The sequence below is a fragment of the Streptomyces fulvoviolaceus genome, from assembly GCF_000718165.1.
In the GTDB taxonomy this organism is placed as follows: Bacteria; Actinomycetota; Actinomycetes; order Streptomycetales; family Streptomycetaceae; genus Streptomyces; species Streptomyces fulvoviolaceus.
In genome coordinates, this window is the sequence record NZ_JOEY01000048.1 from 1 (window position 1) to 57032 (window position 57032).

General features: G+C 71.5%; 52 protein-coding genes, 1 tRNA gene and 3 pseudogenes (1 of these 56 running past the window's edge). 35 read left to right on the plus strand and 21 right to left on the minus strand.

The features are described 5' to 3' along the window. Together IG08_RS59455 and IG08_RS0140270 are read left to right on the plus strand one after the other, a co-directional pair. A pseudogene (locus IG08_RS59455) lies at positions 1-165 on the plus strand (formyl-CoA transferase); the annotation flags it as partial. Between the two features lies 1 nt (position 166). Further along, on the plus strand, positions 167-718 hold the full coding sequence (locus tag IG08_RS0140270; RefSeq protein WP_030615063.1) for a beta-class carbonic anhydrase: 552 nt from the start codon (positions 167-169) through the stop codon (positions 716-718). A gap of 51 nt (positions 719-769) precedes the next feature. On the opposite strand, the gene IG08_RS0140275 is transcribed toward IG08_RS0140270, so the two are convergent. Continuing rightward, positions 770-1462 (minus strand): GntR family transcriptional regulator, encoded by a 693-nt coding sequence (locus IG08_RS0140275; RefSeq protein WP_030615067.1) that lies wholly within the window; start codon positions 1460-1462, stop codon positions 770-772. A gap of 187 nt (positions 1463-1649) precedes the next feature. Between IG08_RS0140275 and IG08_RS0140280 the strand changes: the two genes are divergently transcribed. After that, on the plus strand, positions 1650-2459 hold the full coding sequence (locus IG08_RS0140280) for an acyl-CoA dehydrogenase family protein (RefSeq protein ID WP_043456406.1): 810 nt from the start codon (positions 1650-1652) through the stop codon (positions 2457-2459). A 27-nt stretch (positions 2460-2486) separates the two neighbouring features. Here the strand turns inward: IG08_RS0140280 and IG08_RS0140285 are convergent, their stop codons facing one another. After that, positions 2487-3176 (minus strand): GntR family transcriptional regulator, encoded by a 690-nt coding sequence (locus IG08_RS0140285; RefSeq protein ID WP_030615073.1) that lies wholly within the window; start codon positions 3174-3176, stop codon positions 2487-2489. 271 nt (positions 3177-3447) lie between these two features. Here IG08_RS0140285 and IG08_RS0140290 point away from each other — a divergent pair, with 271 nt between their 5' ends. The 5 genes from IG08_RS0140290 to IG08_RS0140310 all read left to right on the plus strand — a co-directional run bounded on the left by IG08_RS0140290 (position 3448) and on the right by IG08_RS0140310 (position 9606). After that, on the plus strand, positions 3448-3927 hold the full coding sequence (locus IG08_RS0140290; protein WP_030615076.1) for a formate dehydrogenase subunit gamma: 480 nt from the start codon (positions 3448-3450) through the stop codon (positions 3925-3927). Further along, positions 3924-5561: a formate dehydrogenase beta subunit gene (locus tag IG08_RS0140295; RefSeq protein WP_043456408.1), complete on the plus strand. Its 1638-nt coding sequence runs from the start codon at positions 3924-3926 to the stop codon at positions 5559-5561. The genes IG08_RS0140290 and IG08_RS0140295 overlap by 4 nt, the downstream gene beginning before the upstream one ends. Continuing rightward, on the plus strand, positions 5558-8374 hold the full coding sequence (gene fdhF, locus IG08_RS0140300; RefSeq protein ID WP_030615082.1) for a formate dehydrogenase subunit alpha: 2817 nt from the start codon (positions 5558-5560) through the stop codon (positions 8372-8374). Before IG08_RS0140295 ends, fdhF begins: the two co-directional genes overlap by 4 nt. 1 nt (position 8375) lies before the next feature. Then, positions 8376-8588 carry a formate dehydrogenase subunit delta gene (locus IG08_RS0140305; RefSeq protein ID WP_030615085.1) on the plus strand — a complete coding sequence of 71 codons (213 nt, stop codon included), beginning with the start codon at positions 8376-8378 and terminating at the stop codon, positions 8586-8588. A gap of 94 nt (positions 8589-8682) precedes the next feature. After that, positions 8683-9606: a LysR family transcriptional regulator gene (locus IG08_RS0140310; protein WP_030615088.1), complete on the plus strand. Its 924-nt coding sequence runs from the start codon at positions 8683-8685 to the stop codon at positions 9604-9606. A 108-nt stretch (positions 9607-9714) separates the two neighbouring features. On the opposite strand, the gene IG08_RS0140315 is transcribed toward IG08_RS0140310, so the two are convergent. Next, entirely contained in the window at positions 9715-11310 is a 1596-nt protein-coding gene (locus tag IG08_RS0140315; RefSeq protein WP_030615091.1) for a FadD7 family fatty acid--CoA ligase, read from the minus strand. A gap of 276 nt (positions 11311-11586) precedes the next feature. On the opposite strand from IG08_RS0140315, the gene oxc reads away from it, so the two are divergent. Continuing rightward, positions 11587-13335: an oxalyl-CoA decarboxylase gene (oxc, locus tag IG08_RS0140320; protein WP_030615093.1), complete on the plus strand. Its 1749-nt coding sequence runs from the start codon at positions 11587-11589 to the stop codon at positions 13333-13335. 66 nt (positions 13336-13401) lie between these two features. Then, entirely contained in the window at positions 13402-14658 is a 1257-nt protein-coding gene (gene frc, locus IG08_RS0140325; RefSeq protein ID WP_030615096.1) for a formyl-CoA transferase, read from the plus strand. Positions 14659-14728: 70 nt separating this feature from the next. Here frc and IG08_RS0140330 read toward each other — a convergent pair whose 3' ends face one another. After that, positions 14729-15154, minus strand: a complete 426-nt coding sequence (locus IG08_RS0140330) for a PAS domain S-box protein (RefSeq protein WP_030615099.1) — start codon at positions 15152-15154, stop codon at positions 14729-14731. A 194-nt stretch (positions 15155-15348) separates the two neighbouring features. Here IG08_RS0140330 and IG08_RS0140335 point away from each other — a divergent pair. Beyond that, positions 15349-15433, plus strand: a tRNA-Leu gene (locus tag IG08_RS0140335). A 58-nt stretch (positions 15434-15491) separates the two neighbouring features. Continuing rightward, positions 15492-16088, plus strand: coding sequence for a mycofactocin system transcriptional regulator (gene mftR / locus IG08_RS0140340; protein WP_043456412.1), 597 nt, complete (start codon positions 15492-15494; stop codon positions 16086-16088). Here the strand turns inward: mftR and mftF are convergent. Genes mftF through mftA form a run of 5 tightly spaced genes read right to left on the minus strand, consistent with a single transcriptional unit; the run spans position 16073 to position 20373 of the window. Continuing rightward, on the minus strand, positions 16073-17488 hold the full coding sequence (gene mftF, locus IG08_RS0140345; RefSeq protein ID WP_030615104.1) for a mycofactocin biosynthesis glycosyltransferase MftF: 1416 nt from the start codon (positions 17486-17488) through the stop codon (positions 16073-16075). The two genes, mftR and mftF, sit on opposite strands and share 16 nt — an antisense overlap. 1 nt (position 17489) lies before the next feature. After that, entirely contained in the window at positions 17490-18686 is a 1197-nt protein-coding gene (gene mftD, locus IG08_RS0140350; protein ID WP_043456414.1) for a pre-mycofactocin synthase MftD, read from the minus strand. Positions 18687-18743: 57 nt separating this feature from the next. Beyond that, on the minus strand, positions 18744-19964 hold the full coding sequence (mftC, locus tag IG08_RS0140355) for a mycofactocin radical SAM maturase (RefSeq protein WP_030615109.1): 1221 nt from the start codon (positions 19962-19964) through the stop codon (positions 18744-18746). Next, entirely contained in the window at positions 19955-20242 is a 288-nt protein-coding gene (gene mftB / locus IG08_RS0140360; RefSeq protein ID WP_030615113.1) for a mycofactocin biosynthesis chaperone MftB, read from the minus strand. Before mftB ends, mftC begins: the two co-directional genes overlap by 10 nt. An 11-nt stretch (positions 20243-20253) precedes the next feature. After that, on the minus strand, positions 20254-20373 hold the full coding sequence (mftA, locus tag IG08_RS59460) for a mycofactocin precursor MftA (protein ID WP_063757825.1): 120 nt from the start codon (positions 20371-20373) through the stop codon (positions 20254-20256). Positions 20374-20501: 128 nt separating this feature from the next. On the opposite strand from mftA, the gene mftG reads away from it, so the two are divergent. The 5 genes from mftG to IG08_RS0140385 all read left to right on the plus strand — a co-directional run bounded on the left by mftG (position 20502) and on the right by IG08_RS0140385 (position 26845). Beyond that, the gene (gene mftG / locus IG08_RS0140370) at positions 20502-22094 is read left to right on the plus strand and encodes a mycofactocin dehydrogenase MftG (RefSeq protein WP_030615115.1); all 1593 of its coding nucleotides are present in this window, start codon (positions 20502-20504) and stop codon (positions 22092-22094) included. 58 nt (positions 22095-22152) lie between these two features. Continuing rightward, on the plus strand, positions 22153-23259 hold the full coding sequence (locus IG08_RS0140375; protein WP_030615118.1) for an EstA family serine hydrolase: 1107 nt from the start codon (positions 22153-22155) through the stop codon (positions 23257-23259). Positions 23260-23350: 91 nt separating this feature from the next. Further along, complete coding sequence (locus tag IG08_RS62595) at positions 23351-23482, plus strand: hypothetical protein (protein WP_261726858.1); 132 nt, start codon at positions 23351-23353, stop codon at positions 23480-23482. A 125-nt stretch (positions 23483-23607) separates the two neighbouring features. Next, on the plus strand, positions 23608-25650 hold the full coding sequence (fusA, locus tag IG08_RS0140380) for an elongation factor G (protein ID WP_030615121.1): 2043 nt from the start codon (positions 23608-23610) through the stop codon (positions 25648-25650). A 340-nt stretch (positions 25651-25990) separates the two neighbouring features. Beyond that, positions 25991-26845, plus strand: coding sequence for an alpha/beta fold hydrolase (locus tag IG08_RS0140385; protein ID WP_043456424.1), 855 nt, complete (start codon positions 25991-25993; stop codon positions 26843-26845). Positions 26846-26848: 3 nt separating this feature from the next. Here IG08_RS0140385 and IG08_RS0140390 read toward each other — a convergent pair whose 3' ends face one another. Next, positions 26849-27268 (minus strand): winged helix-turn-helix transcriptional regulator, encoded by a 420-nt coding sequence (locus tag IG08_RS0140390; RefSeq protein WP_030615126.1) that lies wholly within the window; start codon positions 27266-27268, stop codon positions 26849-26851. A 77-nt stretch (positions 27269-27345) separates the two neighbouring features. On the opposite strand from IG08_RS0140390, the gene IG08_RS0140395 reads away from it, so the two are divergent. Next, positions 27346-28176, plus strand: a complete 831-nt coding sequence (locus IG08_RS0140395) for an SDR family NAD(P)-dependent oxidoreductase (RefSeq protein WP_030615129.1) — start codon at positions 27346-27348, stop codon at positions 28174-28176. On the opposite strand, the gene IG08_RS0140400 is transcribed toward IG08_RS0140395, so the two are convergent. Next, entirely contained in the window at positions 28163-28555 is a 393-nt protein-coding gene (locus IG08_RS0140400) for an SCO5389 family protein (RefSeq protein WP_030615133.1), read from the minus strand. The two genes, IG08_RS0140395 and IG08_RS0140400, sit on opposite strands and share 14 nt — an antisense overlap. Before the next feature lie 43 nt (positions 28556-28598). Beyond that, on the minus strand, positions 28599-29534 hold the full coding sequence (locus IG08_RS0140405) for an ATP-binding protein (RefSeq protein ID WP_030615136.1): 936 nt from the start codon (positions 29532-29534) through the stop codon (positions 28599-28601). Between the two features lie 115 nt (positions 29535-29649). Between IG08_RS0140405 and IG08_RS0140410 the strand changes: the two genes are divergently transcribed. The 5 genes from IG08_RS0140410 to IG08_RS0140430 all read left to right on the plus strand — a co-directional run bounded on the left by IG08_RS0140410 (position 29650) and on the right by IG08_RS0140430 (position 35257). Then, positions 29650-30186, plus strand: coding sequence for a GNAT family N-acetyltransferase (locus IG08_RS0140410; protein WP_078655924.1), 537 nt, complete (start codon positions 29650-29652; stop codon positions 30184-30186). A gap of 5 nt (positions 30187-30191) precedes the next feature. Next, entirely contained in the window at positions 30192-31676 is a 1485-nt protein-coding gene (locus tag IG08_RS0140415) for an ABC transporter substrate-binding protein (protein WP_078655925.1), read from the plus strand. Positions 31677-31678: 2 nt separating this feature from the next. Continuing rightward, the gene (locus tag IG08_RS0140420) at positions 31679-33460 is read left to right on the plus strand and encodes an ABC transporter permease subunit (RefSeq protein ID WP_030615142.1); all 1782 of its coding nucleotides are present in this window, start codon (positions 31679-31681) and stop codon (positions 33458-33460) included. Then, positions 33457-34680, plus strand: coding sequence for an MDR family MFS transporter (locus IG08_RS0140425; protein WP_030615145.1), 1224 nt, complete (start codon positions 33457-33459; stop codon positions 34678-34680). The genes IG08_RS0140420 and IG08_RS0140425 overlap by 4 nt, the downstream gene beginning before the upstream one ends. 130 nt (positions 34681-34810) lie before the next feature. Further along, positions 34811-35257 (plus strand): GNAT family N-acetyltransferase, encoded by a 447-nt coding sequence (locus IG08_RS0140430; RefSeq protein ID WP_030615147.1) that lies wholly within the window; start codon positions 34811-34813, stop codon positions 35255-35257. Positions 35258-35262: 5 nt separating this feature from the next. Here the strand turns inward: IG08_RS0140430 and IG08_RS0140435 are convergent, their stop codons facing one another. Further along, positions 35263-36048: a CDP-alcohol phosphatidyltransferase family protein gene (locus IG08_RS0140435; RefSeq protein WP_030615149.1), complete on the minus strand. Its 786-nt coding sequence runs from the start codon at positions 36046-36048 to the stop codon at positions 35263-35265. A 109-nt stretch (positions 36049-36157) separates the two neighbouring features. Here IG08_RS0140435 and IG08_RS0140440 point away from each other — a divergent pair, with 109 nt between their 5' ends. The 5 genes from IG08_RS0140440 (at position 36158) to IG08_RS0140460 (ending at position 41006) form a co-directional block, all read left to right on the plus strand. Further along, positions 36158-37138 (plus strand): zinc-dependent alcohol dehydrogenase, encoded by a 981-nt coding sequence (locus tag IG08_RS0140440; RefSeq protein ID WP_030615151.1) that lies wholly within the window; start codon positions 36158-36160, stop codon positions 37136-37138. A 115-nt stretch (positions 37139-37253) separates the two neighbouring features. Continuing rightward, complete coding sequence (locus tag IG08_RS0140445) at positions 37254-37652, plus strand: 6-pyruvoyl trahydropterin synthase family protein (RefSeq protein WP_030615153.1); 399 nt, start codon at positions 37254-37256, stop codon at positions 37650-37652. Next, entirely contained in the window at positions 37649-38839 is a 1191-nt protein-coding gene (locus IG08_RS0140450; RefSeq protein ID WP_030615156.1) for a glycosyltransferase family 4 protein, read from the plus strand. Before IG08_RS0140445 ends, IG08_RS0140450 begins: the two co-directional genes overlap by 4 nt. Next, a complete protein-coding gene (locus tag IG08_RS0140455; protein WP_030615159.1) occupies positions 38836-39837 on the plus strand; it encodes a class I SAM-dependent methyltransferase in 1002 nt (333 codons plus the stop codon). The genes IG08_RS0140450 and IG08_RS0140455 overlap by 4 nt, the downstream gene beginning before the upstream one ends. Positions 39838-39890: 53 nt before the next feature. After that, positions 39891-41006 (plus strand): lysylphosphatidylglycerol synthase transmembrane domain-containing protein, encoded by a 1116-nt coding sequence (locus tag IG08_RS0140460; RefSeq protein ID WP_234343089.1) that lies wholly within the window; start codon positions 39891-39893, stop codon positions 41004-41006. Here the strand turns inward: IG08_RS0140460 and IG08_RS57845 are convergent. Further along, positions 40889-41638 (minus strand): annotated as a pseudogene (locus tag IG08_RS57845) (creatininase family protein); the annotation flags it as partial. The gene IG08_RS0140460 and the pseudogene IG08_RS57845 sit on opposite strands and share 118 nt — an antisense overlap. A 38-nt stretch (positions 41639-41676) precedes the next feature. Here IG08_RS57845 and ribA point away from each other — a divergent pair. The 4 genes from ribA to IG08_RS0140490 all read left to right on the plus strand — a co-directional run bounded on the left by ribA (position 41677) and on the right by IG08_RS0140490 (position 45650). Continuing rightward, positions 41677-42336, plus strand: a complete 660-nt coding sequence (ribA, locus tag IG08_RS0140470; RefSeq protein WP_030615167.1) for a GTP cyclohydrolase II — start codon at positions 41677-41679, stop codon at positions 42334-42336. A 33-nt stretch (positions 42337-42369) separates the two neighbouring features. Further along, positions 42370-43341 carry an ornithine cyclodeaminase family protein gene (locus IG08_RS0140475; protein WP_030615170.1) on the plus strand — a complete coding sequence of 324 codons (972 nt, stop codon included), beginning with the start codon at positions 42370-42372 and terminating at the stop codon, positions 43339-43341. 100 nt (positions 43342-43441) lie between these two features. Beyond that, positions 43442-44503: a saccharopine dehydrogenase gene (locus tag IG08_RS0140485; RefSeq protein WP_030615173.1), complete on the plus strand. Its 1062-nt coding sequence runs from the start codon at positions 43442-43444 to the stop codon at positions 44501-44503. After that, complete coding sequence (locus tag IG08_RS0140490) at positions 44496-45650, plus strand: saccharopine dehydrogenase family protein (RefSeq protein ID WP_030615176.1); 1155 nt, start codon at positions 44496-44498, stop codon at positions 45648-45650. Before IG08_RS0140485 ends, IG08_RS0140490 begins: the two co-directional genes overlap by 8 nt. Before the next feature lie 39 nt (positions 45651-45689). Here the strand turns inward: IG08_RS0140490 and IG08_RS0140495 are convergent, their stop codons facing one another. The 3 genes and pseudogenes from IG08_RS0140495 to IG08_RS60825 form a co-directional block, all read right to left on the minus strand. Beyond that, entirely contained in the window at positions 45690-46919 is a 1230-nt protein-coding gene (locus IG08_RS0140495; protein ID WP_030615179.1) for a serine hydrolase domain-containing protein, read from the minus strand. 66 nt (positions 46920-46985) lie between these two features. Next, positions 46986-48353: pseudogene (locus tag IG08_RS54875) on the minus strand (MFS transporter). Continuing rightward, positions 48350-48928, minus strand: a complete 579-nt coding sequence (locus tag IG08_RS60825) for a TetR/AcrR family transcriptional regulator (protein ID WP_030615182.1) — start codon at positions 48926-48928, stop codon at positions 48350-48352. Before IG08_RS60825 ends, IG08_RS54875 begins: the two are co-directional and overlap by 4 nt. Positions 48929-49005: 77 nt before the next feature. Between IG08_RS60825 and IG08_RS0140510 the strand changes: the two genes are divergently transcribed. Beyond that, positions 49006-49455, plus strand: a complete 450-nt coding sequence (locus tag IG08_RS0140510) for a TIGR03618 family F420-dependent PPOX class oxidoreductase (protein ID WP_030615185.1) — start codon at positions 49006-49008, stop codon at positions 49453-49455. Positions 49456-49473: 18 nt separating this feature from the next. Here IG08_RS0140510 and IG08_RS0140515 read toward each other — a convergent pair whose 3' ends face one another. After that, positions 49474-51606: a serine/threonine-protein kinase gene (locus tag IG08_RS0140515; protein ID WP_030615188.1), complete on the minus strand. Its 2133-nt coding sequence runs from the start codon at positions 51604-51606 to the stop codon at positions 49474-49476. Positions 51607-51849: 243 nt separating this feature from the next. Beyond that, positions 51850-53904, minus strand: coding sequence for a glycoside hydrolase family 31 protein (locus IG08_RS0140520; protein ID WP_030615191.1), 2055 nt, complete (start codon positions 53902-53904; stop codon positions 51850-51852). A 190-nt stretch (positions 53905-54094) separates the two neighbouring features. Here IG08_RS0140520 and IG08_RS0140525 point away from each other — a divergent pair, with 190 nt between their 5' ends. Beyond that, positions 54095-54436 (plus strand): VOC family protein, encoded by a 342-nt coding sequence (locus IG08_RS0140525; protein ID WP_030615194.1) that lies wholly within the window; start codon positions 54095-54097, stop codon positions 54434-54436. 72 nt (positions 54437-54508) lie between these two features. Here the strand turns inward: IG08_RS0140525 and IG08_RS0140530 are convergent, their stop codons facing one another. Further along, positions 54509-55849, minus strand: coding sequence for an MFS transporter (locus IG08_RS0140530; protein ID WP_030615197.1), 1341 nt, complete (start codon positions 55847-55849; stop codon positions 54509-54511). Between the two features lie 255 nt (positions 55850-56104). Then, the gene (locus tag IG08_RS0140535) at positions 56105-56770 is read right to left on the minus strand and encodes a TetR/AcrR family transcriptional regulator (RefSeq protein WP_030615199.1); all 666 of its coding nucleotides are present in this window, start codon (positions 56768-56770) and stop codon (positions 56105-56107) included. Between the two features lie 155 nt (positions 56771-56925). Here IG08_RS0140535 and IG08_RS0140540 point away from each other — a divergent pair, with 155 nt between their 5' ends. Continuing rightward, positions 56926-57032, plus strand: partial view of a shikimate dehydrogenase gene (locus tag IG08_RS0140540; RefSeq protein ID WP_030615201.1) — the beginning only. The gene runs 772 nt beyond the window's last position; only the first 107 of its 879 coding nucleotides appear in the window; it begins with the start codon at positions 56926-56928; the stop codon falls past the right edge of the window.

A 57032-nucleotide genomic window follows, 5' to 3' on the forward strand; every position in this document is an offset into this window, starting at 1 on the left:
CGCGGCCCATACCGGACCGTCGGCAACCCCCTCAAACTCTCCGACTCCCCCAACCACATCACCACCTCACCCCTCCTCGGCCAACACAACAACGAGATCCTTCACGGTGAACTCGGTATCTCTCCCGACGAGTTGCCGCTGCTCAAGGCTCAGGGAGTGATCTGACATGTCGACACCGGCACCCCGTTTCATCCAGCCCACCCGCACCGCACCGGACTCCGGGACGGTCACCGACCGGCTCCTGGAAGCCAACCGCGCCTACGCCGCCGGATTCGTGGACCCGGGCATGGGCGCCCGCCCGGTCCTGCGCGTGGCCGTCGTGGCCTGTATGGACGCCCGCATCGACTTGCACGCCGCGCTCGGCCTGGAGCTGGGCGACTGCCACACCGTCCGCAATGCCGGCGGAGTCGTCACCGACGACACGATCCGCTCCCTGACGATCAGCCAGCGCGCACTCGGCACCCGCAGCGTCATACTCATCCACCACACCGGCTGTGGTCTGCAGACCCTGACCGAGGACTTCCGGCACGAACTGGAGCTGGAGGTCGGGCAGCGGCCGGCCTGGGCGGTGGAGTCGTTCCGGGACGTCGACCAGGACGTACGGCAGTCGATGCAGCGGGTGCGCACCTCGCCGTTCCTGCCGCACACCGACGATGTCCGGGGCTTCGTCTTCGACGTGACCACCGGGCTGCTGCGGGAGATCGACCCGCGGTCCTGAGCCCCCTGCCGTTCCCGTCCGTCCTCGTCGTTTCCCGTCCGTCCCCGTCGTTCAGACGCTCTGGCCGGCCACCGCGGCGATCTGCTTGCAGTAGAAGTCGGTGGTGCTCCGGGTGTGCCGGCGCATGAGCTCCTCGGCGCGGTGCGGGGAGCCCTCGGCGATCGCCTCGATGATCCGGGCGTGTTCGTTCCAGGCGTCCTTGCCGCGGGGCTTGGCGATGGGCATGTAGTACCAGCGCACGCGTCGGTCGACCTGGGGGATGAGCTCGGCGAGGACCGCGTTGCGGGAGAGGAGGGTGATGTGGGTGTGGAGGGCGGCGTTCGCCTCCACGATGGCCCGGGCGTCGCCGGCCGCGAGGGCGGTGAGGCCGGTCTGCTGCAGTTCCCACAGCCGCGCGACGTCGCGGGGAGTGGCGTGCTGGGCGGCTCCGCGCGCGGAGTGGGTCTCCAGGAGGGCCCGGACGCTGAGGAGCTGGGCGCACTCCTCCGTGGTGGGGGAGTGGACGAAGGCGCCCTGGGAGGGCCGCAGGTCGACCCAGCCGGCGGTGTGGAGCCGTTGCAGCGCCTCGCGTATCGGCTGGCGGCTGACGCCGAGGTTCTCGGCGAGCTCGGCCTCGACGAGGTGCTGGCCGGGCTTGAGCGAGCCGTTGACGATCAGCTTGGTGAGAGCGTCGTAGACGGCCTGGCGCAGCGGGGTCGGTCGACTGATCGGTCCGCGGGCTGCCGCGGTGGGTGCGTCGGGCATGGGCCCTCTCTCCATCCGGCTACGGGATACTGAGTTTAGTATGCAATAGCCACTCTGACGTGACCCCCTGTTGGGAAGCTGCGGAATTTGTCCGGGCTCACCCCTGGCGCCCGACAGTGAATGCGAAATACTGTATGCAATCATCGCCCGACGGTGGACCAGAAGCCGCTCCCGAGGGGGTCACCCCGTGTCGTACCGCACCGCTCTCTCAGAAGTCCTGACCAGTGTCGTCGAACCCTCCGCCCGAGCGGCCGGCATCGAGGGGAGGTTCCCCCGCGAAGCAGTGACGGCCCTCGGCCGCGCCGGGCTGCTGGGACTCACTGTCTCCACCGAATTCGGCGGCGGCGGACGGGGGTTGCCGGAAGCCGCCGAGGTGGTGGCCCGGACCGCGCGTGTCTGCCCGGCGACGGCGGCCGTGCTCCAGTCCCACTACACGGCGGTCGCCGTCATCGACTCGTACGGCAGCCCCTGGGTATGCGGCGAGATCGCGGCCGGACGCCACCTCGGCAGCCTCGCGCTCGCGGAGGCGGAGGACGGTGCCGACGTAAAGGACGTAGAGGGGGCGCGAGCTCAACTCCTCATGCCACGCGCCATCGCCGCCCGCTCCAGTGGCGTGGTCGCACTGCGGGGCCGTAAGCACCAGGTTGTCGCGGCGGGAGAGGCCGACAGCTATGTCTGGTCCTCCCGGCCGCTCGTCGCGCCCGACGGCCTGAGTCTCTGGGTGGTTCCGGCGCACGCCCCGGACCTGTTCGTCCCGGCCCGGCCCAGCGGCACGGGGCCGCACGGCAGCGCGACATCCACCGTGTTCGCCGACCCGGTGCTGGTTCCGGCCGACGCGATGCTCGGCAGGGACGGCGGCGGGCTCGACATCGTGCTGCGCACGGTCCTGCCGTGGCTGCGGGAACTGCGGGCCGCCGTTGGTGCCGAGACTCTCCGCGCCTCGGCCGTCTCCATCGGGGGCGCTCGCCGCCCCGCCGACTCCCTCGCGCCGTCCTGAACCGTGCCCGGAGGGCGGCCCGTGCAGTCAGTCCCGGCTCGCCTTGGCGGCGATCTGCTTCCGGTAGAAGTCGGTCGTGCGCTCGGTGTGCTTGCGCATGATCTCGCCCGCGCGGTCGGCGTCGCCCTTGGCGATGGCCTTGATGAGCTGGGTGTGCTCGTTCCAGGCCTCCTTGCCGCGGGGTTTGGCGATGGGGGTGTAGTACCAGCGCACCTTCTGACCGACCTGGGCGATCAGTTCGGCCAGTACGGCGTTGTCGGCCACGGAGGTGATGAAGTCGTGCAGGGCGGTGTTGGCCGCGACCAGGCGTTCGACATCGCCCTCGGCGAGAGCGGCGACACCTTCCAGCTGGAGTTCGTCAAGACGTGTGATGTCCTCGGGCTTCGCGTTCTGGGCGGCGAGCTGCGCCGAGTAGGTTTCCAATACGGCGCGGACGCCGAGGAGTTGGGCGGCCTCTTCCTCGGTGGGGGAGTGGACGAAGGCTCCCTGGGCGGGGCGCAGGTCGACCCAGCCGGCGGTCTGCAGCCGTTGCAGGGCCTCACGGACCGGTTGGCGGCTGACGCCCAGGTGCTCGGCGAGTTCGGCCTCGACCAGGTGCTGGCCGGGCTTGAGCGAGCCGTTGATGATCAGCTCGGTCAGGGCGTCGTACACGGCCTGACGCAGGGGTGCCGGGCGGGTGACGCGCCGGGACGCTGCGGCCGTGAGTGCCTCGCGCATGGTGTTCCCGTTCCGCCGCCGTGCTTGCGGGGCGGCGGCTTTGCCAAGTGGTGGCCGCCGAGAGGGTTGCCGACAGCAGCGTCAGCATACAGGTTTTGGTATGCAAGATGGTGTGCGCTGTCGGCGGTGCGACCTGGGTTGACGGCTCCTGTTGTCGGCCTCCCGAGGGCCTTTTCTTGATTGAGTTCTGTATACAGAAGCCTGTATGGGGTATTGTCTCAGTCTCCTGCAACCCTCGCCGGGGACCCGTGTGACGGAAGGCGAAGCGATCATGACGACCAGCGGGAGTGACGTGACGGTCGAGAGCGTGGTCCGGAGGGTGGTGGCCCGGCACCGGGGTCAGCGCGGTGCGCTGCTGCCCGTACTGCACGCCGTTCAGGCCGAGTTGGGCCATGTGCCGCAGGAGGCGGTTCCGGTGCTCGCCGACGAGCTCAACCTCTCCCGGGCGGACGTCCACGGAGTGGTGACCTTCTACCACGACTTCCGCCGCGAGCCCGCGGGACGCACCACCGTGCGCATCTGCCGCGCCGAGGCCTGCCAGGCCCTGGGCGCCGACCGCCTGGTGGGCTACGCCCGCGAGGCCGGACTGACCCTGGGGGAGACGACGGCGGACGGTTCGGTCACCGTCGAGCAGGTCTTCTGCCTCGGCAACTGCGCACTCGGGCCGTCGGTGGAGGCCAACGGCCGGCTGTACGGACGAGTGGGCCCCACCCAACTGGGCTCGATCCTCAACGGAACGGTCTCATCATGAACCACTCCGCGCACTCCACGACGACAGCGCACTCCACGACGACAGCGCACTCCACGACGACGGTCTACGTACCCCGCGACTCGGCCGCCAGGTCCGTCGGGGCGGACGAGGTCGCCCAGGCGCTCCAAAACGCTGCCGCCCGCGGGGACTTCGCCATCGACGTCGTACGCAACGGATCACGCGGCATGCTGTGGCTGGAGCCGATGGTCGAGGTCGTGACCCCGCAGGGCCGCGTGGGCTACGGCCCGGTGGCCCCCGAGGACGTGGACGGACTCCTGGCCGCGGGTCTGCTCGACGGAGCCGACCATCCCCTGCGGCTCGGCATCGTCGACGAACTGCCCTGGCTGGCCCGCCAGAACCGCGTCACCTTCGCGAGAGTCGGAGTGACCGACCCGCTGTCGACCGAGGACTACGAGGCACACGGCGGACTCGCGGGACTGCGCGCCGCCCTGGAGCTGGCCCCCGCCGACGTGGTCGCGGAGGTCACCGGCTCCGGACTGCGCGGCCGAGGCGGCGCCGGATTCCCGGCTGGCATCAAGTGGAAGACCGTGCTCGACTGTGCCGACGAGCTGAAGTTCGTCTGCTGCAACGCCGACGAGGGCGACAGCGGGACCTTCGCCGACCGCATGGTCATGGAGGGCGACCCGTTCATGCTCATCGAGGGCATGACGATCGCCGCGCACGCGGTCGGGGCGAGCGAGGGCTACCTCTACATCCGCTCCGAATATCCGGACGCGATCGCCACGATGCGCGCGGCGATCGAGATCGCCCGCGAACACGGCTGGCTCGGCAGGAACATCCTCGGCTCCGCCCTCGACTTCGACCTGCATGTCCGCGTCGGCGCCGGCGCGTACATCTGCGGCGAGGAGACCTCCATGCTGGAGAGCCTGGAGGGCAAGCGGGGCATGGTCCGTTCGAAGCCGCCGATCCCCGCGATCGAGGGGCTGTTCGGCAAACCGACCGTGGTGAACAACGTCCTCACCCTGGCCACCGTGCCCGTCGTCCTCGCCGAGGGCGCGAAGGCGTACCAGGACCTCGGCGTCGAACGCTCCCGCGGCACCCAGGTGTTCCAGCTCGGCGGCAACATCGCCCACGGCGGCATCGTGGAGACCGCCTTCGGTATCACTCTGCGCGAACTCATAGAGGAGTACGGCGGCGGGACCCACTCCGGACGCCCCGTGCGCACCGTGCAGGTCGGCGGGCCACTGGGGGCGTACCTGCCGGAGCCGATGTTCGACCTGCCCATGGACTACGAGGCGTTCGCGGCGGCCGGCGCGATGGTCGGCCACGGCGGCATCGTCGTCTTCGACGACACCGTGGACATGGCCGCCCAGGCCCGCTTCGCGATGGAGTTCTGCGCCGAGGAGTCCTGCGGCAAGTGCACACCGTGCAGGGTCGGTTCCGTACGTGGCGTCGAGGTCATCGACAAGATCGTGGCTGGCACGCACCGGGACGAGAACCTGGCCCTCCTCGAAGACCTGTGCGACCTGATGACCGAAGGATCGCTGTGCGCGATGGGCGGGCTGACACCGATGCCCGTACGCAGCGCCCTCGCCCACTTCCCCGACGACTTCCTCGGCGGCCGTCGACTCCTGGAGATCCAACCCGTACAAGCGACGGAGGGCACGGCATGAGCCTGCTCAAGGAACCCGACTTCGGAACCCCGGAACGGCCCGGCCCGGCAAGGGTGTCGGTGGAGATCGACGGCATGCCGGTCGCCGTCCCGGAGGGCACCTCCGTGATGCGCGCCGCCGCACAGGCCGGCGTCGACATACCCAAACTGTGTGCCACCGACAGCCTGGAGGCCTTCGGCTCCTGCCGCCTGTGCGTGGTGGAGATCGACGGCCGGCGCGGCACCCCGGCGTCCTGCACCACCCCCTGCGCCGACGGCATGAAGGTGAGCACCCAGACGCCGAAGGTGGAGAAGCTCCGGCAGGGCGTCATGGAGCTCTACATCTCCGACCACCCCCTCGACTGCCTCACCTGCCCGGCCAACGGCGACTGCGAACTCCAGGACATGGCAGGCGTGGTGGGACTGAGGCAGGTCCGCTACGGCTACGAGGGTGAGAACCACCTCGACGCCGAGAAGGACACCTCGAACCCCTACTTCGACTTCGACCCGTCCAAGTGCATCGCCTGCTCCCGCTGCGTCCGGGCCTGCGGCGAGGTGCAGGGCACCTTCGCGCTGACCATCGAGGGGCGCGGCTTCGACTCCAAGGTCTCGCCGGGCGCCGGCGAGACCTTCATGGACTCCGAGTGCGTCTCCTGCGGGGCCTGTGTCCAGGCCTGTCCCACGTCCACACTCCAGGAGCGCTCGGTCGTCGAACTCGGCATGCCCACAAGGTCGGTTGTGACCACGTGCGCGTACTGCGGCGTCGGTTGCTCCTTCAAGGCCGAGCTGCGCGGCGACGAACTCGTGCGCATGGTCCCCTACAAGGACGGCGGCGCGAACGAGGGCCACTCCTGCGTGAAGGGCCGCTTCGCCTTCGGCTACGCCACCCACCCCGACCGCGTCCTCAAGCCCATGGTGCGCGACCGGATCACCGACCCCTGGCGCGAGGTCGAGTGGGACGAGGCGATCGGCACGGTCGCCCGCCGCATGCGCGAGATCCAGGACCGGTACGGATCGAGCGCGGTCGGCGCCATCACCTCCTCGCGCTGCACCAACGAAGAGGTCTACGTCGTACAGAAGATGGTCCGCGCGGCCTTCGGCAACAACAACCTCGACACCTGCGCCCGGGTCTGCCACTCCCCGACGGGATACGGCCTCAAGCAGACCTTCGGCGAGTCGGCCGGCACCCAGGACTTCCGCTCGGTCGCGGAGGCCGACGTCATCATGGTCATCGGTGCCAACCCCACCGACGGGCACCCGGTGTTCGCCTCCCGGATGAAGCGTCGGCTGCGCGAGGGCGCCAAGCTGATCGTCGTGGACCCCCGCCGCATCGACCTGGTGCGCTCGCCGCACATCGAGGCCCAGCACCACCTCCAGCTCAGGCCGAGCACCAACGTGGCCGTGGTCAACGCCATGGCGCACGTGGTCGTCACCGAGGGTCTGGTCGACCGGTCCTTCGTGGACCAGCGGTGCGAAGGCTTCGACGACTGGGCCGAGTTCATCGCGCGCCCGGAGAACAGCCCGGAGGCGGTCGAGGAGATCACCGGCGTGCCGGCCGAGGAACTCCGCGCCGCCGCGAGGCTGTACGCCGAGGCCCCCAACGGGGCCATCTACTACGGCCTCGGCGTCACCGAGCACAGCCAGGGCTCGACCATGGTCATGGGGATGGCCAACCTCGCGATGGCATGCGGCAACATCGGCCGCGACGGCGTCGGAGTGAACCCTCTGCGCGGCCAGAACAACGTCCAAGGCTCTTGCGACATGGGCTCGTTCCCGCACGAGCTGCCCGGCTACCGGCACGTCTCCGACGACGCCGTACGCACCGTCTTCGAGAACCTCTGGGGCGGAACTCTCCTCGCGGAGCCGGGACTTCGCATCCCGAACATGTTCGACGCGGCGATCGACGGCACCTTCCGCGGACTCTTCGTCCACGGCGAGGACATCGCCCAGTCCGACCCGAACCTCCAGCACGTCACCGCCGCGCTCGAGGCCATGGAACTCGTCGTCGTACAGGACCTGTTCCTCAACGAGACCGCCAAGTTCGCCCACGTCTTCCTGCCCGGCGCGTCCTTCCTGGAGAAGGACGGCACCTTCACCAACGCCGAACGCCGCATCAACCGGGTGCGCGCGGTGATGAAGCCCAAGACGGGCAAGCACGAGTGGCAGATCGTCAGCGAGATCGCCACCGCCATGGGCTACCCGATGTCCTACGACCATCCGAGCCAGATCATGGACGAGATCGCCTCGGTCACACCGACGTTCACCGGGGTGTCCTTCGAGGTGCTGGACAAGCTCGGCAGCGTCCAGTGGCCGTGCAACGAGGCGGCTCCCGAGGGGACGCCCATCATGCACGTGGACGAATTCGTGCGCGGCAAGGGCAAGTTCGTGGTCACCTCCTACGTCCCGACCAACGAGCGCAGCACCCGGCGCTTCCCGCTGGTCCTCACCACCGGCCGGATCCTCAGCCAGTACAACGTCGGCGCGCAGACCCGCCGTACCGGCAACGTCGCCTGGCACCCCGAGGACGTGCTGGAACTGCATCCCCACGACGCCGAGGACCGCGGCATCAACGACGGCGACATGGTCACCCTGGCCAGCCGCGTCGGTCGGACGACCCTGCGCGCGGAAATCTCCGACCGGATGCCGACCGGGGTCGTGTACACCACGTTCCACCACCCCGTCACCGGCGCCAACGTCGTGACCACCGAGAACTCCGACTGGGCGACCAACTGCCCCGAGTACAAGGTGACCGCCGTACAGGTGGCGCTCGCGCGCCCGGACCGGCACAGCGACACGGAAGTCACCGACAACGAACTCGTCACGGTGGTGGACTGAGATGACAGCGACCGTGCCGTCGGAGCGCAGGATGGCGAACGACATCGCCGCGAATCTCGGCCACCTGCCGGGAGAGCGGGCCGCCGAGGAGATCGCGGGTCACATCGGCAGGTTCTGGGACCCGCGCATGCGGACCAGGCTCTACGAGTTCGTCGACGCCGGAGCGGACGGGCTGGACCCCCTGGTGGTGGCCGCCGTGAAGCTGCTGCGCTGAGCCACCGCTGCTGCGACCGCCGCGCCACACGGCGGTCGCCGCCTCGCTCGGTAGGCTTGATCGGCCCGGGGCCCTGAGTGGGAGGGAGTCGTTCATGCTGTTCCGGCAGCTCGAATACTTCGTTGCGGTCGCGAGGGAACGGCACTTCGCCCGGGCGGCGGAATCCTGCTACGTGTCCCAGCCCGCGCTGTCGGCGGCGATAGCCAAGCTGGAGCGGGAGTTGAACGTCACGCTCATCAACCGCGGGCACAACTACCAGGGCCTGACCCCGGAGGGCGAACGGCTCGTCGTGTGGGCCAAGCGGATCCTCGCCGAGCAGGACGCGTTCAAGGCCGAGGTGGCCGCCGTGCAGTCGGGCATCACGGGCACGCTGCGGCTCGGCACGGACCCCACGGCGTCGACGACCCTCGCGCTTCCCGTGGCCGCCTTCTGCGCGGCCCACCCGCTGGCCAAGGTGCAGGTCCGTTCCCGCCTGTCTACGAAGGAACTCCACCGCCAGCTGCGGGACTTCGAGCTGGACGTGGCGATCGCCCACTTCGACCCGGGCGACCAGGAAGGCCTGCAGGTCGTTCCGCTGTACCAGGAGAGGTACATGCTGCTGGTGTCGGACGACCAGCTGGTGGCCCAGTCCGCCACCGTGACATGGGCGGACGCGGCCCAGCTGCCGCTCGCGCTGCTGACCCCCGACATGCGGATCCGCCAGATCATCGACTCCGTGTTCGCGGACAAGGGGTTCGTGGTGACCCCACAGGTCGAGACGGACTCGATCGCCTCCCTCTACGCCCACGTGGGCGGCGGCCAGTGGGCCAGCATCGTGCCGAACACCTGGCTGCGCGCGATGCCGGTGATCGGCCGGACGCGAGCGCTGCCGCTGGTCGATCCGGAGGCCGGGGCGCAGGTCTCGGTGGCGATCCACGCGGCGACGCCCGGCTCGGTCGCTGCGCGCGCGTTCGTCAACGCGGCGACGGGGCTGTCGTTGGACGACTTCTTCGGCGGGCCGTTGCCGGCTGGGCGCTAGCGCTCCGCTGGTTTGCGGTGCGTTTGGCCGCGGGCCGGTGGGGGCTGGTCGCGCAGTTCCCCGCGCCCCTTCGGGGCGCTGTCAAACCCAGCCCTTCGACAGGCATCCTCACGGCGCGTACCGGGCCTGCACGGCCTTTCGGTCCAGGCCCCCCTTCGCGGTGTGCGGCAGAGCCGCCGCCAGTTCCAGCCGGTCGGGCACCTCGAACGCGGCCAGCCGGTCACGGCAGTACTGCAGGATCTCCTCGGGCCCGGTGCTCTCGCCCTCCCGCACCACCACGGCCGCGCCGACCCGTTGCCCGTACGTCGCGTCGGGGACGGCGAACACGGCCGCCTCGGCGACTCCCGGGCAGCCGGCCAGGATGTCCTCGACATGCTCGGGCGAGATCTTCTCGCCGCCGCGGTTGATGAGGTTCTTGATCCGCCCGGTCAGGGACAGGTACCCGTCCTCGTCCAGCGTTCCCAGATCACCGGTGCGCAGCCACCCGTCGACGAAGGTGTACGCCGTCCCGTCCCAGTCGGCGAGATAGCCGCGGGCGACGGTGGGACCGTGCACCCACACCTCACCCTCGACGCCCACCGGACACGTACGCCCACTGCGGTCGACGACCCGGACCTCGACCCCGGTCGGCCGGCCGACCGACCCGTGCTTCAGCGGCCCCCGCTGCGACAGCGGTTCGCTGGTCGCCTGGTGCGTGGTCTCGGTCATTCCGTACGCGGACAGCAGCGGCGCGCCGAACGTGCGCTCCAGCGCCCGCTGCGTGGCCGTGTTGAGGGGCGCACTGCAACTGCGTACGAACTTCAGGGGCGGCACCTGCGGGCCCGGATACTCCCGCCCCGACCGGTCCAGAAGGATCTCGTGGATGGTCGGGACCGCGGTGAACCAGGTGGCGCCCGCGGCCCGCATGTCGTCCCAGAACGTACCCGCCGAGAACCGCCCCCGCTCGGGCAGCAGCACGCACCCTCCACTGGCCAGGGAGGCCAGCAGCGCCGCGAATAGCCCGTGACCGTGGAAGAACGGCATCACCGCGACCGTCGCGTCGCCGGGACCCAACTCGTAGGTGGCACAGATGTTCTGGACGGACGCCGCCACGTTGGCATGGGTCAGCGGGACCATCTTCGCCCGGTCGGTGGTACCGGCGGTGAACAGGACGAGGGCGTCGAGCCTCGACAACTCACCTGCGGCACCCAGCACTTGGGGCACGGCCCGCGCACCGGGTTCGAGTACGACCGCCGCCGTCCCCGCACGGGAGACGTCCACGCGCAGGGGCCACGCCGGGACGGGCAGTGAGGCGCCGTCCGCGATCGGACCCAGGAGCACCGCTCGCGCACCCAACGCCTCGATGCGCACGGAGAGTTGAGCAGTGGGCAGAGCCGGATCCAGCGGAGCCACCACCAGACCGGCCCGAGCCGCACCGAGCAGCGCGACCACGAACTCCGCCGTGTTGGCGCAGAGCAGACCGACCGCATCACCCGGGCGCAGACCCGTGCCGCCCAGACGGGCCGCCACGTCGTCCGCGAGGGCGGCGAGACCCCGGTAGGACAGGTGGACCCGCTCCCCGGTGACGACCAGGGCCCGGGCGTACGGGCGTTCTCGCACCTGCCGGTCGAGGAGATCGACGAGGCCCGTGACCACCGGGGGCCGGTACCGGTTCGCGTCGCGCATGTTCTGGGACGACATGCGTGCCGCGGCCGGAACTGCCATGACCCCACCCCCTCGTGCCAAGTCCGATGAAGCAGTGCCCTGCTCGAAGAAGCAGTCCTCTGCGAGCCTGCGGTGGCACCCGGTGCGCGTCCAATACGCACTGGCGAACGGCCGATAGCAGCCGTCTATCAAGGGAGTTGGCGGGGCCTCCACCAGCGGTCGATAGATGTTGTTTATCGGCTGGTCGCCGATGGGTCTTGGACGCGGGCGGGCGCGCTGCGGATGGTGAGAGCAGTAGCCGCTCCGGCAGGACCTGCCCAAGGAGGACCTCGGACCATGACCGCCCCCTCGACACTGGAGACCGCGGCAGCAGCCGACGTTCCGACCGAGCTCACCGACGGGTACCACCTGGTCGTCGACGCGCTCAGGATGAACGACGTCGACACCATCTACGGGGTGGTCGGCATCCCGATCACCGACCTGGCCCGTCTCGCCCAGGCGCAGGGCATCCGCTACATAGGCTTCCGCCACGAGAGCAACGCCGGACACGCGGCGGCCATCGCCGGCTACCTCACCAAGAAGCCGGGCGTGGCGCTGACGGTGTCGGCACCGGGCTTCCTCAACGGCCTTGTCGCGCTGGCGAACGCGACCACCAACTGCTTCCCCATGGTCCAGATCTCCGGCTCCAGCGAGCGCCACCTCGTCGACCTCAAGCAGGGCGACTACGAGGAGATGGACCAGCTAGCCGCCGCGCAGCCGTTCGTGAAGGCCGCGTACCGGGTGAGCCGGGTGGAGGACATCGGCCGGGGCATCGCCCGCGCGCTGCGCACCGCGGTCTCCGGGCGCCCCGGCGGGGTCTACCTCGACATCCCCGCCGCGGTGCTCGGCTCCATCATCCCCGCCGCGGACGGCGCCAGGACGCTGAGCCGTCTCGTCGACCCCGCGCCGCGCCAGCTGCCCGCGCCGGAGGCCGTGGACCGGGCCATCGAGCTCCTGGCCTCCGCCGAGCGCCCGTTGGTGGTGCTCGGGAAGGGGGCCGCGTACGCCCAAGCGGACGCGAAGATCCGGGAGTTCATCGAGTCGACCGGCATCCCGTACGTACCGATGTCGATGGCGAAGGGCCTGCTGCCCGACGACCATCCGCAGTCGGCGGCCACCGCGCGTTCCCTGGCGCTGAAGAAGGCCGACGTCGTGATGCTCGTCGGCGCCCGCCTCAACTGGCTGCTGGGCCACGGTCAGACGGGGTGGAACCCCGACGCCAAGTTCGTCCAGATCGACATCGACCCCAAGGAGATGGACAGCAACCAGCCCATCGCCGCCCCGCTCGTCGGCGACATCGAGTCGGTGCTCGACGCACTCGCCGAGCGGACCAAGCCCGGCCAGATCACGGCCCCTTCGGCCTGGCGGGACGAACTGGGAGCCCGTTCCGCGCAGAACGTCGCCAAGATGGCGAAGCGCCTGGAGGCCGACCCGCATCCCATGCAGTTCATGGGCGCCCTGAAGGCCGTACGTGATGTCGTGCACGCGCACCCGGAGACGTACATCGTCAACGAGGGCGCCAACGCCCTGGACATCGCGCGCAACGTGATCGACATGCACGTCCCGCGACACCGCCTCGACAGCGGCACCTGGGGCGTCATGGGCATCGGCATGGGCTACGCGATCGCCGCCGCCGTCGAGAGCGGGGCGCCGGTCGTGGCGATCGAGGGCGACAGCGCCTTCGGGTTCAGCGGTATCGAGATCGAGACGATCTGCCGCTACAACCTGCCCGTCGTCACCGTGATCATGAACAACGGCGGTGTGTACCGCGGCGACGACGTCAATCCGTACGACGACGCCCCCTCGCCGACGACCCTCATGTCGGCGGCCCGCCACGACCTGCTGATCGAGGCGTTCGGCGGCAAGGGCTACCGCGCCACCACGCCCGCCGAGGTCACCGCCGCTCTCACCGAGGCACTCGCCTCCGGCGGCCCGGCGCTCATCGACTGCGTCATCGACCCCTCGGCCGGCACCGAGAGCGGTCACATCTCGCACCTCAACCCGAAGGGCATCACCGTCGGCAACATCACGCCGGCGAAGAAGTGACCGCCCGCACCGCGAACCCCTCGAACTCCCGCTCCGTACGCGTACGTTCACGAAAAGGAAGCAGACATGAGTGAAAAGCCGCTCGCCGGAATCAAGGTGATCGACTTCACCGGGGTCCAGGCCGGTCCCGCCTGCACACAGATGCTCGCCTGGTTCGGCGCCGACGTCCTGAAGGTGGAGCGCCCCAACGGCGGCGACGTGACCCGCAAGCAGCTGCGGGACATCGAGGACCTCGACGCGCTGTACTTCACGATGCTCAACAGCAACAAGCGCTCCCTTGCCATCAACACCAAGACCGCCGAGGGCAAGGAGGTCCTGGAGAAGCTCATCGAGGGCGCCGACGTCCTGGTGGAGAACTTCGCACCGGGCGCCCTGGACCGCATGGGCTTCACCTGGGAGCGCATCCAGGAGCTCAACCCGCGCCTGATCTTCGGCTCGGTCAAGGGCTTCAACGACCAGTCGTCCTGGAACGACCTCAAGGTCTACGAGAACGTCGCCCAGTGTGCCGGCGGCGCCGCCTCCACCACCGGCTTCTGGGACGGCCCGCCGACCATCTCCGGTGCCGCCCTCGGTGACACCAACACCGGGATGCACCTGGCGATCGGCATCCTCACCGCGATCATCGACCGCAACAGGACCGGCAGGGGACAGAAGGTCTCCGTCTCCATGCAGGACGCCGTGCTCAACCTCTGCCGCGTCAAACTGCGCGACCAGCAGCGCCTGGAGCGGGTCGGCCACCTGGAGGAGTACCCGCAGTACCCGAACGGCGAGTTCACCGACGTGGTGCCGCGCGGCGGCAACGCGGGCGGCGGCGGCCAGCCCGGCTGGGTGCTCAAGTGCAAGGGCTGGGAGAACGACCCGAACGCGTACATCTACTTCACCGTCCAGGAACAGAACTGGAAGCGCACCGCCGAGGTGATCGGCCACCCGGAGTGGGCCGAGGACCCGGAGTACTCGACCGCGCGCGCCCGGCAGTCGCACATCTTCGAGATCTTCGGCGAGATCGAGAAGTGGCTCGCGGACAAGACCAAGTACGAGGCGGTGAACATCCTGCGTGAGTGGGAGGTGCCCTGCGCCCCGGTGATGAGCATGAAGGAGATCGCCTACGACGAGGACCTGCGCCGCAGCGGCACGGTCGTCGAGGTCGAGCAGAAGGGCCGCGGCACGTACCTGACCGTCGGCAGCCCGGTGAAGTTCTCCTCCTTCCAGCCGGACATCGCCGGTGCCCCGCTGCTGGGCGAGCACAGCTCCGAGGTCCTGGTCGAGCTGGGCTACGACGAGGAGACCATCGGCCGGCTGAAGGAGAGCGGGGTCATCGTCTGAGCTGAGCCGTCCGACTCGGAAGCGGCCGTGGCCCGAAGGCCACGGCCGCTTCCGTAGGGTCCGGTGAGGCTCAGACCGTCGCTTCGGCCCGCCGCCGCATCAGCTCCCGCTCCCGCTCGCGTCGCGCGGTGACGTCCCGGATGACCGCCCCGACGTACGTGCTGCCGTCGGGGCCCGGCAGCAGCACCACGCTGAACTCGATGGACAACTTGCGGCCGTCCGCCGCCAGCGCGGGAACGGCCAGCAGGTCCGCCGCCCCGTACTTGGTGGTCCCTCGGTCCATGGCTTCCTGGAAGCCGTCCCAGTGACGCTTCCGGTGCTTCTCGGGGATGATGACGTCCAGACTGCGACCGTCCACGTCGGCCGCCGGGAACCCGAAGATGCGCTCCGCACCCTGGTTCCAATAACGGATCAGTCCCTCGCCGTCGATGATCACTATGCCGTCGGGTGCCTGGGCAGCCATTCCCAGGACCACCTCGGGATCCAGGTCTTCCATGTCGCCTCCGAGCCGGGGCCGTTGATGGCAACAGTATACAGATTAATCGTATACAGAATACGGATACTGCCTCCGAGGTTGCCCTCGATGCCGCCGCCCGGACGACGGAAACGCAGGTGAAAGGCACTCCGAAAGCTTGGTATTGTTGTCCATGTCGCCGCGGGGAACACCCCCGCCCAAGCGGCAGACACCTGGTCCGGGTGGCGGAATGGCAGACGCGCTAGCTTGAGGTGCTAGTGCCCTTTATCGGGCGTGGGGGTTCAAGTCCCCCCTCGGACACAATTGAGACCCCTGTTCATCAGGGGTCTTCTGCATTCCGGGGTGCGGAGGTGTCCCTGTGGAGCCGCTGGTCAGGAGCGGTCGCCCGCGTGTCACGTCGCGGGCCGATCTGGAGCGGCTGGGCTTCGAGCTGTTCGCCCGCCAGGGGTTCGACGCCACCACGGTCGGTGACATCGCTGCGGCCGCCGGAATCGGTCGGCGTACCTTCTTCCGCTACTTCGCCTCCAAGAACGACCTGGTGTGGGGCGACTTCGAGCAGCAACTGGCCGGGCTGCGGGAGCTCCTGGACGCGGTACCCCCCGGTACTCCCGTCATGGAGGCCCTGCGGCACGCCGTCGTGGAGTTCAACCGGTTCGACGTCGCCGACGTCCCCTGGCACCGCCAGCGCATGCGGCTCATTCTCACCGTCCCCACCATCCAGGCCGACGCCACGCTGCGGTACGCCGCATGGCGCGCGATCATCACCGAGTTCGCGGCGAAACGGATGGGGGTGCCGGAGGCCGACCTGGTGCCCCGGCTCGTCGGGCACGCGCTGCTCGCGGCGGCGATCTCGGCGTACGAACACTGGTTGGCGGACGAGGAGGCCGAGTTGAGCGACCTGCTCGACCAGGCCATCGGACGGATCCGCGACGGACTCGGTCAGTCGCTGCCCTGACGCCGTACGACGCGGGGGAGAAGGGCCTTGGCGGAACGGCCCCTGAGCGCCGAGGCCCACACGCCCGCGCCGTAGGCCAGGTCGTCGAGCCGGCGGGCCGCGCCGTACCTGATGACGTCGAGGCGGTGGGTGCCGTGCCGGCGTTCGAGGGCGATGTCGAGGACGGCCGCCACCGCCGCGGCGCGACGCACCCGCCGTGACACCAGGCACCCCGCGGCGGTGAGCGGCCACCAGTGCCGGGTCAGCAGGGCCGCGCCCTGGGACACCGCGGAGACGGTGCCGGCCGTGCTGAGCCGCGCCGCGTGGCGCACCGGCTCCCCGGTGTCCGCCAGCCGGCCCGCGATCCGGGCGGTGGTGACCCCCCACAGGGAGACGGTGAGCGGCAGTGACCAGCGGCGCTGCGCGCACAGGGCGAGCAGCAGTGCGGCGCTCCACGGGGCGAGCACGGCGGGGGCGATGTTCCCGGGGTGGCGTGCGGCGAGGGGCTGGGCCCCGGTGCCGTAGACGGCCTTGCGTCCGAACCAGTCCGCGAGGCCGGTGCGGTGTTCGTGGGCGGCGGCGACGGACGGTTCGTAGCGGATGCGCCAACTCCGCGCCTCCAGGCGCCAGCACAGGTCGACGTCCTCACCCACGCGCAGCCGCTCGTCGAAGCCGCCCCCGTCGGCCAGGACGTCGGTGCGGGCGACCATGCAGGCGCTGGGGGCCCAGGAGACGGGCGTGCCGGGGCGGACGGCGGCCGGGTGTGCGCCCAGGTCGAGGGAGGACCGGGTGCTCTCGTACCGGCCGAGCCAACCGCCGGAGGCGCCGGTGGCCAGTGCGGTGATCCGGGGCACGGCCAACGCGACCCGCGGATCGGCGAAGTGCCGCAGCAGGGTGGGCACGGTGTCGGGCGCCAGGACGATATCGGAGTCGACGAAGGCCACGTAGGGCGTGGTGACGAGGCGCAGGCCCGCGTTGCGCGCGCCGGCCGCACCGACGTTGACGGCCAGCGCCACCAGACGGGCGCCGTGCCGCGCCGCGACGGCCGCGACGGGGCCGGGCCGGTGCGAGGCGTCGTCCACGACGATCACGGAACTGTCCGCGGGGAGGCCGGCCAGCAGGCGGCCCAGCGCGCGCGGACGGTCGCGCACCGGGATCACGTACGTGCACTCCGAACCGGCCGCCTCGCGAGGCTCCAGGGCTGCTACGGCGGGATGGGCCAGGCCCGTCTCCAGCAACCGGTCGGCCAGGACCGCGCTCGCCGCGTCCCGGACCCGCACCGTACGGCCGGTCAGCAGCGGCCTCGCGCGCGCACCGAGCCGCAGCAGCCGGGTCGGGCTGCCCCCGAGCAGGGCCCGGCCGCCGTCGAGGACCCGGGTGTGCCGGTCGAGGGTGACCACGAAGCCGTACGGGAGTGTCATCTCACGCGCCGGGGGAGACGGCGCCGAGGGTGCGCGTGAAGCTGTCCGGGACGGCCAGGTCGTCCTGTGACAGCTCGTGCACCGAGGCGTGTCCGAGGCCCAGCACCGCGGAGTCGAGGCCGCCGCGCAGGATGTCGAGGACGTTCTCCACGCCGGCCTGCCCGTTCGCGGCCAGGCCCCACAGGTAGGCGCGGCCGATCAGGACCGCACGCGCGCCGAGCGCGAGGGCCTTGGCGACGTCGCCGCCGCGCCGGACGCCGCCGTCGAGCAGGACCTCGATCTCGTCGCCGACCGCCTCGGCGACGGAGGGCAGCAGGCGGATCGCGGCCGGGGTGGTGTCGAGGTTGTTGCCGCCGTGGTTGGACACGGAGATCGCGGACACCCCCGCGTCCACGGCCCGCTTGGCGTCGTCGACCCGGCACACCCCCTTGAGCAGGAACGGCCCGTCCCACTGCGCCCGCAGCCATGCGACGTCCTCCCAGGTGGGCGGCGTCGTCTGCATCCACTCGCCGTAGGCGCCGAAGAAGGTGGGGGCCTCGCCGCCCGGCGGACGCAGGTTGGGGACGGTCAGGTCCGGTATCCGGCCGGACCTGACGAAGCTCCACAGCCAGCGCGGGTGCGGCAGGACGGTGGGGGCGAGCCCGGCCGCCGTCCTGAGGTCGATCCGCTCGGGGATCGCCGGGCTTCCCCAGTCCCGGCCGTGCGAGAAGGACCAGTCCAGCGTGGCGATGAGGCCCTTGGCGCCCGCGGCCCGCGCCCGCTCCATGCGCTGTTGCATCGCCTCCCGGGTGCCGGTCCAGTACATCTGGTAGAAGGTGTTCGGGTTGGCCGCGACGACCTCCTCCACCGGCTTGCTCGCGAAGGAACTCAGGCCCATGATCACGCCACGGCTCGCCGCCGCCCGGGCCACGGCGACCTCGCCCTCGGGACGCACGGCCTGCACGCCGGTCGGCGAGATCACCACCGGGAATGCGGACGGGACGCCGAGCACGGTCGTGGACAGGTCCCGTTTCGCGTGGTGGCCCACCACGCGTGGAGCGAAGCCCAGTTCGGCGAAGGCGCCGGTGTTGTCGTCGATCGTGCGGCCCCGTTCGGAGCCGGCGACGAGGGCGCCGTAGACGCTGCTCGGCAGGTATCTCTTGGCGCGGCGCTGCGCCTCCGCGACGGTCTCGAACCAGGGGTTGCGACGCAGGCCCATGGAGCTGCCCTTTCTTGTAGATCAATCAGGCCGTGGGTCAATCAGGCCGTAGGCCGATCAGGCCCGGAAGTCCGTCCCGGCCAGCGGGTCCTCGGCGCAGGCGGTCACGGGCGGCCGGTCGGGGGCGGGCCGGTGTCGGGTCAGGGTCACGTCCACCGGGCGCGGACGGCGACGGTGGGAGTGGTCGCCGGACGGCTTCGGCACGGCGCCGCGGTCGGCCAGCAGCTGCTCGCCGTACCCCTGGACGCACTCGGGATCCGGGCCGTCGAGCGGCAGTCCGGTGAAGAACTTCGCCGCCATGCAGCCGCCCTTGCAGGTGTCGTAGAACGAGCAGGACGCGCAGGCGCCGCCGGTCTGCGGCTCGCGGAGCTTCTCGAACAGGGGCGAGTGACGCCACACTTGAGCGAATCCGCCCGGCTCGCGGACGTTCCCGGCCAGGAAGTCGTCGTGGATCGCGAAGGGACACGCGTACACGTCACCGACCGGGTCGATCAGGCACACCACCCGCCCGGCCCCGCACAGGTTCAGGCCGGGCAGGGACTTCCCGTACGCGGACAGGTGGAAGAAGGAGTCTCCGGTGAGCACCTGCTCGCCGTGGGCCACCAGCCAGTCGTACAGCTGCCGTTGCTGTTCCGGCAGCGGGTGCAGCTCGTCCCACACGTCCGCGCCGCGTCCGGAGGGGCGCAGCCGGGTGAGCCGTAGCTGGGCGCCGTAGCGGTCGGCTAGGGCCTTGAACTCGTCCAGCTGCGGGATGTTGTGGCGGGTGCAGACGACGGACAGCTTGAAGTTCTTCATCCCGGCGTCGGCGAGGTTGCTCATCGCGCGCAGCGCCGTGTCGTAGGAACCGGCCCCGCGCACCGCGTCGTTGACCTCGGCGGTCGCGCCGTCCAGCGAGATCTGTACGTCCACGTAGTCGTTGCGGGCCAGTCGGCGGGCAGCCTCGGGGGTGAGGCGCACGCCGTTCGTGGAGAACTTGACGCCGACGTGGTGGGCGGTGGCGTAGTCGAGGAGCTCCCAGAAGTCGGGGCGGACCGTGGGTTCGCCGCCGCCGATGTTGACGTAGAAGACCTGCATGGCCTCCAACTCGTCGATGACGGCCTTGGCCTGATCGGTCGTCAGCTCGCGTGGGTCGCGGCGGCCGGAGCTGGAGAGACAGTGGGTGCAGGACAGGTTGCAGGCGTAGGTGAGTTCCCAGGTCAGACAGATCGGGGCGGCGAGACCGCGCTCGAAGAGGTCCACGAGGCGTTCGGATGCCGGTGCTCGCTGGGTCAGTTGCATGGCGTCCTGGTCCTTTCGACGAGCATCGACGACTCGGCGAGTACGGCCAACGCCCTTTGGTAGCGGGCGACTTGCCGTTCGTCCGCGCCTGCCGCCCGGCAGGCTGCCCGGGCGGACGGGGCCGTCGCGAGGGACTGGACGACCGTGAGCAGGCCGCGGTCCTTGAGGAAGCTGAGTTTGCGGGTGCCGAAGTGGTACAGGAGCGCCCCGAAGGGTTCCGGCCGCACGGAGACCTGCGGGTGCAGGTCCCAGGCGCGGTCCAGGTCCAATGCGGTCATGGGGGCGCCTGCTAGTAGACGCCGCACATGCCGTCGATCGAGATCTCCTCGATGAGGTCGTCGGCCGCGATGAGCTCGTCGGACGCGTCGGTGTGGTCCGGTTCTTCGTGTGTGGGAGCGGTCTCGTTCATGCGGATCTCCTCGTGAAAGAGGGGCAGGCGGACGGCGGTTCGCCTGTGTCGCCGACAGCGCGATGCGGACACGACGAGGTTATTGGCATGGGGTGCCAAAAGGAAGACGTCGGTGCTATCCATGGTTCATGGAGCAGATATCGAACGGTGTCCGAGTGCCGTCGGCCCAGCGCCGGCCGGACGTCGTGGTGGTCGGCGCCGGAGCCGCCGGCGCGGTGCTCGCCGCGCGGCTGAGCGAGGACCCCGACCGTGAGGTGCTGCTGCTCGACGCGGGTCCGATACCGCGCGGGGAGGCCGGATTCGGCCCCGAGCTGCTGGATGCGCGCCTGGTCCCCGGCGCCCGCCCGGACCATCCCGCCATGACCTCCTACCCCGTCCACCTCACGCCGGAGCGGCTGTGGCAGGTCCCGCGCGGCCGCGTTCTGGGTGGCTCGACCACTGTCAACGGCGGCGCCTTCGTCAGGGCCCGGCGCGCGGACTTCGACCGCTGGGCGGCCGCGGGGAATCCGGCCTGGGCGTACGGTCAAGTCCTTGGGTTTCTGCGGGACTCGGAGACCGACCTCGACTTCGGAGAGAGCGATCTGCACGGCTCCTCCGGCCCGATCCGCATACGCCGCAGCCGCCCGACCCACCCGGCGGCGGAGGCCTTCCGTGACGCGGCCCGCCACCTCGGCTTCCCGGCCGAGCCCGACAAGAACGACCAGGCCTCGCCCGGGTTCGGCCCCGTACCCTCCAACTCCGTCGACGGCGTACGCCGCAACGTCGGCCTCAGCTATCTGCCGCCCGAGGTGCTCGACCGCCCCAACCTCCGTGCCCTCGGCGGCTGTCGGGCCCTGCGCGTCGTCATCGAACACGGCCGCGCCACGGGCGTCGTGGTCGCACGCGACGGCGCCCGCTCCATGCTCGACGCGGGGACGGTCGTACTGAGCGCCGGAGCGTTCGCCACCCCGCACCTGCTGCTGCTCTCCGGCCTCGGCCCCGCAGCCGACCTCATGCGCTACGGCATCCCGGTCCTCCGGGACCTCCCCGCGGTCGGCGCCCGGCTCGGCGACCACCCGCAGCTGGTCCTGGACTGGGCGACGCGCGGCGACCTGGGTGAACCGGCCGAGAGCTGGCTGGGCGGATGCCTGCACCTGGCTTCAGGGGGAGAGGGTCCGGATGACATCGAGATCCTCCAGTCCCTGGTGCCGATGGCCGGACTGGTCGGGGGAGTCGTACGGGTACCGGATGCCCCGCTGTCGTTCCTGGTCTCGGTGCAACCTTCCGAGCCCGGTGGCCGCCTGCGCCTCGCTTCCGCCGACCCCGACGCCCTGCCGCGCATCGACTACGGCTTCCTGAGCACCGGGGAGGACTTCCGGCGATTGCGCGAGGCCGTCCGGGTGACCGCGGCCCTGCTCGACAGCCCTCCCTTGGCCGCGATGTCGAAGGGGCTGACGGACCCCGGCCCCGATGTCCTCGGCGACGACCGGACCCTGGACCGGTGGATCCGCGAGCACCTGAGTACCAGTCAGCACACCTGCGGCACCGTGCCGATGGGACCCGCCGACGATCTCCGGCGCGCGGCTGTGGACCAGTTCGGGCGCGTGCACGGTGTACGGGGGCTGCGCGTCGCCGACACCTCGATCCTGCCGGACACACCGCACCGGGGGCCAGCGGCGACCGCCGTCCTCATCGGCGAGATCGTCGCCGACGCGATCCGCCGGGACCTCGGCCCGTCCTAGGCGCCCGCGTCACTAATTCGCTTGACCGAGGCGGGGCGGTGCGGGCTGAATACCCGGCATGGCCGACATACAGGGCACGTACGACGATCTGTTCAGTGCGGTGCCGGGTGCGCTCGCCGCGTTGCTGGACGCCGGGGACACGGGCGGCTCGGTGGCCGTGTTCGTGGACGGCGAGCCGGTGGTGGACGTCTGGGGCGGCTTCGCCGACGCCGACCGGACGATCCCGTGGCGGCAGGACACGATCACGAACGTCTGGTCCGTCACCAAGACGATGACGGCGCTGTGCGCGCTGATCCTGGCCGACCGCGGCGAGCTCGACCTGGACGCGCCGGTCGCCCGGTACTGGCCGGAGTTCGCCGCGGCCGGCAAGGAGAAGGTGCTGGTACGGCACCTGCTCGCGCACACCGCGGGCCTGCCCGACTGGGAGGGCCCGGTCGAGGAGCTCTACGACTGGCCCGCCGCCACGGCACGGCTCGCCGCACAGGCCCCGCTCTGGGAGCCGGGCACCGCCGCCGGATACCACTCGCTCACCCAGGGATTCCTCGTCGGCGAGGTCGTACGGCGGATCACCGGCCGCACTCCGGGCGAGTTCTTCGCGGGCGAGGTGGCCGGCCCGCTGGGCGCCGACTTCCACATGGGGCTGTCCGCCGAGCACGACGACCGGGTCGCGCGGAGCGTCCCGCCGCCGGGCCGGGACGAGGACTACGCCGCGAGCGCGCCCGGCGGCACCGAGGCCCCCGCCGCCGGTACCGCGATGCGTGTCCGGGACGGCAACAGCCTGTCCTGGCGCCGCGCGCAGATCCCCGCGGCGAGCGGCTTCGGCAACGCCCGCTCGGTCGCCCTGGCGCAGTCGGTGATGGCGTGCGGGGGAGCGGTGCGCGGGGTGCGGCTGCTGTCGGGCGCGGGCGTCGCGCGCGCCTGGGAGGAGCAGTTCCGCGGCGAGGACCGCGTCCTGGGCATGCCGGTGAGCTGGGGCCTGGGCTACGGAATCTTCGGCACCACCTACGGCTGGGGAGGCTGGGGCGGCTCCCTGGTCATGATCGAGCCCACCTCCCGCATGGTCGTGGCGTACGTGACGAACCAGATGCGCGAACCCGCCGAGGACACCCGGGGGCTGGACCTCGTGATGTCCGCCTACGACGGGCTCCAGGGGCTGCGCGCCTGACCGCGGAAAATAATCACGTGCCCCGCCCCTTCCCGTCTCCCTACACTCACCACACACAGGACGAGGAACGACGAGTGAGGGGAGCCCGGCCGTGCGCGCTCGCACCGCTGTTGTCGCTTCCCGCTCGTCGTACGACCGCTCGTCGTACGACGTGATCCTCGTGTCCTCGTCCGTCCGGTGCCCGCTGCGCGGCCGGCACCGGATGCCCGCGACGAGTATCTGAGTACGCCAACTTCCGTACTTGGCCTGTCTGCTGACGGGCCGACAGATCATGGTGTTCGCGTCCACTGGCGTCCTCGTCCGGCAATCGCGCTGCCCTGTTCCGGATCATCCGAAAGGCCACGGGCCGTGCGCACCGACCTCAACCCCCTCACCGCCGTCCGCAATCTGGGCATCCTCGCCCACGTCGACGCGGGCAAGACCACCGTCACCGAGCGGATCCTGTTCGCCACCGGGACCACGCACAAGCGCGGCGAGGTGCATGACGGCACGACCGTCACCGACTTCGATCCGCAGGAGCGCGACCGCGGGATCACCATCTTCGCGGCGGCGGTCAGCTGCGCGTGGGACGGCCACCGGATCAACCTGATCGACACCCCGGGGCATGTCGACTTCGCCGACGAGGTGGAGCGGTCGCTGCGGGTGCTCGACGGCGCGGTCGCGGTCTTCGACGCCGTGGCGGGCGTAGAACCGCAGAGCGAGTCGGTGTGGCGGCAGGCCGACCGGCACGGTGTGCCGAGGATCGCGTTCGTCAACAAGCTGGACCGTGCGGGCGCCGACCTCGACGTGGCCGTCGCGTCGATCCGGGAGCGGCTGCATCCGGCGCCGCTGGTCGTGCAGTTGCCCATCGGCAGCGAGGACGGGTTCACCGGTGTCGTCGATCTGCTGCGCCTGCGGGCGCTGACCTGGGCCGACGGCGGCGAGCCGGTCGAGGAGGGCCCCGTGCCGGAGGCCCTGCGCGAGGAGGCGCTGCGGCGACGGCGATTGCTGGAAGAGACGGTGGCCGAACGCCACCCGGCCGCGCTGGAGGAGTTCTGCGACCGGGAGACGCTCTCCGCAGAGACGCTCGCCGCCGCTCTGCGTGACCTCACGCACAGCGGCGACGGCGTGGTCGTGCTGTGCGGCTCGGCCTACCGCGACCGCGGTATCGAGCCGTTGCTGGACGCCGTGGTGGCGTACCTGCCGTCACCGCTCGACGTGCCCGCCGTGCGCGGGACGCATGACGAGAAGGACCAGGAACGGGTCGCCGACCCGTCGGCGCCCTTCGCGGCACTGGCGTTCAAGGTGAATGCCACCGCGACGGGACGGCTGACCTACCTGCGGGTGTACTCGGGAACGATCGGAAAGGGGGACGTGGTGATGGACGCCGGCGCGCGGCGCACCGAGCGGATCGGGCGGATCCTGCGCGTGCAGGCCGACCGGCACGCCCAGTTGGACCGGGCGGTCGCCGGGGACATCGTCGCCGTGGTCGGGCTCAAGTCCGCCCGCGCCGGCTCGACGCTGTGCGCACCGGACGCTCCGCTCGTGCTCGAACCGCCGAGCGTCGCCGACCCGGTCGTGTCCGTGGCGGTGGAGGCCCTGACGTCCACCGAGACCGGCCGACTGGCCTCGGCGCTCGCCCGGCTGGCCGAGGAGGACCCGTCGCTGGTCGTCCGGTCCGACCCCGAGACCGGTCAGACGGTGCTGTCGGGCATGGGTGAACTGCATCTGGAGGTCGCGGTGGAGAAGGTCCGGCGCGAGCACGGGCTGGGCGTCAACGTCGGCCGCCCCAGGGTGGCTTACCGCGAGACGGTCGCCCGTGGCGTGTCCGGACTGGTCTTCCGGCACGTCAAACAGGACGGCGGGGCAGGGCAGTTCGCCCATGTCGTCCTCGACGTCGAACCGTGGGCCGAGGGATTCGAGTTCCGTTCGACGGTCGTCGGCGGTCGCGTGCCGCAGGAGTATGTCCGCGCGGTCGAGGCCGGCTGCCGGGACGCCCTGGCCGAGGGGCCGTTGGGCGGCAACCCGGTGACCGGACTGCGCGTCACCCTCACCGACGGGGCGACCCATGTGAAGGACTCCTCGGAGACGGCGTTCCGTACGGCCGGCCGGTTCGCGCTCCGGGAGGCCCTGCGCGCCTGCGCGATGGTCCTGCTGGAGCCGGTCGTCGAGGTCACTGTCACGGTGCCCGAGGACGCCGTCGGAGGGGTGCTCGGCGACCTGGCCGCACGCCGCGGCCGGGTCACGGGATCGACCACGCGCACGGGCGCGGCGCTCATCACCGCGACCGTGCCGCTGGCCGAACTGTTCGGCTACGCAACCCGGTTGCGCAGCCGCACCCAGGGCCGCGGCACCTTCACGGCACGGCCCACCGGCTATGCACCGGCGCCGGCCGCGCTGCCGACACGGTAGCCGGACGGCGGTCCCACCCGTATGTAACGGCGGTCCCACCCGTATGCAGGTGGGACCGCCGCAGGCCGAAGGTCCATGGACCACGGGACCTGGGGTGCACCTCAAGGGCCTCACCGAGGGCACGCCCGAGTACGCGAAGGCCCTGAAGCAGACCGAGATGGAGGCCGGCGCCGTCACCGGCTTCACCGCCGCGATCGCCGCGAAGGCGAGGGCCGGGCTGATCGCCCGGCCCTTCTTGTTCCGGCCCTTCTTGTTCCGACCCCTCTTGTTCCGGCGCTGTTTGTCCCTGCACTGCTTATTCCGGTTGCCGCACGTGGGGCCCGCTGTCAGGCTCGCGCCGATGCCTACCTTCTCCGCCCCCGACGGCACGACCCTCGCCTACCACGCGACCGGAGACGGCCCGCCCCTGATCTGCCTGCCCGGCGGCCCGGTGCAGGACTCCGTCTACCTCGGCGACCTCGGCGGCCTGACCGCGCACCGCACCCTGATCCGGCTGGACCTCAGGGGCACGGGCGAGTCGGCGACTCCGGCGGACCCGGCGTCGTACCGCTGCGACCGTCTGGTCGACGACGTCGAGGCGTTGCGGCAGGAACTGGCCCTGGACCGCGTCGACCTCCTGGCCCACAGCGGGGGCGCGAACCTCGCGGCTCTCTGCACGGCCCGCCACCCGGACCGCGTCGCGCGTCTGGCCCTGATCACCCCGAGCGTCTACGCGGTCGGCATCGAGATCACCGCCGCCGACCGTCTGCGCACCGCACGTCTGCGCCGGGACGAGGAGTGGTTCACCCCGGTGTACGCGGCCCTGGAGGCGGTCACCGAGGGGAGGGGCACGGCCGATTCCTGGCAGGCCATCGCCCCGTTCTGGTTCGCTCGCTGGGACGAGGAGGCCCAGGCGGTCCGGGCGGCGGAGGACAAGCAGCGCAATGACGAGGCGGCGGCGGTCTACGCCTCGGAGGGTGCGTTTGCCCCGGAGGTCACGCGGGCGTCCCTGGCCGACTTCCCCGGGCCGGTGCTCGTGCTGGCGGGGGAAGTGGACGTGGCGGGCCCGCATCCCGCGATGGTCGAGTACACGGGGCTGTTCCCGCACGCCGAGCTGGTCGTCCAGCCCGGCGCCGCGCACTTCCCGTGGCTGGACGACGCGGAGCGGTTCGTGGCGGCCGTGGAGTCGTTCCTGGGGTCCGGCGATCCGTCCTGAGGTCTACGGCGTCTGCCCGGGGCCCGCGTACCGCGCCCGGGCCGCGTCCATGTCCGTGGCGTGCAGCACCGCCCAGTCGGCCAGTGCCGACAGCGGTTCGAGCAGGGTCCGTCCGAGCGGGGTGAGGCCGTACTCGACGCTCGGCGGAACAGTCGGGTGGACCCGGCGCCACACCAGGCCGTCGGTCTCCAGGCTGCGCAGAGTGCGGGTCAGCATGCGCTGGCTGATGCCCTCGATGGAGCGGTGCAACTCGTTGTAGCGGTGCGGGCGGCCGCCCAGCAGGACCAGGAGCAGCAGGCTCCACTTGTCGCCCAGACGCCGGAACACATCCGAGACCGGGCACAGCCCCAGCTCGTCCAGGGGCACCGGGCGGGGCAACTCGTGCGCGAGCACGGAGGGCACATCGGTGTGCGTACCGGACATGAAACTGCCTTCTTTCGGCCGCCGACGGGACAGACCCAGGATGGGACCACCGCCATCCGACCTCAAGGAGGATCTCCGTGCCGGCCCCCTCACCCAAGACCGTGATCATCAGCGGCGGAACCGACGGAATGGGCCGCGCTACCGCGCTGGCCCGGCTGAGCAGGGGCGATCACGTCACGGTCGTCGGCAGCAGCCGTACGAAGGGAGAGCGGCTGCTGGCCGAGGCGGGCAACCCCCGTCTGCGCTTCCTCCAGGCGGACCTGTCCTCGATCGCCGACGTCGAACGCGTCGTCGCCCGCGTCCAGGAACGGCACGACACGGTCGACGCGTTGGCGCTGTTCGCCAACCGGGTCAGCCCGAAGCGCCGGGAGACCGTCGACGGGCTGGAGTACACCTTCGCCCTCTACTACCTGAGCCGCTACCTCCTCGGCCACCTCCTGCGCCCCCAACTCGACGCGGCACCGGCCCCGTTGATCGTCAATATCGCGGGCGTCGGCAACGCCGCGGGCTCGATCGCCTGGGACGACCCCCAGCTGACCCACCGCTACGGCGCCATCCGTGCCCAGCTCCAAGCCGGCCGCGCCAACGACCTCCTCGGTGTCTCCTTCGCCAACCAGCCCGCGGGCAAAGCGCGTTACGTCCTCTACCACCCGGGCTTCACCCGCAGCGGAGCCGACGGCCACCCGAGCCCGGTGACCCGAGCGGCGATCAAGCTCCTGGCCCGGCTCTTCGCCCGCCCGGTCGAGGACGCCGTACGGCCGATCATCGACTGGATCGACACCCCACCGACCGACCCGCTGACCGCGATCGATCGCGGGCGGCCGGTGGAGAAGTCCCTCAAGACGCTCGACCCCGGGGCGGCCGAGCGCCTGGCTGCCTACACCGAGGGAGTGCTCAGCAGTCCCTGAACTCCGGCGACTGGTTCAGCACCTGCGACCGCACCGAGGTGAAGCGTGCGTACGTCTCACCGTCCAGCGAGGACGGGCGGAACGCCGCCACCCGGTGGCAGTTCTGGAAGGCGAGGGCCACGCCGAAGTGGCGTTCCAGGCTGCCGCGGATCGCGTCGCTGGCCAGGGCGCGCAGGAGCTGGCCGCGCTCCTGCTCGGACGGGGGAGGGGTCTGGTTGTCGGTGAACTCGGCCTTGCCGTCGTGGAGTTCGCCGGCGAGGGAGGCGATCAGGTCGTAGGCGTAGGGGAGGGACGTGCGGACGGTGTCCACGAAGTCCGCCTCGCGGATGTCACCGCGCTCGGCTTCGGCGAGGAGGGTGGGGGAGACGTCGAGAGACATGAAGGTGGTTTTCCTGTCTGTGTGTTGGGGGGAAGGGGGTTGATCAGGTGAGGGATGCCGGGCCCGGTACGAAGTCCGGGTCGACCTGGGATGCCAGCTCCTCGCCCGCCCACGCCTGGGCGTTGCGCAGGTGGAACTCGACGGCGTGGCGGTGCAGCGTCGTCCAGTCGCGGGGGCGGGCGTCCACGGCCTCGCGCAGGATGTTCAGGGCGTGCCGGTTGTGGGGCTCCAACTCGCCTTCCGTACGGCCCTGTTCGGCCGCCCGTACCCACGGGGAGTGGACCAGGTGCGTCAGGAGGTCGTCGCCCACCTGCTCCTTCAGGAACAGCAGGTCGTCCTCGCCCGTCACCTTGTTGCCGATCACGGCGATCCGGATCCCGAACTCGCGGGCGTGGTCGCGGTACTGGCGGTACACCGAGACACCCTTGCGGGTGGGTTCCGCCACCAGGAACGTGATGTCGAACCGCGTGAACAGGCCCGACGCGAAGGCGTCCGCGCCGGCCGTCATGTCGACCACCACGTACTCGCCGGGGCCGTCGACCAGATGGTTGAGGTAGAGCTCGACCCCGCCGAGCTTGGAGTGGTAGCAGGCCACCCCCAGGTCGCTCTCCTCGAACTCGCCCGTGACCATCAGCGGGACGCCGTCCACGTGCCGGACGTGCCGCGTGTGCAGTTCGTCGTCGCCGAGCAGGCGCAGGAGGCGCGAGCCGCGGCCGGGCGGCGTGGTCTTGATCATCGCCTCGCGGGAGGCGATGCGCGGGTTGGTGCCGCGCAGCTGGTCCTTGATGTCGTTGAGGTGCGCGCCCAGGGGCGGGGCGCCCAGGTCGTCGCCGTCGTGGCCCAGCGCCTCGGCCAGGTGCTGATTGATGTCGCCGTCGATGGCCAGCACCGGCGCCCCGGAGCCGGCCAGGTGGCGGGTGAACAGCGCCGACAGGGTGGTCTTGCCGCTGCCGCCCTTGCCGACGAACGCGATGCGCACTACCGCTCCATCTTTTTGAAAATGGATGTCATGTCGGTAGGTTTAAGGCGTGTCTCCGATCACTGTCAAATCGACTGGCGATCAAGCCGCCCTCCTTAATGCATATGATGTGCAAGTGCGTCACTACAGCATCAGGGCGGCGAGCCCCGACGACCTCGAAGGTGCGCGAGCCGTGATGCTCGACACCGTCTACCGTGACTTCGGCACCGGGTACGTGCCGCGCTGGCACGGCGACATCATCGACCCGGCCGCCGCCTACCTCGCCCCGGCCCGCCACACCCTTCTGGTCGCGCTCGACCCGCGCGACGGAGAGGTCGTGGCCACGGCCGCCCTCGACTCCCGCGGCCCGGCCCACCCGCCGAACCCGCGCGCACTCGCCGAGCGCTACCCCTCCGGCGAGACCGCACAACTGCGTCGCGTGTACGTCCGACCCGAGCACCGCCGCCGCGGCCTCGCCCGCCGGCTCGTCCACGAGCTGCTGGCCTTCGCGGCCGCGGACGGCGACTACCGCGCCGTATATCTGCACACCGATCCGGCGGTGCCGGGCGCCGAGGACTTCTGGCGCTCGCTCGGCAAGGTCGTGCACGACGAGCGCGAGGAACCCGGCGGTGGCCAGGAGATCGTGCACTTCGAGATACCGATGGGGCGATAGAGAACGTGCGCAATCTCCGACTGCTCCTCGCCGTCCTGCTCGCCCCGGTCCTCACCGGCTGCTTCGCATCCGGCGGCAGCGGCGACTCGTCCGACGACGCGAACGACGGTTCCCGGCTCCGCGTCGCCCTCGCCTTCCCGCCCGCCGAGAACCTCTCGCCGTACGGTGCCGACGCCACCCTCCTCAGCCGCCTCGGCGTCACCGAGGGGCTGACCTCCCTCGACGCCAACGGCGCCGCCGCCCCCGCGCTCGCCGCGTCCTGGCGCCGCGAGAACGACCGCACCTGGCTGTTCGGCCTGCGTGAGGCCACCTTCCAGGACGGCTCCGACGTCACGCCGTCCGCGGTCGCCGCCGCCCTCACCCACGCCACAGAGGCCGAACCGGCGCCCGCCGCGCTGTCCGGCGTGACGCTCACCGCGAAGGCCGAGGGCAGCACGACCGTACGGATCACCACCGCCGACCCCGATCCCGCACTGCCCCTGCGCCTGTCCAGCCCGAGTCTCGCCGTCCTGTCCTCCAAGGCCTACGGCGACCGCGTCGACCCGGTCGGCCACGCCACCGGCCCCTTCGAGATCACCGAGGTCACCGGCTCCACCGCCGCCACCCTCGACCGCTACGACGACTACTGGGGCGGCCGCGCCCAGGCGTCCGGCGTCGACGTGAAGTTCGTCGCCGACGGCACCGCCCGCGCGAACGCCCTGCGCACCGGCCAGGTCGACATCGCCGAGGCGATCCCCGTCGCCCAGGCCGCGACCCTCGACGAGGACACCCGCAAGGCGACGGCCACCACCCGCACCACGAGCCTGCAGCTCAACACCGAGTCCGGAGCGTTCAAGGACGCGGGACTCAGGGCAGCCGCCCGGCAGGCCGTCGACGCCTCCGCGCTCTCGAAGGGCGTCTACGAGGGGTATGCCGACCCGGGCGCCGGCATCTACGGACCCGCCGTGACCTGGGCCGAGGGCAAGCGGACCGAGCCGACCGGGCGTGCGAAGGCCGCCGATCCCGACGGGACCACGATCACCCTCGCCACGTACGACAACCGGCCCGAACTCCCCGAAGTGGCCCAGGTGTTGAAGCAGCAGCTGGAGAAGGCCGGGTTCAAGGTCGAGCTGGAGGTGCGCGAGTACTCGCGACTGGAGAGCGACGCGCTGGCCGGCAGGTTCGACGCCTTCGTCGGCGCCCGCAACAGCCTCCTCGACACCGGCGACCCCGTCTCGGTCCTCGCCGGCGACTACAGCTGTGAGGGCAGCTACAACCTGGCGCTGCTCTGCGACAAGGACGTCGACCGGGCCGTGGCGAAGGCGGAGGGCGTCGCCGACACGGACAAGCGGCAGGACGCGGCCATGGCGGCCGAGGCGCAGATCCTCGGTACCGACGCCGTCGTCCCGCTGGTCCACCAGCGCATCATCACCGGCGTCGGCACCTCGGTCAGCGGCCTGCTCCTCGACCCGTACGAGCGCACCCTCGTCGGCACCGGCACCCGGCGCTGAGTGTGCGACGGCAAGCGGCCACGTTCGTGTGGCGTGCCGCGCTCGCGGCCGCCCTCGTCTGCGGCATCGGTCTGCTGCCCTGGCTGACGCGGACCGATCCGGCGCTGACCGTGCTCAAGGCGCGGTCGGCGGACCGGGATCCCACCCCCGAGGTGCTGGCCGACATCCGGGCCCAACTAGGGCTGGGCGATGGGCCGTTGCGGCTCCTCGGTCAGTGGCTCGGCGGGCTGTGGCGCGGGGACGCCGGACGGTCCTGGATCTCCGGCGACGAGGTCACGCCCGCCGTGCTCCAGGCCCTGGGCGCCTCCCTGCTGCTGATGGCGGTGGCGCTCGTGGTCGCGGTGGTCACCGCCGGCCTGGTCTGCGCCCGCACGCTCCGGCTCGGCGCGCACCGGCGGCTCGACGGGCGGCGCACGGCCGGCAGCGGCTCCGCCGTGCTCGCCGCACTGCCCGAGTTCCTCACCGCGTCCGTGCTGGCCACCGTCGTCGGCGTCCAGCTGGGCTGGCTGCCGGCCCTCGGCTGGTACGGGCCCCAGTGGACGGTGCTGCCCGCACTCGCCCTCGGCCTGCCCGCGGGGGCCGTCATCGGGCGGCTCCTCGACGACCTGCTGCCCGGCGCCTTCGCCGAGCCCTGGGCCCTGGCCGCCGCCGCGCGCGGACTGCCCGGCCGCAGCATCGCCCGCCAGGCCGTACGCCGTTGTCTGCCCGGACTGCTGCCCAACCTCGGGCTGTTCGTGGTCGGCCTGACCGGCGGATCCGTCGCCGTCGAGCAGATCTTCGACATCCCCGGCCTCGGCCGCACCACCCTCCAGGCCGCCCTCGCCCAGGACCTCCCCGTCCTCCAGGCCGGCACCCTGCTCCTGATCCTCCTCGCGGCCGCGGCCGCGGGACTCGCCGCCCTCGCCACCCGCCGACTCGCCGGCCCGGCCCTGCGCGACGGCGCCCTGTCCTCCCTGCACCGGCCGCAGCCGCCGACCCGCGGAATCCCGACCTTCGTCCACGGTGGACTGCTGATCCTCGTCATCGCGCTCGGCCTGCCCCGCGACCCGCTCGCCCTCGACACCACCCGGCGACTCCAACCACCCTCCTGGACCCAGCCGTTCGGCACCGACGCGCTCGGCCGGGACATGCTCGCCCGGGTCGCCCACGGCGCGCTCGACACCCTGCTGCTCGCGCTCGCGATCGGCATCGTCGCCCTGGTCGCCGGTGCGCTCCTCGGGCTGGTGGCGCGGGTCTCCGGGCCGCTCGTCGACACCGTCAACGCCGTACCGCCCGTCCTCGCCGCGCTTCTCGTCACCTCGGTCGCGGGCAGCGGGGCCGCGACGCCCGCGCTCGCCGTGGGCGTCGTCGCCTGGGCGCCCCTTGCCGCGCACACCTCAGCTCTCCTGCGCCAGGAACGCGCCGCCCTGCACGTGACCGCCACCCGTGGTCTGGGCGCGGGCCGTTGGTACCTCCTGCGCCGCGAACTGCTGCCCGCCGTTCTCCCACCCGTCACCCGGCACGCCCTGCTGCGGCTGCCCGGCATAGCCCTCGCCCTGGCCTCACTCGCCTTCCTCGGCCTCGGCGCCCAGCCGCCCTCGCCCGAGTGGGGCCTGCTCCTCGCCGAGAACCAGCCCTACGCCGAGCGCGCGCCCTGGGCGGTCCTCGCCCCCGCCGCCGTACTCGCCCTCCTCGGCGCGCTGGCGGTGAGCGCGGCGGGCGGGATACGGCGAGCTCGTCCTCGTACATCGGCGACCCTGGCCGAACGGCCGTCGCTCACCCGTGAGTTGGTGGAGACCGGATGACCTCCCTGTCTGTCGGCCTGCGGAAGACGCCCGGCGGCACCCGGCTCTCGCCCCTGCTGCATCTGCTGATCCTCACCCAACTCGCCTTCAACATCGGCTTCTACGCCGTGCTGCCCTTCCTGTCCGAACACCTGGGACAGGCCATGGGCATGGCGGGCTGGCTGGTCGGGCTGGTGCTCGGGCTGCGGACCTTCAGCCAGCAGGGCCTGTTCGTGGTGGGCGGGGCGCTGGCCGACCGGTACGGCATCCGGCCGGTCGTCCTCGCCGGATGCGTGGTGCGGATCGCGGGGTTCGCCTGGCTCGGATACGCCGAGCAGACGTGGGCGGTCATCGGCGCCGTCCTGCTGATCGGGTTCGCCGCAGCGCTGTTCTCGCCCGCCGTCGAGTCCGAGGTCGCCCGGCAGACCGTCGTCCATGAGGAGACCTCGGGCGGCGACCGCACCCGCGTGCTCGCGCTGTTCACCGTGGCCGGACAGGCGGGGGCGTTCGTCGGGCCGCTGCTGGGCGCGCTGTTGCTGGCGGTGGACTTCCGCACGGTGTGTCTGGCCGGAGCCGGGATCTTCGTGCTCGTCCTCGCCGGGCACGCCTGGCTGCTGCCGCAGCACATCCCGGGACGGGAGCGTGTCCAAGTCCGGGGCGGCGTCCCGGCGTTGCTGCGCAACCGGCGCTTCCTCGCCCTGTGCTGCGCGTACGGCGCCTATCTCCTCGCCTACAACCAGCTCTACCTCGCCCTCCCCGCCGAGGTGGAGCGTGCGGCGGGCTCGCAGGCGCCGCTGGCCTGGCTGTTCGCCCTGTCCTCGCTGCTGGTGGTGACCGCCCAACTCCCCGTCACCCGCTGGGCCGGCTCCAGGCTGTCGTTGCGTCGGTCCATGGTGACCGGGCTGTTGCTCATCGGTGCCGGCTTCGCGGTCGTCGCCGTGGCGCGGCCCGGCGACTGGACCGGTACGGCGGGACTGCTGCCCGCGGCCGGCTTCGTCGTGCTGCTCACCTTCGGTCAGATGCTCGTCGCCCCCGTGGCCCGGGCCTGGGTCCCCGATCTTGCCGAGGAGGGACGACTGGGGCTGTACACAGGGGCGTTGTCCTCGGTCTCGGGGGTGATCGTGCTGGTCGGCAGCTCCGCCGGCGGCATGTTGCTGGACGCGGGGCTTCCGGTCGCGGTGCCGTGGCTGGTGCTGGCCGTCGTACCGGTCGCGGCGATCGGGCTGTTGCCGCGGCGTTAGGGCCTGTTCTGAGTTCCCCCGCCTGCGCCCCGACGCCGCGCCGCACACCGAGGGCACGCACCGAACGCCGCTGCGCCCGTGCTCCGCGCGGACGACGGGGGAACTCAGAACAGGCCCTAGGATCGGCGGCATGGAGACCCAGGACATCCGGGTGGAGATCGCCCGGGAGGCGGACCAGGAACTCGTCGACGCCTTCGCGCGCATGCTGCCGCAGCTGTCCTCGACCGCCGAGCCCCTCGACCTCGCGGCGCTCGGCCGCATCCTGGCCTGTGACGCCGACACCATGCTGGTCGCCCGTTCGGCCGAGGCGATCGTCGGCACCCTGACGCTGGTCATGTTCCCCGCGCCCGCGGGACTGCGGGCCCGTATCGAGGACGTGATCGTCGACCACGCGGCTCGCGGTCAGGGCATCGCCGGGCTGCTGATCCGGGAGGCCATCCGGATCGCCCGGGAGGCGGGCGCCCGTACCGTCGACCTCACCTCGCGCCCGGACCGGGCGGCGGCCAATCGGCTGTACGAGCGGCAGGGGTTCCACCAGCGGGAGTCGACGGTGTACCGGGTGCCGCTCAAGGGCTGACCCCGTCAGGAAGCCACGGTCTCCGGCTCCCGCTCCGCGACGAACTCCAGCTCCAACTCGCCCACCACGGCCTGCTCCGCCCGGTGGGTGCGCCACAGCCACAGGATGTCCCGGCCGAACGACCAGACCAGCAGGCCGAGCGCCAGCGCCGTCACCCCGAAGGTCGCCGCGTACGGCAGGTACCCGGACGCGGCCACGAGGAGCAGGATGCCCTGGAGCGCGGCCACCGTCTTGCGGGCCATGCTCGGCGGCAGCGGGGCGTTGAGCCACGACCAGACGCGGGCCGCGGCGACGAAGCCGTAGCGCATGCCGCCGATCAGCAGCGTCCACGGGCCCAGCGACATCCCGACGTACACGCTGAGCACCAGGATCAGGAACGCGTCGACCTCCATGTCGAAGCGGGCGCCCAGCGGGGTCGACGTGCCGGTGGCGCGGGCGACCTTGCCGTCGACGCCGTCGAGGATCAGGGCCACCGCCGTCAGGCCCACGAACAGCGTCACCGGCGGCGAGCTTTCGAAGGAGTCCGCGACCAGGGCCGTCACGCCGCCGACCAGGGTCGCCCGGCCGAGGGTCACCCGGTTCGCCGGGCCGAAGGAGCGTGGCCGGGTGCGGTGCAGTGCCCGGGAGAGCACCGCCCACGTGGCGACGGCGAAGGCGAGGCCGGTCAGCCAGCCCGCCGGCCCCATACCCAGCGCCGTACCGAGCAGGGCCAGCAACAGGATCTGCAGACCCGCTCCCACCGCGGTCTCCTGCTGGACCAGCCTTGCGTCGTAAGTGTTGTTCAGGGCCACCGCACATTCCTCCGGCCAGGTGACAGAGTCGATCAAGGCCGCGTACTGTGCGCGACCTGTGCACACCTCGGTACGTGAACAGCTTCCCGATCGTTCAGGAGGACGCCAGATGAACCGCATCGCACGAGCGTTCTGGCTCAGCCGTCCGGGTCAAGGCGAGTTGCGAGATGTCGCCCTGCCGGAACCGGCCGAGGGCGAGGTCGTCGTCCGCGCGCTCTACTCAGGCGTCAGCCGGGGCACGGAGACTCTCGTCTTCCGCGGCGGGGTGCCCGAGAGCCAGCACGCGGCCATGCGGGCGCCCTTCCAGGAGGGAGATTTCCCCGGACCGGTGAAGTACGGCTATCTGAGTGTCGGAGTGGTGGAGGAGGGTCCGGAGGCCCTCGTCGGGCGTACGGTCTTCTGCCTGTATCCGCATCAGACGCGGTACGTCGTCCCGGTGAGCGCGGTGACGGTCGTACCCGACACCATTCCCGCCGCACGGGCCGTCCTCGCCGGCACCGTCGAGACCGCCGTGAACGCCCTGTGGGACGCCGCGCCCCTGGTCGGCGACCGGATCGCGGTCGTCGGCGGCGGCATGGTCGGCAGCTCGGTCGCCGCCCTGCTGGCCCGATTCCCGGGTACCCGCGTCCAGTTGGTGGACGCCGATCCCACCCGCGCCAAGACCGCCGAGGCACTCGGCGTCGACTTCGCGGCCCCCGAGGACGCCCTCGGCGACTGCGACCTCGTCGTCCACGCCAGCGCCACCGAGCAGGGCCTCACCCGCTCCCTCGAACTCCTCACCGCCGAGGGCACCGTCCTCGAACTGAGCTGGTACGGCGACCGGAAGGTGAGCCTTCCGCTCGGCGAGGCCTTCCACTCCCGGCGGCTCGTCATCCGCAGCAGCCAGGTCGGCACGGTGTCCCCGGCCCGGGCGGGCCGCAGCTACGCCGACCGGCTGGCCCTGGCCCTCGATCTCCTCGCCGATCCGGCCCTGGACGCGCTCATCACCGGGGAAAGCGCGTTCGAAGAGCTGCCGGACGTGATGCCGAAGTTGGCCAGTGGGGAGATTCCCGCCCTGTGTCACCGGGTGAGGTACGACAAGAGCGCCTGACCTGAGAAAAGAGTGAGAGGAGGCTGAACAAGGGGAAGCGAAGAGCCGTACTACACGGCATCCCCCGGGAGGTACCAGCGGGGGACCAGACGCGCCGCACCTGGAGGGTCGTCCGTTGTTCAGCATCACCGTCCGCGATCACATCATGATCGCCCACAGCTTCCGCGGCGAGGTCTTCGGACCCGCGCAGCGCCTGCACGGAGCGACGTTCCTGGTGGACGCCACGTTCCGGCGCGAACAGCTGGACGACGACAACATCGTCGTCGACATCGGACTGGCCACCCAGGAACTCGGTGCCGTAGTCGCCGAGTTGAACTACAGAAACCTCGACAACGAACCCGACTTCGCCGGAATCAACACCTCCACGGAGTTCCTGGCCAAGGTCATCGCCGACCGGCTCGCCCAGCGCATCGAGAAGGGCGCGCTCGGCGAGGGCGCCAAGGGCCTCGCGGGCCTCACCGTCACCCTGCACGAGTCGCACGTCGCCTGGGCGAGTTACGAGCGTGCCCTGTGACCGACGTGACCCTCGAGAAGCCGGGGCAGACGACGCTGGGCTACGTGCCCGTGCAGCACTCCGCCCTCAAGAACGCCGAGATCATCCCCATGTCCCTGCGCTCCGTGCACTTCGTCATGCCGGGTGGCGTCGACGACCCGACCGCGCCGAGCGGCGGCAACGCGTACGACCGGCGGGTGAGTCTGGACCTGCCCGGCTTCGGCTGGGAGGTCCACAAGCACGCGGTGGCGGGCAGCTGGCCCCGCCCGGGTGCGGCGGCCCGCACCGAACTGGCGCGCACCCTGCGGGACTTTCCCGACGGCACCGTCGTCCTCATCGACGGGCTGGTCGCCTGCGGCGTCCCCGAGATCATCGTTCCCGAGGCGGAACGGCTGAGTCTCGCCGTCCTCGTCCACCTCCCGCTCGGCGACGAGAGGGGACTCGAACCCGGCCTGGCCGTGGAGCTGGACGCCAGGGAGCGCGCCGTACTGCGGGCGGTCCCCGCGGTCATCGCCACCAGCGACTGGGCCGTCCGCCGTCTCGTCTCCCACCACGGTCTCGCCCCCGACCGGGTCCATGTCGCCACCCCGGGTGCCGACATCGCCCCCCTCGCCTCCGGCACCGACGGTGTCTCCCGACTGCTGTGCGTCGCCGCGGTGACGCCCCGCAAGGGACAGCACCGGCTGATCGAGGCGCTCGCGGGGGTGACCGAGCTGCCGTGGAGCTGTGTGTGCGTCGGCGGACTCGCGCAGGATGCGGAGTACGTCGCCGGGCTGCGGATCCTGATCCGGAAGTACGGCCTCCAGGACCGCCTGCACCTCGTGGGCCCGCAGGCCGGCGCCGAACTCGACGCCAGTTACAACGCCGCCGACCTCATGGTCCTCACCTCCTACGCCGAGACGTACGGCATGGCGGTGACCGAGGCCCTCGCGCGGGGCATCCCGGTGCTGGCGACGGACGTCGGCGGCCTCCCCGAGGCGGTCGGCCGCGCCCCCGACGGCGGCGTGCCCGGCATTCTCGTCCCGCCGGAGGACCCCGCCGCCCTTGCCGCCGAACTGCGCGGCTGGTTCGGTGAGGCGGACGTACGACGCCGGCTCAAGGCCGCTGCCCGGGGCCGGCGGGCCGCCCTGGACGGTTGGGCGACCACGGCCCGCAGCCTGGCCGGAGTACTGGGCCGACTGCCGAGCGAACCCAGGAGGGCGGCATGAGGAAGACGGCGACGAAGCGGGGCGGAATGATTCCGACACAGTCCGGGCCGAGGGACCTGCCGTCGGACGCGGCCCCCGCGTCCGCAGAATCGGTCATCCCCGGGGCCGGCCCCGCGATCCGCCCCGGCGAGCGTCCCACCGTACGGCTGCGGGACGCGGGACCCGACGATCAGCCCCGGTACGCACCCGAGTGGCTGGAGCTGCGGGAGGGGCCCGACGCGGCCGCGCGGTCGGGCGAGTTGCTCGATCCGCTGCGGATCCGGCTGGCCAACATGCCGGGGAAGGCCGGGATCGTCGTGCACGACCTGGGCTGCGGCACGGGCTCGATGGGCCGCTGGCTCGCACCCCGGCTGGACGGACCCCAGCACTGGATCCTGCACGACCGTGACCCCTACCTGCTCCATTTCGCCGCCGTCGCCTCCCCGCGCTCCGCGGCCGACGGCAGCCGGGTCACGGTCGAGACGCGCCGCGGCGACGTCGGACTGCTCACCCCGGACGCCCTCGCCGGCGCCTCGCTGGTGACGGCCTCCGCGCTGCTCGACGTCCTCAGCCGCGAGGAGATCGAGACCCTCGCCGCCGCCTGCACCGGAGCCGGCTGCCCGGCCCTGCTGACGCTGTCCGTGGCCGGCCGGGTCGAACTCACTCCTTCGGACCCGCTGGACACCGAGATCGCCGAGGCGTTCAACGCCCACCAGCGGCGCTCGGGCATGCTCGGCCCGGACGCGATCACCGTCGCGTGCGAGGCCTTCTCCGACCGGGGCGCGACGGTACGGCTGCACCCGAGCGCCTGGCGCCTCGGCCCCGCCGACGCCGCGCTGACGGCCCAATGGCTGCGCGGCTGGGTCGGCGCGGCCGTGGAACAGCGCCCGGACCTGCGGGAGCGCGCCGACCGTTATCTGCAGGACCGCCTGGCCGCCTGCCGGGCGGGAGAGTTGCAGGTCGTCGTCCACCACAGTGACCTGCTGGCGCTGTCCCGGCCGACGGGCGGGGAGTCATGAGCGCCCCTACGGTGGAGGCACCGATCCTGGCGACAGCGGGAGTGACACCGGAGATGACCACGGGGACGCGGGCCACCACCCCCCGCATCCCCCGCGCCGTCCGTACCCACCTCGGCACGGTCGCGGGCGCCGTCATCCTCGCCGTCCTGCTGTGGCGCCTGGGCACCGGCGTCTTCCTGGACGGCCTGCGCCGGATCGACGGGCCGACGCTGCTGGCGGCGCTCGGGATCGGGCTGGTCACCACCGTGTTCAGTGCCTGGCGCTGGCAGCTGGTGGCCCGGGGCCTGCGCATCCGGCTGCCGCTCGGGCCGGCCGTCGCCGACTACTACCGCGCGCTGTTCCTGAACGCGGCCCTGCCCGGCGGCGTCCTCGGCGACGTGCACCGGGCGGTCCGCCACGGGCAGAGCACCGGCGACCTGGGCCGCGGCGTCCGGGCGGTCGTCCTCGAACGGGTCGCGGGACAGGTGGCGTTGGCGCTCGTCGGCGGTGCGGTGCTCCTGACGATGCCCTCCCCGGTGCTGGCCGAGGCCCGCCACCTCGCCCCGCCCGTCGCGCTCGCCGCGCTGGGCGCCCTCGCGGTCGTGGTGGCCCTCCGGATGAACCGGGCGCCCTCGCGCCGGGGCCGGGCCCTGCGCGCGACCCTCGCCGAGGCACGCGAGGGGCTGCTGTCCCGCCGCAACGGGCCGGGGGTCGCGCTCTCGTCCGCCGTGGTCCTCACGGGCCACCTCGGGATGTTCGTGCTCGCCGCCCACATCGCGGGCTCCGCCGCCTCCGTGGCCGCACTGCTGCCGCTGGCCGTGCTGGCCCTGCTCGCCATGGGACTGCCGCTCAACATCGGCGGTTTCGGGCCCCGGGAGGGCATCACCGCCTGGGCGTTCGCGGCCGCGGGTCTGGGCGCGAGCAGCGGTCTCGCCACCGCGGTCGTCTACGGCGTGCTCAGCTTCGTGGCGAGTCTGCCGGGCGCCGTCGTCCTGGTCGTCCGCTGGTGCGAGGGCCTGCGCTCCGGGCCCGCCACGGCGAACCCGGAACCTCGGCCCGCCTATGCGTCGTCGTTCCCCGTGAGCAGCGAGAAATACGTACCGAAGGAAGCCGCGAGGCTCGCCAGCAACGCTTTCCCTTTTTCAGCGGACCCCAGCGAAGGGCGGCCGATGACACCCGAGTCGGTATAGCCGGACATACCGACGGTGAGGAGATGGCGACGGTCGTCCGCGACGAAATCGGAGCTTTCGTATCCGGGTCGGACACATTCGGGATGAGCGTGCAGAAGAATGGAGGTCTCTATTTCTCCCGCGTGCATGTCGGTGAGCAGCGAGGTCACCACGCCCGCTTCCTGACGCGCCGCCTCCCAGTCCTCCGCGGCCGGGAAGAGCGCCATCCGCTCGCCGCGGGCGGAGGATTCCTGAACGACGTTGCCCAGTACGTAGTTTCCGCCGTGGCCGTTGACCACCACCAGCGCCTCGACGCCCGAGCGGCGGAGCGAAGCCGCTATGTCCCGTATCACCGAGTGAAGGGTGACGGAGGAGATGCTGACGGTCCCCGGCCAGGCCGCGTGCTCGTGCGAGCAGGCGATCGACACCGGCGGGAGGAGGTGCACCGGGTACGCGGCGGCGATCTCCCGGGCGACGGCACAGGCGACGAGCGTGTCGGTCGCCAGCGGCAGGTACGGACCGTGCTGTTCGAAGCTCCCGACCGGAAGCACGGCGACCTGTGTTGAGACGCCCGACGCTCGCGTCCGTACGTCTTCCGTAGTGTCCGCCGGCAACAGACCGTACGCCGCCGACCGTATTCCCGAACCGCTCATCTTTTCACGGCCTTTCGTCTCTGCTTAGGAACCAGATCATGACAGATAAAATTGGCGTACTCGGCAAGAAGGCACCACAGCGCACCGGTGTGGAACGCGTGGTGAATGCCCCGCTGCCCACGGTGTACGGGAAATTCCAGGCCGTCGGCTACCTCGATCATGACCGCGGTGACGAACAAGTGGCCCTGGTCCACGGTGACATCGCCGCGGACGACGTTCTCGTCCGGCTGCATTCCGAGTGCCTGACCGGCGACGCCTTCGGCTCCCAGCACTGCGAGTGCGGCGACCAGCTCGACGCCGCGCTGCGGGCCGTCGTCGCCGAAGGCAGCGGCGTGGTCGTCTACTTGAGGGGACACGAGGGGCGCGGCATCGGCCTGCTCGCCAAGCTCCGTGCGATGGCCCTGCAGGCGGAGGGCCTGGACACCGTCGAGGCGAACCTCGCGCTCGGCCTGCCGGTGGACGCCCGCGACTACGGCGTCGCCGCCGAGATGCTCCATGACCTGGGCGTGAACTCCGTACGCCTGATGTCCAACAACCCGCGCAAGCGGGAGGCGCTGCTCCAGCACGGCATCAAGGTCACCGAGTCGGTGCCGCTGCTGATACCGCCGTGCGAGAACAACATCACCTATCTGCGCACGAAGCGGGAGCGGCTGGACCACCACCTGCCCCACCTGGACGCGGTGGCCCACCTGTCCTGATTGCGGGACGCCGAGTCCGGACAGGAAGAGGGAATGACCGACGACGTCCTCTTCCTCTCCGGGCAGCAGGTGGCGCGCCTCCTCGACACCGACGCGGCCATCGCGTCGCAGCGCGCGGCCTTCGCCGCGCTCGGCGCCGGGGAAGCCGACCTGCCGGCGAAGATCATGCATCAGAGCCGCTTCGACGACAGCGTGGTCTTCGCGTACCTCTCCCGGCTGTCCGCCGACACCGGGGCCGTCGCGAAGATCGGCAGCGTCAACCCGGGCAACGCGGTGGCCGGGCTGCCGACCATCCATGCCGTCGTGACGGTGCTCGACCCGGTGACCGGCCGTCTCGCCGCCGTCATGGACGGCACCGCCGTGACCACGCTGCGCACCGCGGCCGCGAGCGCCGTCGCCGTCGACGTGCTGGCCACGCCCGACAGCGCGGACCTGGCCGTCCTCGGCTCGGGGACCCAGGCCCTCGCCCATGTCCGGGCGATCGCCCGGGTGCGGGACCTGAAGTCCGTTCGGCTGTGGAGTCCGACCCCGGAGAACCGCGCCCGCGCCGCCGAGACGCTCGCGGCCGAACTCGGCCTCGCCGTCGAGGCGGCCGACTCCGCCGAGCAGGCCGTGACCGGGGCGTCCGTGGTGGCGGCCTGCACGCTCAGCACCACGCCCGTGGTGCGCGGGGAGTGGCTGGCGCCCGGCTGTACGGTCGTCAGCGTGGGGTCCTTCGAGCCCACGCGCCGCGAGGTGGACACCGCGGTGCTACGGCGGTCGGCGGCCGTCGTCGTCGACGACCCGGCGACCGCGGCGGGGCACGCCGGACCGGTCGTGGACGCGCTGGCCACGGGGCTGCTGACCGCCGATGACCTCGTGGCCCTGGGAGGCGTGCTGACCGGCCGGCTCGTGGCACGCGCCGGACCCGCCGACATCGTCTACTACAACAGCGTCGGCCTCGGCATACAGGACGCGGCCGCGGCGTGGGCCGTCGTCGAGGCGGCCAAGGGGGAGCAGCGGTGATCATGCGGATGACCGGTGTCGTCGTACCCTTCGTGGACGTCAGCCCGTTGAGCGCCGGCCGGTTCGCGGCCGGCGCCCCGCGCCCGGAGGCCCACCGCGTATGACCGAGCTCCACCTGTGGCTCCGCCACGAGGTCCGTTCCACCGAGCGGCGCACGCCGATCGTGCCGTCCGATGCCCGACGGCTCGTCGAGAGCGGGGTGACGCTGACCGTTGAGGAGTCCCCGCAGCGGATCTTCCCGATCGAGGAGTACGAGGCGGTCGGCTGCGGGGTCGTGCCCGCGGGCTCGTGGGTGTCGGCGCCCGCGGACGCCGTCGTCGTAGGGCTGAAGGAACTCCCCGACGGGCCCGCCGAGTTGACGCACCGGCACATCTTCTTCGGGCACGCCTACAAGCAGCAGCCAGGGGCGGCCGACCTGCTGCGGCGGTTCGCCGCCGGGGGCGGGGCGCTCCTCGACCTCGAGTACCTGGTGGACGACAACGGCCGCCGGCTCGCCGCCTTCGGGTTCTGGGCCGGCTACCTGGGCGCCGCCCTGGCCGTGCTCCAGCAGCGGGGCAGGCTGGTCGCACCGCTCACGCCCACGTCGAAGGAGGAGCTGGACGAGCTCCTCCGACCCGCCGCCGGGGAGGGGGAGTTCACCGCGCTGGTGATCGGGGCCCTGGGCCGCAGCGGCCGGGGTGCCCGCGTCGCATTGTCCGTGGCCGGCGTCGAACCCACCTGCTGGGACCTGGAGGAGACCAGGGATCTGGACCGCCCCGCCCTGCTCCGGCACGACGTGCTGGTGAACGCGGTGCTCGCCACCACGCCCATTCCGCCCTTCCTCCGCGAGCAGGACCTCGACGACCCGGACCGCCGGCTGCGCACCGTCTGTGACGTCACCTGCGACGTCGGCTCGCCCCTGAACGTCCTGCCGGTCTACGACCGCACCACCGACTGGACGGACCCGGTCCGCGGGCTGCGCAAGGAACCGCCCCTCGACCTGATCGCCATCGACAACCTGCCGTCCCTGCTGCCGAGGGAGTCCAGCACCGACTTCTCCGCGTCCCTGCTGCCCCAGCTCCTCGACTTCGAGGCCGGCGGGCCCTGGGGGCGCTGTCTGGACCGGTTCCACCAGGCCTGCCGTGAACTCGGCATCGAAGAAGGGGAGTTCCGCAATGTCTGACCTGGTTCCGGCGAGCGGCACCGTCCACTGGATCGGCGCGGGACTGTCCACGGGCAGCGGGCTGGCCCGGCTGTGCGACACGGCCGAGCGCGTACGGCTGTGGCACCGCACCGAGGAACGCGCGGCGCAGGCCCTCGACGGGCTGGGGCTCGCCGGCCGGGCCGAGCCCCGCGCCTACACGCTGTCCGCGCTCACGGCCGAACTCGCGCCCGGGGACGTCGTGGTGTCGATGCTGCCCGCGCCCGAGCACGCGGGGATCCTGGCCGCCTGCGTCCGGGAGAAGGCCCACTTCGCCTGCTCCAGCTATGTGTCCGACGCTGTTCTGGAGCAGGTGCCCGAGGCCGAGAAGGCCGGGGTCGTCGTCCTCACCGAGGCCGGCCTCGACCCGGGCATCGACCACCTCTTCGCACACGGCCTCGTCGCCCGGGCCCGGGAGGCGATCGGCGACGCGACGGCGGCGTCGTACCGCCTCACCTCGTACTGCGGCGGTGTCCCCGCGGTCCCGAACGACTTCAGGTACCGCTTCAGCTGGGCCCCCGCCGGAGTCCTCAACGCCCTGCGCTCGCCCGCCCGTTACATCGAGGACGGTGCCGGGACCACCGCGGACCGCCCCTGGGAGGCGACCCGGCCGCACGTCGTCGACGGGGAGGCCTTCGAGGTCTACCCCAACCGCGACAGCCTGCCCTTCGTCGAGCAGTACGGACTGCCGAACGGGTGGAAGCCGCTGACCTTCGTGCGCGGCACCCTGCGTCTGGAGGGCTGGCTCCGCGCCTGGGACGCCGTGTTCGAGGAGCTGAAGGCCGGCGACGACGCCCGGATCGCAGCCCTGGCACAGGAGTTGGCGGCCAGGTACCCGACCACGGAGGCCGACCGCGACCGTGTCGTCCTCGCCGTGTCCCTGGAGGTGCGCGGGGAGACGGGGCGGACGTGGTCGGGCAGTTACCTCCTCGACCTGGTGGGAGACGAGGAGGACAGCGCGATGGCCCGCTGCGTCTCCCGGACCCTGGCCCTGGGTGTGCGGCACGTCCTGGACGGCTCGCTGCCGCCGGGGCTGAACCGTGCCGCCGAGACGGCGGCCCGGTCCCAGGAGTGGCTGGGTGAACTCGCCCGGGAAGGCGTCGACTTCACCTTGCGCGTCGACCAGTAGACGACCCGGCGGCGCCTCGGTGGACGACCGGGCGCCGCCTCAGTCGGTGATCGCCTCGTGGACCAGCCGTCTGAGGTCCGGGAAGAGCCTCAGCGTCTTCGGGCGCACCTGCGTCATGAACTGCACGGACACATCACGGCTCGGGTCGACCCAGAACGTCGTGCTCGCCACCCCGCTCCAGCCGTACGTGCCCAGCCCGGTGGGCGCCTGCGTGCGCTCGGGGTCGATCACCACGGAGACCCCGAGGCCGAAGCCGACGCCGTCGTTGCCGGGCTCGTCGTGGGCCGGGCGGCTGCCGAAGGCGCGCAGGTCGGCGCCGCCGGGGAGGTGGTTGGAGGTCATCAGGTCCACCGTCCCGGGGGCGAGGAGGCGGACGCCGTCGAGTTCGCCCCGGCGCCGCAGGAACTCCGAGAAGCGGTGGATGTCGTACGCGGAGGCCGCCATGCCGCCGCTGCCGGACAGGAAACGGGGCCGGCCGCCGCGCAGCGGCAGTCCGGGGATCGGCTCGATGCCGCCGTCGTCCTTCTCGCCGTACAACTCGGAGAGTCTGCCCGCGTGCTCGTCCGCGACGCGGAAGCCCGCGTCGGGCATCCCGAGCGGGCCGAAGATCCGCTCGGCGAAGAACGTGTCGAGGGGCTGCCCGGACACCACCTCGATGACCCGGCCCAGGACATTGGAGGCGACCGAGTAGTTCCACTGCGTGCCCGGCTCGAACTGCAGCGGCAGGCTCGCGTACACGTCGACCGTGTGGGCCAGGTTCGAGCCCGGCACCACCGAGGACTCCAGATCGGCCTCGCGGTACAGGGCGTCGACGGGGTGGGAGTGGTAGAAGGCGAAGGTCAGACCCGCGGTGTGGGTCATCAGGTGCCGGATCAGCAGTGGTCCGGCGGCCGGGCGGGTCCTGGTGTCGGCACCCGAACCGCTCACGTACACCTGCGGGTCGGCGAAGGCCGGGATGTGCCGGCCGACCGGATCGTCCAGCGACAGCCGGCCCTCCTCCACCAGCAGCAGCGCGGCGACCGCGGTGACCGGTTTGGTCATCGAGTAGATCCGGTACAGGGTGTCCGCCTCGACGGGGAGTCCGGCGGCGAGGTCGCGATGACCGTGCGTCGTGAGGTGGGCGACGCGTCCGCCCCGGGAGACGGACACGAGGTAGCCGGGCAGACGTCCCTCGTCGACGTAGTGAGCGAAGTGCTGGTCGAGGCGGTCCAGGGCCTTCACGTCCAGCCCCACCTCGCCCGGGTCGACCTCTTGCCGCAGCTGTGCCATCGCTCTCCTCCGTCGCACTCGTCCAGGTGCGTTCCGGCATTTACCCCGCCGGAACGACCTCAGACATCATCGTCGCGCAGGAACACCGCGCCGGTACCGGGGTTGGCCGTGATCGACGATCGCGGTTGTGCCACGTCCCGGCAGGACACCGCCCGCCACCGCACCGGCCACGGCCACCAGCGCCAGGACGGCGAACGCCGGCTCCGGGCCACCGCCGAGCCCCATCAGGGCGGCCGCCGTCGCCACGCCCAGCGTCGGCCCGACGTTCATCGCGGTCTGCTGCAGCCCGCCCGCCACCCCGGCCGACTCGACGGCGGCCTGCCGTACGACGACCTCGGTGGCCGCCACCATCACCGTGCCGAACCCGGCGCCCAGCAGCGCGAATCCGGCACACAGCCCGAACGTCCCCGAGGCCCGGGACAGGACCAGGATCCCGAGAGCGAGGACGGCCATCGCCGCCACGGCCGTACGGCGGGCGCCGGCGCGGCGCAGCGGTACGGCGCACCCGGCCGCGGCGACCACCATCAACACCGCCAACGGCAGGCTGCGCAGGGCGCTTTGGAGCGGGTCGAGGCCGAGGGTGTCCTGGAGGACGTACGTCGCGACGAACAGCGTGCCGGACAGGGCCGCCGACGCGGCCACCAGGGTGCCGAGCGCCGAGCCGACGGTCGGGGAGCCCACGAGGTCCGGCGGGAGCAGCGGGCTCGCGGTACGGCGCTCGTGCCGTACGAAGACCGCCCCCGTCGCCGCCACCAGGGCGAGCTCGCCCGCCGTCCTCCCCCCGGCCTCCGGCAGCGCGACCAGCCCGTGCACCAGACCGGCCAGGGTCACCGCGAGCAACAGCGCGCCGGGCAGGTCCAGTCGGACGGGCCGGACCTGCTCCGGCCCGCCCACGGCCAGGGCGAGCACCCCGAACACCAGGGCGGGCACGATGTTGAGGAAGAACACCGCCCGCCAGCCCGGCCCGGCCACCAGCGCCCCGCCCAGTACCGGCCCGGCGGCGGCCGCCACCCCGATCGCGGCGGTCCGCACGGCGATCGGCAGCCGCAGCCGGTCGGGCGGGAACGCGGCCCGCAGCATCCCCAGCGTGGCCGGCTGCAGCAGCGCACCGAACACCCCCTGCACGACGCGCAGTCCGATCACCCAGCCGATGCCTGGGGCCAGCCCGATGCCCGCCGACGCCGCCCCGAAGCCGAGCATGCCGACGGCGAAGAGCCGCCGGTGGCCGTACCGGTCGCCGAGCCGCCCCGCGAACACCAACAGCCCGGCCACCGCGACGAGATATCCGGTACTGGTTCACTGGACCCGCGCGACGGAGGCACCCAGATCGTGGCGCAGGGTGGGCTGCGCGACCGTGAGGACGGTGCCGTCGAACGCGACGATCACCGCCCCGGCCACGCTGCTCGCGAAGGCCACGGCGCGCTGCCGGTTCACGCGTCCTCCCGGCCCAGGTGCGCGTCCAGGGCCGACCGCAGCAGGGGTACGAAGTCGTCGGCACCCGTGGAGAGTTGGAGGCTGCCCCAGCCCCACAGCTGGGCGATGCCGTGCAGGTTCGCCCACAGCGCGCCCGCGACGAGCCGGGCGTCCGCGTCGGGGCGGGCCCGGCCGACCAGCTCCACCAGGCGTCCGAACAGCGGGAGGCTGGTGTCCCTGAGACCCAAATGGCCGCTCTCCAGCAGATCGTGACGGAACATCAGCTCGTACATCCCGCGGTTGTCGAGCGCGAACCGCAGGTAGCAGTGCGCCAGGGCTGTGAGCTGGGCGCGAGGGTCCGCCGTTCCGTCGCCGACCGCGGCCGCGGCCCGCACCGCCAGCTCGGCGAAGCCGCGGCGCGCGATGGCCGACAGCAGCTCCAGGTGGGTGGGGAAGTAGCGGCGCGGCGCCCCGTGCGAGACGCCCGCCCGGCGCGCGATCTCCCGGAGGGTGAGTGCCTGGGCGCCCTCGCGGGCGACCAGATCGACGCCCACGTCGACGAGGCGGGCCCGCAGTCCGGTCTCCGATGCGTGCATGGACACTGTCTACCGCAGATGCGTAGACAGTGTCTACGCGGGGAATGTGGAAGCCTCCCGAGCCGGTTGATCCAGACATGACTCAGGACGCGACGCAGGACGCACTGCTCGAACTGCTCTCCCAGGGACACGGTGGGGTGCTGGTCACCCTCAAGCGCGACGGCCGCCCCCAGCTGTCGAACGTCACCCACGCCTATTACCCGGACGAGCGGCTCATCCGGGTCTCGATCACCGACGACCGCGCCAAGACCCGCAATCTGCGCCGGGATCCGCGGACGTCGTACCACGTGACCGGCGCCGACCGTCGGGCGTACACGGTCGCCGAGGGGGCGGCCGATCTCTCGCCCGTGGCGAAGGACCCGTACGACGAGACGGTCGAGGAGCTGATCCGGCTCTACCGTGACGTGCAGGGCGAGCACCCGGACTGGGACGACTACCGGGCCGCGATGGTGCGCGATCGCAGGCTGGTGCTGCGGCTGAGGGTGGAGCGGGCCTACGGGATTCCGGCGGGGGCGAACCGGGGCTGAAGCGCCGCCGGCTTCGGGCTAGTCCGGCAGGTCGAGGGCGATGATGCCGCCTTCGCCGCCCAGGTACACGCGGTCGCCCTTGCCCGACACGACGGGCCGGTGGGACGTGTCGAGTATCAGCTTGGTCAGGCGCACCGTCCGCTGCCGTATGCCGTTCCGGTCCACCCCGTACAGCATCCGGTCGAGAACCACGTAGGCCGTCTCTCCGAAAACGGTCGGGTCGGTTTCCACCTCGTCCGTGCCCTCGAACGTCCATGCCGTCGACCCGTCGGCCGGGTCGACGGCCACGAGCGGACCCGCATGTCTGGTGAGGGCCACGTCTCCGAAGGCCGTGAAGTCCGTGTACGTGGCGTACCCGTACTCCCGGGGGGCCACGTCGGTGTTCGCGACGTGCCACCGCGCCTGGCCCGTCAGGCTGATGCCGTGCACGTTCTCGTCGCTGTCGGAGCCGACGACGAGGGTGTCGCCGACGAGCGCGGGGCGCCCGGGGGAGGTGCCGGCCGGGACGTTCCACAGCTGTGTCCCGTCCGTGGCGTTCAAGGCGACCACCTCGTCGTCCCGGGTGGCGAGGTAGGCCACACCGTTCGCCACGAGGGGTTCGCGGCTGACCTCCAGATTCCGTGTCTCCCAGGCCACGCCGCCGTCCGGCCGGTATGCGCGGACCCTTCCCGCGGTCCCCTCGTGGCCGGTCGTCACGAGCACCAGGCTGCCCGCCGCCACGGGAAGCATGTCCTCGCTCTCTTCGATGGCATGCCTCCAGAGCACCCGCCCCTTCGGATCGAGCGCGCACGCCTCCGTGCCCGTGCCGGAGGACGAGGCCACCAGACAGCAGACGACGTCGGCCGTGGCCACGGGCGATGTGACCGGAGCTCCCAGATCTGCGGTCCAGAGCGCCCCGCCGGCCCGGGTGAGGGCGTACAGCTTGCCGTCGTTGCCCCCGGCGTACACCGTGTCGCCCTCGGGCGACAGCGCGACACAGGGACCGTCCCCACCCCCGGTGGTCAGCTCGCTGGTGGCCTGTGTCCAGGCCACGACCGGGGCCTCCACCGACCTGGGGTTCCTGCCGCCGTCCCCGTCCCCGTCGCGCAGCCACAGCCATCCGCCGGTACCGGCCCCGGCCGCGAGGAGCGCCCCGGCCCCGAGTCCTCGCAGCAGCCGGCGCCGTGACGGTGCAGTGGGCACGGCGGCGGGGACGTCGGTGACCGTCAAGGGCGCCAGGTACTCCACCCGGCTCTCCCGCTCGCCCGAGTCGCGGTCCGGAAGCCACCGCTCGGCGTCCTCGGAGGGCCCGGCCCCGGCGGCCGTGTACCACCCGGGCCGTACGCTCTCGCGGAGCGACCGTGCCGTGTGTCCCACCGCCGACATCACCTCCCCGGGAGTGGGCCGCTGCTCCGGCTCCTCCCGAAGGCAGGGCTCGACCGACCCCCGTATGTCCTCCGGCACCCCGGACAGGTCGAAGTCCCGGGTGAGGACGCGCATCAGGATCACCGCGTCCTTGCCCTCGCCGAACGGCTCGCGCCCGGCGGCCGCGTACGCGAGGACCGCGCCCAGCGCGAACACGTCGCTCGGCGGCCCGACCTGCCCGTTGTTGCGGATCTGCTCGGGCGAGACATAGCCGACCGAGCCGACCACCGCCCCGGTACGGGTCAGGGCGGTCGCCTCCAGGGCCCGTACGATCCCGAAGTCGATGACGCGCGGACCGTCCGCCGCCAGCAGGATGTTGGACGGTTTGAGGTCCCGGTGCACCATGCCCCGGGAGTGGATCGCGACGAGCGCCTCGGCCAGGGCGGCGGCCAGCACCCGCACCGCGTCCCCGGGCAGCGGACCGTGGTCGAGGACGGCGTCGCGCAGGTTCGGCCCGTCGACGAACTCCGTTGCCATCCACGGCTGTTCACCCTCGGTGTCCGCGTCCACGACCCGCGCGACGTACGTCCCGGCCCCGCCGACGGTCTGCGCGGCCCGCACCTCCTGGCGGAACCGGGCCCGGAAGGTCCGGTCCTCCGCGTGCTCGGCGCGCACCACCTTCACCGCGAGCCGCAGACCGGTGGGCGACTCGGCGAGATACACCTCACCCATGCCGCCCGCACCGAGTCTGCCCAGGACCTCGTACGGGCCGATCCGCCGAGGATCCGTCTCGCGCAGCGCCTGCACCCCGAACTCCCCCTGTTCGCCTGTGCGTTTCGTACGGCCGCCGAGAGCGAGCGTATACGCCGGGGCAGCGGCCGTTCCTGCTGATGGGACGGGTGTTGCCGAGGAGGCTGACGGCATCTCGCGAGGCGGTCTCGGCGACCGGGAAGCTGGGGGCCCGCCGATGTCGACGTGCGGTCCGCGCACCCCGGCCGCCCCTGAAATCGGCCGGAGTGCGCGGTGGTCTGCCTCCCCGAGGCCCCCAGGTCAGCGCAGTGCGCGCAGGGCCTTGGCTGCGCCTTCGGCGCGGAGGTTCACGAAGGCGGGTGTGACGGTGAGCGGTGTCGCGTACGACTTCAGCATCGCCGGGCCCCTGATCTCCGTACCGCGGGTGACGTCGTACCACGTGCCGGGCGGCAGATGGATGTCCCGGGTCGGGGCGGAGGTCAGGTTGGGCGCGGCGAGCACCGCCGGGCCGAGCATCCACTCGTCGGCGACCGTGTAACTCGCCTTGTCCTGCGGGAAGTCGAAGAACAGCGGCCGGACGATCGGATCGCCCGTCCTGAGCGTCTGCTGCACCTGGTCCCAGATGTAGGGCGCGAGCCGCTCGTGGCGGGCGATCGCCTCGCGGTACAGGTCGACGGTCTGCTGGTCGTAGTCGACCTTCTGACCCGTCGTCACGTCTGTGGTGTCCACGGGGGAGGTGGAGGCGTACATCAGGGGCATGTACGACGCCGACTGGGCCCAGCGGACCAGGACCTCCTTCGTCGGTGCGGGCTGCCCGCCGGAGCCGCCGATCATGTCGGTCTCGACGAAGGGGTAGCCGATCGTGGACAGGGCGAGATTCTGGGCGACGGACGCCTTCAGGGAGTTCCAGCTCGTGCCCTTGTCGATCTGCCGGACGACGAAGCCGGCCTCGTGCGCGGCGGTGCCCCAGTGGACGCGGATTCCGGCGCCCTGGAGGTCGTAGGAGTCGGCGAGTTCGGAACCGAGGCGCTGGTAGTCGGTGCGGGTGTTGCCGTCGCGTCCGGCGCAGTGGTCGTCGAAGAAGCGGGTGTCGAATTTCAGGCCGTCGACGCGGTAAGTGTCCATCAGCTTCCGGAGGTTGTCCTGGTACCAGGCCTTCGCCTCGGGGTTGGCGAGGTCGACGATGCCGGCGGTGCCGTTCCACCAGGTGACGGTGCAGGGTTTGGTGGGGTCGTCGGCATCGTGCAGCAGATAGTCGTGGTCGGCCGCGTACTGGTAGTTCGTCGAGTCGAGGTTGATCCAGAGGGTGACCCAGAGACCGAAGTCGTGGCCCAGGTCGTGGATTCGGTCCGACATCGCCCTCGGGTCGGGATAGGCCTCCGGGTCGAAGGTCATGTTCCCGTAGTTCGACTCCCACTTGTCGTCGAGCTGCACGGTGTGGCCGTCAAGTCCGTTGTCGTGCAGGTCGGTTGCGTAGTCGAGCAGCTTCTCCTGATTGACCTTCGTGTAGAACTGCGCCCACGAGTTCCACAGCGGCTCGGCGTACTGCTCGTAGGTCGCGTCGCTCTGCCTCGGCCTGCCCACGATGCCGATGTAGTCGCGGTAGACGTCACGCGGGGTCGACTCGACGAACACCGTGGCCTTGTACGTGTCGCCGGACTCGACGGTGAAGCGCCCGAGACCGTCCCCTCCGCCATTGACGGACACGTCCATCGTGTCGCCGGTGTCGACGTACAGCCCGGCCGAACTCGCCGTGTACCAGAAGGGATCCACCATCTGGTACGAGGCCGCGCTGAAGTCCTCCTGCTCGACCTCCCCGGCGTCCAGCGGCCAGGGCTGGTCGGTGTACGGGCCGCCCGAGGGCGTGCTGGTCTCGCCGTGGCCGTACCAGTGCCCGGCGGAGGCGAGGTCGTAGGTGAGGCCGAGTGCGGTGGACTGAACACCCTTGACGTCCCAGGTCAGTTGGTAGCGGTCCGATGTGGGGGTCAGCCGGGCCTCGACCCGGGCGCCCGTGAGGGTCGTGTCCGCCGTCAGGGTCAGCACGCCGTCGTGCCAGGACCAGCCGGTGAGCGTCGTGGCGTGCTGCGAGGCGCCTGCCGCGTCGAAGCGGAGGGCGTCGGCGCCGGTGGTGAGGACCGTGCGGCCCGATCTTCTTGTGGTCAGGGCGAGTTGGGAGTCGGTCGGCACGGAGACGGAGTACCCGGGGGAGCCACGGGAGGGCGGCACGGAGAGGGTGACCGCGTCCCCGGCTTCCGAGACGTGCGGGCCCGCCGCGTGGGCGGTGGCCGGGGGAAGCAGGGCCACCGTCAGAGCGGCGGCCGGCAGACAGCCGTACTTGCGGAAAAGGATGCGCACCACTCATGTCCTTCTGCGTAAGGCGGGAGAGCCCGGGCGGGTCATGGGGTTGCCGTGCCGCAGTGCTGTTCTTTTCTGCTCGTTTCGGCCGATGTTCTTGCGTAAAACGTCATCTGTCAACGGGGCGGAGCTTCCTGGCGCGCGGGCGTCGGTGCTTGCCGCTCGCCCCGCGCCGGACTAGCCTCCGCGCGTGATCAATGGGGCGCATGTGGTGATCTACACCCGCGACGTGGAGGCGGACCGCGCCTTCTTCAGTGATGTCCTCGGCTGGGGGCATGTCGACGCCGGACACGGCTGGCTGATCTTCAAGGCACCGCCCGCCGAGGTGGCCTGCCATCCGACCGATGGCGAGCCGTCGCACGAACTGATGCTGATGTGCGACGACCTCGATGCGACAACCGCCGAACTCGCCGTGAAGGGGGTGGAGTTCACACGCCCGACGCAGGACGCCGGCTGGGGCCGGGTGACGGGGTTCCGGCTCCCGGGCGGCGGCGAGGTCGCCCTGTACGAGCCTCGGCACCCGAGGCCGTAAGGACGGCGAAACGCCCGAGTCCCCGGAGCCTTCGCGGCGTCCGGGGACTCGGGGGTGTGCGGGGCGGTGTCGTCAGGCGGAGACCGTCTCGGGCTGGGACGCCTGCTGGGGCGTACGCGTGCCGAGGTCCTCCGTCGGGACCTTGTGGGTCTCGCGGGCCGAGATGGCGGCGATCACCGGCGGGACGCACAGGGCCGCGGTGAACAGAGCCACCGAGAACCAGTCGTCGCCGTCGGGGCCCGCGATCTGCGCGGCGAAGGTGACCGCGAAGCCGGCCACGGCGAAGCCGATCTGCGTGCCGATCGCCATGCCGGACAGCCGGACCCGGGTGGAGAACATCTCGCCGTAGAAGGAGGGCCACACACCGTTCGCGGCGCTGTAGACCACACCGAAGGTGATGATGCCGAGCAGCAGGGTCAGCGGGTAGGAGCCCGTGGAGATCGACCACAGGTAGAGGAACATCATCACCGCGCTGCCCGCGGCGCCGATCAGGAACACCGGGCGCCGGCCGATGCGGTCCGACAGCGTGGCCCACAGCGGGATCGCGGCGAGCGCGACGAGGTTGGCGAGCGCGCCCACCCACAGCATGGAGGAGCGGGACATGCCGACCGAGTCGCTGGTCGCGTAGGCGAGGGCCCAGACCGTGAAGATCGTCGAGACCGAGGCGACGAGCGCGCCCCCGATCACCCGCAGCACGTCCGCCCAGTGTTCGCGCAGCAGCACGACCAGCGGCAGCTTCACGACACCCTCGGTCGCCGTCTGCTTCGTGAAGGCCGGCGTCTCCTCGAGCTTGCGGCGGATGACGAAGCCGACCACGGCGACCGCGACACTCGCCCAGAACGGGACGCGCCAGCCCCAGGACAGCAGCTGGTCCTCGGGGAGGGCCGCGACCGGGATGAAGACCAGGGTGGCGATGAGCTGGCCGCCCTGGGTGCCGCTGAGGGTGAAGCTGGTGAAGAAGCCGCGTTTGTGCGCCGGGGCGTGTTCCAGGGTCATCGAGTTGGCGCTGGCCTGCTCACCGGCCGCCGAGATGCCCTGCAGGACACGGCACAGCACCAGCAGGACCGGCGCGAGGGTGCCGACCTGGTCGCGGGTCGGCAGACAGCCGATGAGGAACGTCGACACGCCCATCAGGATCAGCGTGAAGACCATGATCTTCTTGCGGCCGAGCTTGTCACCGAAGTGGCCGAGGAAGAGTGCGCCGATCGGGCGGGCCGCGTAGGCGACGCCGAACGTGGCCAGCGACAGCAGGGTCGCGGTGGCGGGGTCGGACTCGTCGAAGAACACCTTCGGGAAGATCAGCGCGGCCGCGCTGCCGTAGATGAAGAAGTCGTAGTACTCCAGGGCGCTGCCGATCCAGGCGGCAGTGGCTGCCTTTTTCGGCTGCCCGACGGCTTCGGCGGGGACGGACACGGCGTTGCTCCTTCGAGGGAACTCCAACGTAAGCGGAGTGAGCGGAGGGGAGGTAGTGCCGGATCCCTGGGGTGACGGGTCGGCGGCTCTGCCGGGACGCAGCCCGGAACGGCTCTGCGCGTCCTCGGCTCCCGGCTAATTAACCCACTGGGTAGTTAGTAGCGGTTGCCTACGGATGTTGCGCTGGCGTTTCCCTCGTGTCAAGAGGTCCGGGGAAAAGGATCTTCCCGCAGGTCCGCGTAGGCCGGCCGGAGGTCAGTCCGTGGCGCGGTCCGCGGTCAGGTACGCGATCACCATGTCGCCGAGCATGGTCCGGTAGTGCTCGCGCTGCGCCGGGTCGATGAGGTCGCGGCCGAACAGGGCGCCGAACGTATGCCGGTTGGCGACCCGGAAGAAGCAGAAGGAACTGATCATCGCGTGCAGGTCGACGGCGTCGACGTCGGCCGTGAACAGGCCCGACTTCTGCCCCTGTGCCAGGATCTGCCGGATCACGTCGAGGGCGGGTGAACCGATCTTCCCGAGCTTCTCGGAGGAGGCGATGTGCTCCGCCCCGTGGATGTTCTCGATGCTCACCAGGCGGATGAAGTCCGGATGCTGCTCATGGTGGTCGAAGGTGACCTCCGCGAGGCGCCGGATGGCCGCGACCGGGTCCAGGTGCTCGACGTCGAGCTGCTGCTCGGCCTCGCGGATCACGCCGTACGCCCGCTCCAGGACGGCGGTGAAGAGCTGCTCCTTGCCGCCGAAGTAGTAATAGATCATCCGCTTGGTGGTCCGGGTGCGGGCGGCGATCTCGTCGACCCGGGCACCGGCGAAGCCGGCTCGGGCGAACTCCTGTGTGGCGACGTCGAGGATCTCGGCCTGGGTGCGCGCGGCGTCACGGATGCGCCCGTTGGGTCGTGCCGGTTCTTCGACGCTGGTCATCGGGTTCCTTCGGGCCATGGGTCAGTGCCGCAGATTCTAGAAGCCTGCCGCCGCCGGAGCTCCCGGGTTCCCGGCCGGGGGCTTCCCGGGGGCGTCCGATGCTGATATAGCTAACGTACTAGTTCGTACATTAGCCAGCGCTCAGGAGGTCCGCCGTGGCCAAGGACTCGTATCTCGTCGGTCTGATCGGTTCCGGTATCGGCCCCTCCCTCAGCCCGGCGCTGCACGAGCGGGAGGCCGACCGGCAGGGGCTGCGCTATCT

Bases quoted from the DNA above. Each gene is read 5' to 3' on its own strand.
- IG08_RS0140270 (WP_030615063.1), top strand. From the start codon at position 167: ATGTCGACACCGGCACCCCGTTTCATCCAGCCCACCCGCACCGCACCG.
- IG08_RS0140275 (WP_030615067.1), bottom strand. From the start codon at position 1,462: ATGCCCGACGCACCCACCGCGGCAGCCCGCGGACCGATCAGTCGACCG.
- IG08_RS0140285 (WP_030615073.1), bottom strand. From the start codon at position 3,176: ATGCGCGAGGCACTCACGGCCGCAGCGTCCCGGCGCGTCACCCGCCCG.
- IG08_RS0140290 (WP_030615076.1), top strand. From the start codon at position 3,448: ATGACGACCAGCGGGAGTGACGTGACGGTCGAGAGCGTGGTCCGGAGG.
- IG08_RS0140295 (WP_043456408.1), top strand. From the start codon at position 3,924: ATGAACCACTCCGCGCACTCCACGACGACAGCGCACTCCACGACGACA.
- fdhF (WP_030615082.1), top strand. From the start codon at position 5,558: ATGAGCCTGCTCAAGGAACCCGACTTCGGAACCCCGGAACGGCCCGGC.
- IG08_RS0140305 (WP_030615085.1), top strand. From the start codon at position 8,376: ATGACAGCGACCGTGCCGTCGGAGCGCAGGATGGCGAACGACATCGCC.
- IG08_RS0140310 (WP_030615088.1), top strand. From the start codon at position 8,683: ATGCTGTTCCGGCAGCTCGAATACTTCGTTGCGGTCGCGAGGGAACGG.
- IG08_RS0140315 (WP_030615091.1), bottom strand. From the start codon at position 11,310: ATGGCAGTTCCGGCCGCGGCACGCATGTCGTCCCAGAACATGCGCGAC.
- oxc (WP_030615093.1), top strand. From the start codon at position 11,587: ATGACCGCCCCCTCGACACTGGAGACCGCGGCAGCAGCCGACGTTCCG.
- frc (WP_030615096.1), top strand. From the start codon at position 13,402: ATGAGTGAAAAGCCGCTCGCCGGAATCAAGGTGATCGACTTCACCGGG.
- IG08_RS0140330 (WP_030615099.1), bottom strand. From the start codon at position 15,154: ATGGAAGACCTGGATCCCGAGGTGGTCCTGGGAATGGCTGCCCAGGCA.
- mftF (WP_030615104.1), bottom strand. From the start codon at position 17,488: ATGACACTCCCGTACGGCTTCGTGGTCACCCTCGACCGGCACACCCGG.
- mftD (WP_043456414.1), bottom strand. From the start codon at position 18,686: ATGGGCCTGCGTCGCAACCCCTGGTTCGAGACCGTCGCGGAGGCGCAG.
- mftC (WP_030615109.1), bottom strand. From the start codon at position 19,964: ATGCAACTGACCCAGCGAGCACCGGCATCCGAACGCCTCGTGGACCTC.
- mftB (WP_030615113.1), bottom strand. From the start codon at position 20,242: ATGACCGCATTGGACCTGGACCGCGCCTGGGACCTGCACCCGCAGGTC.
- mftA (WP_063757825.1), bottom strand. From the start codon at position 20,373: ATGAACGAGACCGCTCCCACACACGAAGAACCGGACCACACCGACGCG.
- mftG (WP_030615115.1), top strand. From the start codon at position 20,502: ATGGAGCAGATATCGAACGGTGTCCGAGTGCCGTCGGCCCAGCGCCGG.
- IG08_RS0140375 (WP_030615118.1), top strand. From the start codon at position 22,153: ATGGCCGACATACAGGGCACGTACGACGATCTGTTCAGTGCGGTGCCG.
- IG08_RS0140385 (WP_043456424.1), top strand. From the start codon at position 25,991: ATGCCTACCTTCTCCGCCCCCGACGGCACGACCCTCGCCTACCACGCG.
- IG08_RS0140390 (WP_030615126.1), bottom strand. From the start codon at position 27,268: ATGTCCGGTACGCACACCGATGTGCCCTCCGTGCTCGCGCACGAGTTG.
- IG08_RS0140400 (WP_030615133.1), bottom strand. From the start codon at position 28,555: ATGTCTCTCGACGTCTCCCCCACCCTCCTCGCCGAAGCCGAGCGCGGT.
- IG08_RS0140425 (WP_030615145.1), top strand. From the start codon at position 33,457: ATGACCTCCCTGTCTGTCGGCCTGCGGAAGACGCCCGGCGGCACCCGG.
- IG08_RS0140430 (WP_030615147.1), top strand. From the start codon at position 34,811: ATGGAGACCCAGGACATCCGGGTGGAGATCGCCCGGGAGGCGGACCAG.
- IG08_RS0140440 (WP_030615151.1), top strand. From the start codon at position 36,158: ATGAACCGCATCGCACGAGCGTTCTGGCTCAGCCGTCCGGGTCAAGGC.
- IG08_RS0140455 (WP_030615159.1), top strand. From the start codon at position 38,836: ATGAGGAAGACGGCGACGAAGCGGGGCGGAATGATTCCGACACAGTCC.
- IG08_RS0140460 (WP_234343089.1), top strand. From the start codon at position 39,891: ATGACCACGGGGACGCGGGCCACCACCCCCCGCATCCCCCGCGCCGTC.
- ribA (WP_030615167.1), top strand. From the start codon at position 41,677: ATGACAGATAAAATTGGCGTACTCGGCAAGAAGGCACCACAGCGCACC.
- IG08_RS0140475 (WP_030615170.1), top strand. From the start codon at position 42,370: ATGACCGACGACGTCCTCTTCCTCTCCGGGCAGCAGGTGGCGCGCCTC.
- IG08_RS0140485 (WP_030615173.1), top strand. From the start codon at position 43,442: ATGACCGAGCTCCACCTGTGGCTCCGCCACGAGGTCCGTTCCACCGAG.
- IG08_RS0140490 (WP_030615176.1), top strand. From the start codon at position 44,496: ATGTCTGACCTGGTTCCGGCGAGCGGCACCGTCCACTGGATCGGCGCG.
- IG08_RS0140495 (WP_030615179.1), bottom strand. From the start codon at position 46,919: ATGGCACAGCTGCGGCAAGAGGTCGACCCGGGCGAGGTGGGGCTGGAC.
- IG08_RS60825 (WP_030615182.1), bottom strand. From the start codon at position 48,928: ATGCACGCATCGGAGACCGGACTGCGGGCCCGCCTCGTCGACGTGGGC.
- IG08_RS0140510 (WP_030615185.1), top strand. From the start codon at position 49,006: ATGACTCAGGACGCGACGCAGGACGCACTGCTCGAACTGCTCTCCCAG.
- IG08_RS0140535 (WP_030615199.1), bottom strand. From the start codon at position 56,770: ATGACCAGCGTCGAAGAACCGGCACGACCCAACGGGCGCATCCGTGAC.